This window comes from Methylobacterium sp. Leaf117, from assembly GCF_001422985.1.
In the GTDB taxonomy this organism is placed as follows: domain Bacteria; phylum Pseudomonadota; class Alphaproteobacteria; order Rhizobiales; family Beijerinckiaceae; genus Methylobacterium.
In genome coordinates, this window is record NZ_LMNL01000036.1 from 232,623 (window position 1) to 290,293 (window position 57,671).

Sequence of the window (57,671 nt, forward strand, 5' to 3'; positions counted from 1 at the left end):
CGACATGCTTGCCGCGGTAGACGCCGGGCCGGCCGCCCTTGCCGAACTGGAGGAAGCGCTGGACTCAGTGCTGCTCAGCTTCCGCATCGGTCGCAACACCATCCTGTCGCGCCTGTTCGCGCCCCGCGCCGAGCGTATCCTGTTCGCCGCGACCAAGGCGGATCATCTGCATCAGACCAGCCATGACCGGCTCGACGCGTTGTTGCGGCTCCTGGTGTCGCGTGCGATGCGGCGAACCGAGGCGGCCGGCGCCCGGGTCGGGACGGTGGCACTGGCTTCCGTCCGGGCCACGCGGGAGACGACAATCCACGATGGCGACGAGAAACTCCGCACGGTATCCGGGACACCAGAAGCTGGCGAAACGGTCGGCGACGACGTTTTCGACGGCCTGAGTGAAGCGGCGATCTTCCCGGGGGAACTGCCGCAGCGGCCGGAAGCGGTCCTGGAAGGCGCAGTGCCACCGGGTTCTCTGCGCTTCCCCCGGTTTCGACCGCCCTTGGTGAAGGCCGATGCTCTCGGCCGGCCCGGTGATCTTCCGCAGATCCGCCTGGATCGTGCCATGCAGTTCCTCATCGGCGACAAGCTCGCTTAACGCTCGCCAGGACGCCCCGCCATGAGTTCGACCCAACGTCCCCGCGCTTTCCGAATTCCGTCCTCGACGACGGTCGACGCGGACGAGGGCGCGGTGCCGCCGCCGCACGTACGGATCGTCGACGAGCCGTTCGAGATCGTGGAGGCGGCCGATGGTGTCGCGGTTCCGGTGGCACCGCGGAGCCGGGCTCCGTGGCTCAGCCTGCTCTTCGTCGCTCTGGGTGGCCTCGTCTCCTTAGGGGTCGGCCTCTCGGTCGAGCGCATGATCGCCGATCTGTTCAGTGCTGCGCCCTGGCTTGGCGCAGTGGCTCTGGTTCTGCTGGCGATCGCCGCGATCGCGTTCCTGGCCATCCTCGCCCGCGAACTCTCCGGCATCTGGCGGGAGCGGCAGATCGAGCGGGTTCGGGCCAAGGCCGTCGCTGCCATCGCGACGCGCGATCATTCCTCGGCTCAGGCCGTGGTGCGCGACCTATCTGCGCTCTATGCCGATCGCAGCGCTCTGAACGCCGGCAGGATGCGGCTCGATACGTTGGGCGACGCCATTCTCGACGTGGACGATCGGATCGGCCTTGCCGAGCACGAGCTGCTCGCCCCCCTCGACCGACAGGCGCGCAACGCCATCGCATCAGCCGCGAAGCAGGTCTCGGCGGTGACGGCTTTGAGCCCGCGCGCCATCGTCGACGTCGCCTTCGTGGTTTTCGCCGCTGTCCGTCTCCTGCGCCGTATCGCAACGATCTATGGTGGACGGCCTGGATTCCTGGGATTCCTCCGGCTCGCCCGCTCGGCCTTCGCGCATCTCACCGTCACGGGCGGCATGGCGGTGGGCGAAAGCATGGTCCAGCAAGTGCTTGGCCTCGGCATCGCGGCCCGTGTATCGGCGAAACTGGGCGAGGGTGTTCTCAACGGATTGATGACCGCTCGCTTCGGCCTCGCCGCTATGGCGGTGTGTCGGCCTCTGCCCTTCGTTCGGGAAGCGCCGCCGCGCCTGACCGACGTCGCTGGCGAATTGCTCAAACCTCTCGCTGAATCCGAGAAGCCCTGAACATCAAAGGGATTTCAGGAAACCGGCGAGCCGCATCAAGCCCTCCGGCCATGGGCCATGCCCGCTGGCGACATTGATGTGGCCCGACTCGCCGGCATCGACGACCACCGCGCCCCAGGCATAGGCGAAATCCTCGGCCCGCTCGTAGCTACAGTACGGGTCGTTTCGACTGGCAACCACCAGCGATGGGAAGGGAAGGGGCTCACGCGGAACGGGCGCGAAAGCCGTGACACTGGCGGGAAGGTTCGGCGTCGTCTCGACGTCCGGAAACGCGACCAGAAGGGCTCCGCGAACGACACCGGGTCGGAAATGCGGTGACGCCTGAACGGCTGCAACGACACCCAGACTGTGAGCGATCAGGATCACGGGACGAACTGCCGCATTCACGGCCTCCACGATCCGCGTACGCCATGCGTCGGGATCCGGGTGATTCCAGTCGTCCTGTACGATGATCCGCCCCGTCGAGAGCCGGTCCGCCCACCGCGCCTGCCAATGGTCGTCTTCGGACCCCGCATAGCCGGGCAGGATCAAAATTTCGCAATCGGCAATCTTCATGCAGTCAGTCGATAGTGGCTCTGCGAAGCGGCGTCGAGCCGAGATGCAGGCCCCCCCGACCGATTGCGTCACATCATGTCTCAAACGAAGACGAGGACAGCGCCAAGCGGCACTGTCCTCGTCTGAGGTTTAGAAGCGCACCCGACGATCAGTTCGGCGCTGAAGTCCGATCGTGAGGGGTCGCCGAAGGGGTCTGATCACCCGAGCTGGCACGCTGGACGGCGGCATTCAGATTTTCAGGATCGAGTGCGCTCGCGACGAATTCGCGGCCGCGGTGGGTTACGTCACGGGCGTAACGCAGCCCCTGGTCGCGGACCTCATCCGCCCAGGGGCCGACATTCTGGTCCTCGGTTCGGGTTCGCGGCAGCAAGGCTCCGATCAGAAGACCGGCTGCAAGGCCGACGACGCCTACGAGAAGAGGATTCTCCGCCACGAAGTCCTCGACTGCAGACTTGCCGTCCTGGAGGCGAGCACTGCTGCGATCGCTCAAATCGTTGACCCGGCGAAGTCCTTCCCGGTGCGTTTCCGAAGCCCATCCCCGTGCATCATCGTACACGTCCGAGGCGCGCTCCCGAAGATCCTTTGCGGTGTCCGACAGACGATCGCGGGTGTCGCTCGCCGCGGTGGCAGCCCGATCCCGAAGGTCGCTTGCCCGCGCTGCGGCTTCGTCCGCCATGGACCCTTCATTGAAGCCACCCGTATGGATACTGTGAGTCTGCGTTCCCGTGTGATGGCTCGGGCTCGGGATGTCGTGCAAAGATCCTTCCGTTTGATGGCCGCGCGGCATCCCTGCGGCGAGAGCGATATCATCCGGAAGCGAACGATGCTGGTCGCCGGGTTTCTGGGTCGAACTCATGGGAAACTCCTGATGGTCGGCGATGGTCTCTGAGGATCGGGTCACGGTGCCCACGAGGAGCAGATCAGCGTGATCGTTGGCTCAGGACCTCAGATCTGCGTTTCGCTCGACAGGGAATGGGCCGGGCGCTGTGTCGGAAGGTCGGGATCGTAGACGCGGTCGGCTCCGGTCTTCGTGACCGGAAGACCTTCGACGGCGAGACGTCCCCGCCGACGCACCGCCGGGGCGGTCTGGTTCGTCGACATCCGGTGGAGCAACCAACCGATTCCGGCTGCAATCAGTAGAACCGGGACCGGATTGCGCCGCACGGCTTCGAGTGCGCCATCATAGGCACCGCTCAGAGGAGTCTGCCGGGCATTGCCCAGCATCTCGTCGACAATGCTGGAGACCGACAGTCTGTCCTGGATCTGATCGATCGTTTGATCGAGGCGAGCCCGGCTCGCTTCGATATCCTTTTCGAGGTCGTTCAACGACTCGGTCATCCTGATACCCTTTCGGACAAGGTGCGGGCATCCTGGCGGACCTGACGGGAGGTACGAACGGGCGCGAGGGTCGACAGGGACATCGCGTTCTTACCGAACAGAGCGAGAGCGACGGCCACGATCAGCAGGACGCCGCCAACGATCAGTGCCGCGAGGGCTTCCGATTGCACGACGGTGGCCAGCCATTTCACGAGCGCGTCCACCAGGACGAACAAGGCGACGACGCCGAAAACGGCGGCGCCGACCAGGAGTCCGAGCCCGATGAAGAGCGCGCGGACATTGCTCGTCATCTCGTTTCGGAAGAGAGCGATCTCCTTCCGAGCCAGTTCATTCGTTTCGCGCAGGGCATCGCCAATGAGGCCCTGAATACTGGATTGCGGACCGGTGGTCATATCCCGAACCTCACAGTCGATGGTGCGTCGGGTAGGTTTCGTTCAGGGGCGCCGCGCTCGTCGATTTGATGAAGCGCGCGACCACGAAACCGGTCAGGAAGGTGGCGACCGCCACCGCGACGGGAGAGCGGCGAGCGAACGCCTCAGCGTCCTCGTAGAACTCCGAGAAGCTGCGCTCCTCGATCGACGTTCCGAGGTGTTCCAGTCCGTCTGCGGCGCTGTCGAAGAAGGCGCGGATGTTGGGCTGAGCCTCGAAGGTCTTGCTCGACTCCCGCACGGACTTGGCGAGGTCCGTGACCGAACGGGCGGCGTCGCCTTTGCGCTGATCGACGTAGTCAGTGGCATGGGAACGGGCGGCATCGACGAAGCTGCGTCCGCGCTCGGCGGCGACGTCTGCGATCCCCTCGACATCGCCGCGCAGCGCTTTCCAGTCGGCCGTCGGGTTCACCGGCTCCGCACCCGTTGAGGGCCCTGGGGATTGATTTGCGGTCACGGAGACACTCCTCGGCACGGGTTGGGCAGATTACCAATTTGCCACGGTTCAACAGCCTCGGGAGAGGCAGGGTTCCGCTCTTCGTAACACCCTCGACAGCAAGAGCCTCAGCCGCCGTTCAGGTCGAACTCGCTAAACCGTCTAAGCTTGACCGTCGTAAACCGGCGGTCATGCATCTTATGCGCCGAAAGGCATCGCTGATCAGGGCGAGGTGAGGTTCAAGCTGCCGTTGTTCGCCGTGAACCCGAGGCATTCAGGCCTTGACCCAGATGCATCGAACGCGCTTGGCTGCATCGACGGATCGCGCTTGGCTTCCGCGCGTTCACCCAATGTATCATTTCGGTCGAACGCGCTTGTGCGTAAGACCCGTGAGGACCGGAGCCGGCTTCGTGGCACGTCTCGTCATCGTATCGAACCGCGTTGCAATCCCCGAGGAAGGGGGCAAGGCTGTGGCGGCCGGTGGTCTCGCCGTCGCCGTCAAGGAAGCGTTCACCGCTTACGAGGGGTTGTGGTTCGGCTGGAGCGGAAACGTCGTCGAGAACCCTTCGAGTGAGCCGACCCTGATCGACCGGGGGCATATCAGTTACGCCGTGGTCGATCTGTCACCCCAAGACCATCGCGAGTATTACAGCGGTTTCGCCAACCGCGCCCTTTGGCCGATCATGCACTACAGGCTCGGCCTCGGTGCATTCTCGCGCTCGGATTACGCCGGCTATCAGCGGGTCAATCGCATCTTCGCGCGCGCCCTGGCCAATCTCGTGGAGCCCGATGACATCATCTGGGTGCACGATTATCATCTTCTCCCCCTGGCTTCGGAACTACGTGGCCTCGGGATCGCAAATCCCATCGGCTACTTCCACCACATTCCCTGGCCGGCGGCCGACGTGTTCAACACGCTGCCGGCGAGCGGCGATCTGTTGCGCGGGATCGCCGATTACGATCTCATTGGCTTGCAGACCGATCCCGACGTCCACAACCTGACGCGTAATCTCATCGACGAACTCCGGGCGATTCCCCTCGGCGGCGGCTCGCTGATGGTGGATGGACGCCGTACCCGAATCCGCAGCTTCCCGATCGGCATCGATGTCGCTGGGTTCAAGGAAGCTGCCGAGAACGCCGGGTCGAACCGCACGGTTCGCGAAACGATGGCTGGATTGCGGACGCGGAAGCTCCTGATCGGCGTCGATCGGCTCGACTATTCGAAGGGCGTGCCTGAGCGAATGGAGGCCGTCGATCGGTTCTTCGCTTCCAACCCCGATCAGCGCGGTAACGTGGTCTATCTGCAGATCACGCCGAAATCTCGGACCGAAGTCCCCGAGTACGAAGATCTCAGCAGAGAGGTGAACGAGACCGTCGGGCACATCAACGGAACCCTCGGTGAACCGAACTGGACGCCGATCCAGTACGTCACCAAGGCCTATCCACGCCCAGTCCTGGCGGGCCTCTATCGTGCGGCGCGGGTCGGGCTGGTGACGCCGATGCGCGATGGCATGAACCTTGTCGCCAAGGAATACGTCGTCGCTCAAACCGAGGAGGATCCTGGCGTCCTCGTGCTGTCGAAATTTGCCGGTGCCGCGCGACAGTTGCCCGAGGCTCTTCTGGTCAATCCCTACGACCGGTTCGAGGTGGCGGAAGCGATCCGGACGGCGCTCTACATGCCGCGTGGCGAGCGCCTGGAGCGGTGGAAGCCGATGTTGGAGCGCATGACGCGCGAGGATGTCGATTGGTGGGCCCGCAACTTCATGGCGGAGCTCGAGAATTTTCGGACGATCGAGCGTGAGCCACCTCGCACGGCGGCCGCTGCGGAATGATCATCCGGCGTCGTCCTTCGGCGCCTTGAACCCGGGACGGCACCAACTTCTTGATGGCTACGGATAACATGATCGGCGTCGAAGACGGCGTGCCGGCGCCCTTCGGCGCCCATTTCGATGGGCGCGGCGTCAATTTCGCGCTCTTCTCGCAGCACGCAACGGCCGTCGATCTCTGCTTGTTCGACCACGGCGAACGCCATGAGACGCGCCGCATCCGCTTGCCCTGTCGAACGGACGACGTCTGGCACGGCTACCTGCGCGGCGTCTTCCCCGGGCAACTTTATGGCTACCGCGTCCACGGACCCTGGGACCCTGCGAACGGTCATCGGTTCAATCCCGCCAAATTGCTGCTCGATCCCTATGCGCGGGATATCCAGGGACGAATCCGCTGGCACGATTCGCTCTACGGCCACCGGCGGGGGCTTCAGCGGCCCGACCAGATCGATCGACGTGACAGCGCGGCGTTCATGCCCCGGGGCATCGTGACACCGCCGGAAGTTCCCGACCTCGCCGTCAGCCCAGTCCGGCGACCCTTGTCGCAGACCGTCATCTACGAAGCGCACGTCAAGGCCCTCACTCAGACCCACCCGGACGTTCCGGAAGCGGCGCGGGGTACCTACGCGGCCCTGGCCCACCCGGCGATCATCGAGCATCTGCTGAAGCTCGGTGTCACGGCTATCGAGTTGCTGCCGATCCAGGCCTTCGCCGACGACCGCTTCCTGGTGGAAAAGGGGTTGGTCAACTTCTGGGGCTACTCGCCGCTGAACTACTTCGCTGCAGACCCGCGCTATCGCGGGCCAGCCGGCATCGGGGGCCTGCGCGCTGCCATCCGGGAACTCGCAGCCGCCGAGATCGAGGTGATCCTTGATGTCGTCTACAATCACACGGCGGAGGCCGACCACAGCGGCCCGTCCCTGTCGTTCCGCGGCGTCGACAACGCCAGCTACTACAAACTCGATCCGAGCAATCCTCGCGACACACTCGATTGCACCGGGTGCGGCAATACCCTGGACCTCGACCATCCGCGCGTCATGCAGTTGGTCCTCGATTCCCTGCGCCATTGGGTGACCGCTTACGGGGTTGCGGGCTTCCGTTTCGATCTCGCGAGCAGCTTGGCGCGCAACCCGCATGATTTCAGCGCAAAGGCCGCCTTCTTCCAGGCCGTCGCCCAGGACCCGATCCTGGCGCACGTCAAGATGATTGCAGAACCCTGGGACATCGGTGCCGGCGGCTATCAGCTCGGTGGTTATCCCCGAGGCTGGAGCGAGTGGAATGACCAATTCCGCGATAGCATCCGGGGTTTCTGGCGTGGGGATCGCGGAACGCTCGCAAAAGTCACACAGGGACTCTCCGGTTCACGCGAGATCTTCGCCGCCTCCGGTCGCTGGCCCCTCGCCAGCATCAACTTCGCGGCGTCCCACGACGGCTTCACCCTGGCGGATGTCGTTGCCTACGAGGAGAAGCACAACCTTGCGAATGGCGAGGACAACCGTGACGGACACGGGCATAACCTCTCTCGCAACTACGGAGTCGAGGGTGGAACCGACGACCTTGCCATTCTCAACCTGAGGAACCGCCAGAAGCGCAATCTCCTGGCGATGGTGTTCCTGGCTCAGGGTGTTCCAATGCTGCTGATGGGCGACGAGCGATCCCGCAGCCAAGGCGGCAACAACAATGCCTATGCGCAGGACAACACCACCAGCTGGATGGATTGGGAGACCGATCCCGACCCGAGCCTCGCCACGTTCATCGGCAACCTCACACGGCTTCGCCGGGAGCAACCGGCGCTTCGCCGTCGGGCCTATCTCACCGGTGCGTTCACCGAGAGCGAATCCCTGCGCGACGTTCACTGGCTCGCGCCCCAAGGGGCAGAAATGGGGGATCAGGATTGGGTCGACCCTGAGCGCCAAACATTCGGGATGCAGATCGGCAATGATCTACCGCAGGCCGATCGGCTCCTGATCCTGGTGAACGCGGCCGATACGCCGTGCGACTTCACCTTGGCGCCGGTCATCGGCGGGCCGTGGACTTTGATCTTCGATACCACCCGTCAGGCTGGGTCCGTGCCCGCCGGACAGCCCCTGTTCCCAGTCGGCGCCGGCGTCCACCTCGAGGCTCAGGCGGTCTACGTTCTGCGGGCCCGCCCGGCATCGGCTTACCGGACTTAGGTCGGAAAGCCGTCTTCTCGGCACAACTTTTCACCGGCGGAGCCAGTGAGGCAGCGATTCCGACCGCCTCTGCTCTGGGCTCCGGCCTACCTGCAGAGAGGTCTCAGACGCTCATGCGCCGGAAAGTCGTGAAGTCCTGCGCTTCTGCGGTGACGCACGCCACCGCTGCTGCGGCGCCGAAATTTCGATCTCTGAGCACCGAGAGAGGAAGCGCAGGCGCGGTCATCCGCAGACCCTGATGGTCTACCAACCGGTAAGGCGCACAAGAGATCGATGCCAGATGGTTGTCGCTTCCGGGCCACGCTTCGTCGCGCGGTCGAAGCCGAAGGGAACAAGAGGCGGCGGCCCGGCTTCTGCAAGGTGCGACGGACGCTCACTGACCCCTGGCGAACGCGAGACACGGAAGATGACAGTCTGATGCGGCGCGCCCACAGCATGGCCTTCGGCAGCGAATTGATGAAGGATGGCGTCCGGTTTGCCCTGTGGGCGCCGACGGCGAAGGACGTGGCCCTCGTCCTGGACGGAACAGATCACGCGATCCCGGATGCTGGCGAGGGATGGCGTGAAGTGACGGTGCCGGGGACCCGAAGCGGCGCGCGATACGGCTACCGCATCGATGGCGACCTCGTGGTGCCGGATCCTGCATCGCGTTTTCAACCGGACGACGTTTCGGGGCTGAGCGAGGTCATCGACCCGCGAGCCTATGAATGGACCGATTCCGACTGGACCGGACGTCCGTGGGAAGAGGTGGTCCTGTACGAGGTGCATGTGGGCACCGCGACCCCCGAGGGCACTTATGGGGCCCTTGAAGCCAAGCTCGACGATCTGCGCGACCTCGGCGTCACGGCGATCGAGCTTCTGCCGCTCGCCGACTTTCAGGGCACGCGAAACTGGGGCTACGACGGTGTGCTCCCCTATGCACCGGACGGTGTTTACGGTCGTCCGGAAAATCTTAAGCGTCTGATCGACAAGGCCCACAGTCTTGGCCTGATGGTGTTTCTAGATGCGGTGTACAACCACTTCGGCCCGACCGGAAACTATTTGAACGCCTACGCGAAGACGTTCTTCACCGAGCGCCATCAAACCCCGTGGGGCGCGGGGATCAACTTCGACGGTGAGACGAGCGGTCGTGTGGTACGCGACTTCTTCATTGAGAATTCAATCTATTGGCTGGAGGAGTTTCACTTCGACGGCCTGCGCTTCGATGCCGTTCACGCCATTCTCGATGATTCCGATAAGCATTTCATCGGGGAGCTCGCCGAGACCATTCGCGCTCGACTTCCAGGGCGTCACATTCACCTGGTGCTGGAGAACGAGGCCAACCAGGCCCGGTGGCTGGAGCGGAACGCCGATGGGCAGCCGATCCAGCACACTGCCCAATGGGCGGACGACCTTCATCATTGCTGGCACGTGCTGCTGACCGGTGAGGATGCCGGCTACTACGCCAGCTTTGCCGACAAGCCGGTGGCGCATTTGGCTCGCTGCCTGTCAGAGGGCTTCGCCTATCAGGGGGAGCCGTTCCCGACGCTCGACAATCACCCGCGCGGCGAGCCGTCTGCTCACCTGCCGCCCTCGGCCTTCGTCACCTTCCTACAGAACCACGATCAGGTCGGTAATCGGGCGCTGGGCGAACGTCTCAACACTCTCTGCGACCCTGAAAAGCTTGCGCTTGCCCGGGCTGGGCTGTTGCTCAGCCCCCAGATTCCTATGCTGTGGATGGGCGAGGAGTGGTCGGCGACGGCTCCGTTCCTGTTCTTCGTCGATTTCGCGCCGGACGAAGACCTGAACAAAGCCGTCCGCGAGGGGCGGCGTCGGGAGTTCAAGAGCTTTGCAGCCTTTGCCGACGATACGTCGGTGATTCCCGATCCGACGGAGGAAAAGACCTTCACGGATTCCCGTATCGATTGGGCCGAGCGCTCCCAGCCTCAGCATCGCGCTGTGCTCGCGGACACGCGAAACCTCCTCCAGATCCGCCATCAATCCGTCGTGCCTCTCACCAAAACCCGCTACCTTGGTGCCGAAGTGACGCTCCCTCGGCCTGACGTCGTCGACTGCACGTGGAGATACGAGGGTGGCTTCCTGCGGTTCGTCGCCAATGTGGGGACGGACGACTTCGCGGTGGAGCGCGACGGCAGCCAGGTTATCTGGTCGAGCGGGACCGGAAACGGATCGATCGAACTCCCGTCCTGGACGGGTGTCTTCCTGACGGGTGTGAAGTGATGAGCCGCGACCTTGAACGCCTCGCCGACCTCCTCGGCGTCGCTGCCGGCTACACCGATGCCTTCGGGCAGCCCGTCGACACCTCGATCGAAGTTCGGCGCGGCATGATTGCGGCCCTGGGTTTCCCGGTCGGGTCGGACGCGGAGATTGCCGCGAGCCTTGCCGACGTCGAGGCCGTGCGCCGTGGCTTGATCCCGCCATTGATACCCGCAGAGGCACGCCGCGCTGCCAATGTGCCGATCCAAGTGCAAGGTGCCGCCGGAACATTGTCCTGGCGCCTCGAAGATGAGCGGGGACATCACCGCGAGGGTCGCGTCGCCGTCACGGGTGCGAGCTTCGAGCTGCCTCCCCTGACGCCCGGCTATCACCGTCTGAGCGTTCATCTCGGCGACCATCGGTCCGAGTCCTGGGTGATCTCTGCGCCGCAGCGATGCTGGCGTCCCCGGGCTTACGCAGACGAGGGCGCGCGGGACTGGGGACTGGCGGCGCAACTCTACGGATTGCGATCCCCCCACAATCTTGGGATTGGGTCCTATGTCGATGCCGGGCGCGCAGCGCGCGACGCCGGCTTGCGGGGCGCTTCGTTCCTGGGGCTCAGCCCCGTGCATGCGTTGTTCGCGACGGATCGGACCAAGATATCGCCCTATTCACCGTCGTCGCGGCTGTTTCTTGAGACCCTCTTCATCGAGCCCGGCGCGCTTCCGGGCTTCGTCGGGTCGAAGGCCGCGGAACTGCTTGCGTCGATGGCGGATCGGGTCGAGGCCCTGCGCGAGGCCAAGCTCGTCGAACATGCGGGCATCTGGGGCGTCCTTTCCCCGGTCCTGCGCGCTCTTTGGCAGGAATCGGCGGCGCGCGACGGTACGGACGCCCGGTTCGCAGCCTTCCGTGCGGCGGGAGGCAAGGACCTCGAAGCGCATGGGACCTTCGAAGCTCTCGCCGAGCATTACCAGGCGGACGGTGCTCAATGGCTTGGAGACTGGCCTGAGGAGATGCGCCGGAACGGCACCGAAGCGGTGCGCGCTTTCGCGTCCGAGCGGGCGGACGCGGTCACCTATCATATCTGGCTGCAATATCTGGCGGATTCACAGCTCGAAGACGCCGCCAACGCGGCACTCGCCACCGGCATGCGCCTGGGTCTCTACCGGGACCTCGCTGTCGGCGCCGATCGCGGCGGCTCCGAGATTTGGTCGCATCCTGAGCGTTTCGCCAACGGCGTGTCGATCGGTGCGCCGCCGGATCTCCTTGCTCCGAAGGGCCAGGATTGGGGTTTGCCTGCCTTCCATCCGTTGGAGATGGAGCGTGACGGTCTCGCCGCCTTCCGTGCGCTGGTGGTGGCGAACATGCGCCATGCCGGCGCGATCCGCATCGATCACGCTTTCCAGCTCGCGCGCCTGTTCCTGATCCCGGTGGGACGTTCGGCCAAGGAGGGTGCGTATGTCAGCATGCCGTTCGAGCCGATGCTCGCGGTCCTGCGCCTGGAAAGCCACCGGGCCAAGTGCCTCGTCATCGCCGAGGATCTCGGTACGGCCCCGGAGGGGTTCTCCGACGCACTGATGCTGGCCGGCATCCTGAGCTATCGTATCCTCGCCTTCGAGCGGGAGGAGGGTGGTCGCTTCAAGCCGCCGGCGGCCTACCCGCGCGACGCCCTGACGGCGATCACCACCCATGACCTGCCGACCTTTGTCGGTTGGTGGCGGGGTGTCGATACCGATACACGGCAGTCCCTGGGCCTGTACGATTCCGAGCGCGCCGACGCTGAACGTCGCGAGCGCGTGGAGGAGCGCGCCCGTCTGACGGAAGCTCTTGCCGGCGAGCAGTTGCTCCCGAGCTACGATCCGCCCGAGGCGGCACCCTTCGAGGCGGCTGCGCGCTATCTCGGCCGCGCGCCATCGATGCTGACGGCCGTGCAGTACGAGGACGTCGTCTCAGAACTGTCCCAGGCCAATGTCCCAGGCTCCACCGAGGGCTACCCCAATTGGCGGCGCAAGCTTGATCGCACGTTGGAGAGCATCGCGGCTCCGGGCGGCCCGCTGGCGAAGCTCGCGGCTTCGCTCTCGGCCGAGGAACGCGGCCCTCGGTCCGGTGCCGCACGGCTTGCCTCCGCACCACCGCGCGCGACCTACCGCCTCCAGTTTCACAAGGACTTCACGTTCGCGGACGCGGAGAAGATCGTCCCCTACCTCGCCAAACTCGGTATCAGCCACGTCTACGCGTCGCCGATCCAGAAGGCGCGTCCCGGCTCGACGCATGGATACGACATCGTCGATCATTCGACGATCAACCCGGAACTCGGTGGAGAAGAGGGGTTCGCACGGTTCAGCGACGCCCTGCACGGTGCCGGCCTGAAGCTCCTTCTCGATATCGTGCCGAACCACATGGGCGTTGGCGGTGCGGACAATCCCGGGTGGCTGTCGGTGTTGGAATGGGGTGGCCTCTCACCCTCGGCCGAAGCGTTCGACATCGATTGGTCGCGCCTCGGTGCCAAGAACAAGCTCGTGGTGCCCTTCCTGGGCGACCGCTACGGCGAGGCCCTGGAGAAGGGAACGCTGGAGCTGAAGTTCGACGCCGACAAGGGCGCGTTCAGCATCTGGCATTACGAGCACGAATTCCCGATCTGCCCGCTGCAATACCCGACGATCCTGAATCGGTCGCTGGCGGCGCTGGGTGATATCGAGGATGCGGCGGCCCTGGAGGTTCTCGGGATCTCCGAACGTCTGCGCCTGATGGGCGAGGAGACCAACGACGAACGCCGTCGCGCCTTCCCGGCGGAAGCCGAAGAACTGAAGGAACGCCTTGTCGAAGCCGTCGAGGCCTCTCCGGCCATCTCGGCGGCCATCGGGCGAACCCTGAAGCTGCTGAACGGCGCCAAGGGCCACCCGGACAGCTTCGGTCCGCTGCACCGGCTGCTGGAGCAGCAATCCTTCCGGCTCGCGCATTGGCGTATCGCGGCCAGCGACATCAATTACCGCCGTTTCTTCGACGTGAACGGTCTCGCTGGCCTGCGCGTCGAGAAGTCCGAGGTGTTCCAGCGCTCGCACGAAACCATTTTCCGCCACATCGCGGCCGGACGCATCGACGGATTGCGCATCGATCACATCGACGGCCTCGCGGACCCTCTCGGATACGCCCGTGCCCTCCAGGCCGCCATCGGACCTGGCTTCTACGTGGTGGTCGAGAAGATTCTCGAGCCCGGAGAGCGCCTGCGCCCGTGGCCCGTGGCCGGCACCACCGGATACGACGTGCTCAACCATCTCGACGGCATCCTCGTCGACCAGGGCAAGCGCGCCGAAATTCGTAAGCTCTACGAGAGCCGGACGCAGTTCGACGAGCCGTACAAGTTCATGCTTCGGGCGGCGAAAGCGGAAATCCTGGAGATCAGCTTCGCCTCCGAGCTCGAGGTGATGACGTCCGATCTCAAGGGCGTGGCGGATGCCGACCGCCGCACCCGTGATTTCTCGGTCAACGCGATCCGCCGGGCGCTGATCGAGATCATCGCCCGCTTCCCGACCTATCGCAGCTACCTGCCCGGCGACCTCGACGAGAGCGATGTCGAGGACGAGGACGTCCGCCTGATCGAGACGGCCGTGAAGAAGGCTAAGCGCTGGAGCGCCCTGCCGGACCGCTCGGTCCACGACTTCGCCGCAGACGCCATGCTCGGACGCATCGACGTGACGGGGCCAGGTCGGCCCGATCCCGAGGTGATCCTGCGCTTCCGCCGTCGCTTCCAGCAGCTCACCGGTCCGGTCATGGCGAAGAGCCTGGAGGACACGCTGTTCTATCGGTTCGCCGAACTGCTCGCTCTCAACGAGGTCGGCGGCGACCCGGGCGAGTACGGTATCGATGCCGAGCACTTCCATGCGCTTCAGGCCGCGCGGGCTCGCGACTGGCCGAACGCGATGATCACCACCGCAACCCACGACACCAAGCGTGGCGAGGACGCCCGGTCGCGTCTGCTCGCCCTGTCGGAACTACCCGAGGACTGGGCTGCGGCCTGGGACATCTGGACGACGCTTGCCCAACCGCATCTCACCGTGATCGACGAGGAAGCGGTGCCCGATGCCAACGATCAGTGGATGTTCTTCCAAGCCATTCTCGGAGCATGGCCGCTCGAACTGCTGGAACACGACGATGCCGGCGCCATCGAGGACTTCCGAAGCCGCCTGGACGCCTACGCCGATAAGGCGCTTCGGGAATCGAAGCGTCGATCGAGCTGGGTCAACGTCGATGAAGGGTACGAAGGGGCCGTCCACGCTCTCTTCGCCAAGCTGATCGCGCCCGGCTCTGCCTTCCTGACACAGATGCGCCCCTTCGCCGGTCGTCTGGCCCACCTCGGCATGATCGCCGGTCTGGGGCGAACCGTTCTGAAGGTGACGCTGCCCGGCCTCCCGGATACCTACCAGGGCACGGAGTTCTGGGACTTCTCCTTCGTCGATCCCGATAATCGCCGCCCGGTGGACTATCCGGCCCTGTCCCGTGCGCTCGATCAGGAGACATCGGCGGTCGACCTGTTGGCGCATTGGCCGGACGGGCGCGTCAAGCAGGCGACGCTCGCCAAACTGCTGATGGACCGTGCCGCGCGTCCGAGCTTCTACGCGGATGCCGATTATCAGGCGATCCAAGGTTCGGGACCCCGCGCGGATCATGTCATTGCATTCATACGTTCCGATGCGACAACGGGGGAGGGTGACCTCGTGGTCGCCATCCCGCGCCTGATCGCGCGGTTTGTCGGCGATGCGGTTTGGTCGAGCGAGCCTTTTGCCGGCACGAGCCTTTCGGTGACGCCGGGATCGGACTGGGTCGATCTCGTGACCGGTGACGAGATCGTCTCGGACGACGGCCGGATCGAACTCGGACGGGCCTTTGCGCGTCTGCCCTACGCGGTCCTGAAGCGGACCCGCTGAGGATCGATTCAGTGCGTCCCGCAAGCGTGGGGCGCACTGCACGGATGGATACGGGGAAGCGATCGGTCTTCGCCGTCACGGTTGCGCATCCTTCGGACTCGCCTCGTGCGCGTCCCCAAGTCCCTTCACGGTGGGGCCTGGATGGTGATCGCAGGAACGAAATGGAGCACGCATGAACGCACCGAGCCCCGCCACGACCGCCGCCGCGCGGACCGCAGCCGGTCAGGTGCCGCTACCCGCCAGCCTTGCGCCGCGTGCAGAGGGGCCGCGGATCTATAACCTGTTCCCCCTCCTCGTCGGGCGCGTCTCGGCGTGGACCGCAGAGCTTCCGCGCATCGCCGCCCTGGGATTTGACTGGGTCTATCTGAATCCCTTCCACCAGACGGGTGGCTCGCGGAGTCTCTACGCGGTGGCCGACCCGGACCGCCTCGACGAGCGTTTCCGCGATCAGGACGGCACCTCGGACGATGAGCAGATCCGTCGCTTCTGCGCCGCAGCAAGCGCGCAGGGCCTAAGTGTGATGACCGATCTGGTCATCAATCACACCGCCATGGATGGTCCCCTGGCTGCCCAGCGGCCGGATCTGTTCGTCAAGGATGCGGAAGGCAACATCGAAAGTCCCTACGCCGTCGATCCGGATGATCCGTCGAAGCGCACGGTCTGGGGCGACCTTGCCGAACTCGATTACCACGCGGAGGCATCGCGCCGGGAACTCACCGGCCTGTGGTCGGCCTACGTCAACCGCCTGCAGGATCTGGGCGTGCGGGGCTTCCGCTGCGACGCCGCCTACAAGGTTCCGGCGACCGTCTGGTGCGACGTCATTGCGGCCGCGAAGGCGCTGGAATCCGATTGCCTGTTCGCTGCCGAAACGCTTGGTTGCACGTTCGAGGAGGCCCAATCGACGGCCGGAGCGGGCTTCGACTATCTCTTCAACAGCTTCGCCTGGTGGGATCTGAAAGCCTCGTGGGCCCTCGAGCAATACGAACGTCTTCGCGTCATCGCGCCGTCGATCGCTTTTCCCGAGAACCACGACATGGCGCGTCTCGCGGCCGAGCTTGGCGATGATCCGACCGCCATCGCGATGCGGCTGAAGGCGCGCTACGCCTTGTCGGCGTTCTTCTCGGCCGGCGTGCTCATGCCGATTGGGTACGAGTGGGGCTATCGTCGATCCCTCCACGTGGTTGAGACGACCCCGGACACCCGTGAAACCGATACCGGGATCGACATTTCCGGATATGTCGCGGCGATCAACGCTTTGCGCGCGGAACTTCCCGCCGCCAATGTCGAGGGCGCCCAGGCCCGCATCTCATCGCCGGACGCGCCCTATGCGGCGCTGCTCCGCTTCGATACCGGCCACGGCGCGTCGGCCCGCAGCGCCACGCTGATGCTCTACAATCCGACCGACATCTCCGTGGCGGTCGAGCCCGGTGTGTTGCTTGCCCGCGTGGGCGGCGGGCTCGGTGATTTCATCGACCGCACACCGGAGGTGGCACCGATCACGTTCCAGGCCGGCGTCGCCATGGCCCTTGTGCCCGGTGAGGTCAGGATCCTGGCCGCTGATCTCGCTGGGGCGATTCAGGCCCCGGAGCTTTCCACACCCTCGGGGGAAGGGCGGGTGGTGATCGAGGCCGTGATGCCCGAGATCGACGGCGGTCGCTCCCCCGTCAAGCGCGTCGTCGGCGAGAGTGTCCAGGTCACAGCCGACATCTTCAGTGACGGACACGAGATCATCGATGCCGAAATCCTGTCCCGGGTGGTCGGTCAAAGCGATTGGCGCGCCGATCGGATGGTGTTCGTGGACAATGACCGGTGGGGCGGGCACTTTCCGCTCCTCCGTAACGCCCGCTACGAGTTCACCATCCAGGCATGGCGTGACGGGTACTCGTCGTGGGTTCGCGATACGCTGAAGAAGCGCAATGCCGGCGTCGACGTCCGCCTCGAGACGATCGAAGGCGTGACCTTCGTGATGGGCGCGGCGGAAAATGCGCGGGGCTCCGACGGCGACCGGTTGAAGGCCCTCGTTGCGGATCTCGATGCGCAGGAAAGTGGCTCAGCCGCGCAGCTCGACCTGATGCTGGAGCCTGAGAACGCCAGTCTGATCCGCCGCCATGCACCGCGGATCAATCTCTCGCGCTACCCGGTGAACGTGCCGGTGATCGCGGATCGTCTCGCTGCGCGGTTCTCGGCTTGGTACGAAATCTTCCCCCGCTCGCAATCGATGGACGTCACCCGCCACGGCACCTTCGACGATGTCATCCGACGGTTGCCGGAGATCCGCGAACTCGGCTTCGATGTGCTCTACTTCACCCCGATCCATCCGATCGGAAAGACCAATCGGAAGGGCAAAAACAACACCCTGACGGCTCTGCCGGGCGATGTCGGTTCGGTCTACGCGGTCGGTTCGGAGGAGGGCGGGCATGAAGCTGTTCACCCGGACCTCGGCACGCTCGACGATTTCCGTCGTCTCGTGGCCGCCAGTCACGCCTACGGCATGGAGATCGCACTCGATTTCGCGATTCAGTGTTCGCCCGATCATCCCTGGATCAAGAACCACCCGGAATGGTTCGAGTGGCGCCCGGACGGGACGCTCAAGTTCGCCGAGAATCCGCCCAAGAAGTACGAGGACATCTCGAACGTTCACTTCTACGGCGGTGCACTGCCATCGCTCTGGATCGAGCTGCGCGACATCGTGCTGGGGTGGGCCAAGCTCGGAGCCCGTATCTTCCGGGTCGACAATCCGCATACTAAGCCGATCCCGTTCTGGGAGTGGATGATCGCGGAGGTCAATGCCCGCTATCCGGATGTCATCTTCCTGGCCGAGGCCTTCACACGGCCGAAGATGATGAAGAAACTCGCCAAGGCCGGCTACCAGCAGAGCTATACCTACTTCACTTGGCGTGACACCAAGCCGGAACTCATCGCTTATTCGACCGAGCTCGCAGGCGAAATGGGTGAGTATTATCGCCCGAACTTCTTCGCCAACACGCCGGACATCAATCCGATCTATCTCCAGACGAGCGGACGTTCGGGGTTCGTCATACGAGCCACCCTGGCCGCGACTCTCTCCAGTGTCTGGGGCATCTACAACGGCTTCGAAATGTGCGAGGCCGAGCCCTATCCGGGGAAGGAAGAGTACCTCAATTCCGAGAAGTACGAGCTGAAGGCCTGGGACTATCACCGGCCCGGCAACATCCGCGATCACATCATCAAGCTGAACCACATCCGGCGCGACAATCCGGCCCTGTGGGATTTCCGGAACGTTACTTTCACGGGCGCCTACAACGATCAGATCATCGGCTACGCCAAGATCACGCCCGACGGTGACAACTGCATCTTCGTTCTCGTCAACCTCGATCCGCGGAACCGGCAGGAATGCACCTATGAGGTGCCCCTGTGGCTGCTGGGCCAGCCCGACGACGGCGCCGTCGAAGTCGAGGATCTGCTGCTCGGATACAAGTTCGAGCTACGTGGAAAATCGCATCGGATCGCCCTCGATCCTGCCGAGCGTTCGACGGTGATCTGGCGCCTCCGGGCACCAATCCGGGTCGCGTGACCCGCGTGGCGCCAACAGCAAAAAACCCGGCGATCGGATTCGATCGTCGTGGTATCGCCTCAGTGTCGGCGCCTACACACGCCGTGGACGGTACGCATGGTCGCCTCTTGCAAGTGGCCGATGCGGAGACTCCGAAGACGCCCTTGAACTCGACGTATGAGGCAACGACGCGATGATCGATCGCAGCGATCCGCAATGGTACCGTGACGCCATCATCTACCAGATCCACGTCAAGTCGTTCTTCGACTCCAATAATGACGGGATCGGCGATTTCGAGGGCCTGACGCAGAAGCTTGACTATGTCCGTGACCTTGGCGTCACGGCCATATGGCTGATGCCGTTCTACCCGTCGCCGCTGCGTGACGATGGGTACGACATCGGCGACTATCGCGAGGTAAATCCCTCCTACGGGACGATGGAGGAGTTCCGGAAGTTCGTGGACGCTGCGCACGAGCGTGGCCTGCGCGTCATCACGGAGCTCGTCATCAACCACACCTCGGATCAGCATCCTTGGTTCCAGCGCGCGCGTGAGGCGCCGGCCGGCAGCCCCGAGCGCGACTTTTACGTCTGGTCCGATACCGATACGCCGTACTCCGACACGCGCATCATCTTCCTCGATACCGAGGTTTCGAACTGGACTTGGGACCCGGTCGCCAAGCAATATTTCTGGCATCGCTTCTACAGCCACCAGCCCGATCTGAACTTCGACAACCCGGCCGTTCTGGAGGCCGTGATCGAGGTCATGCGCTACTGGCTCGACATGGGTGTCGACGGCCTGCGTCTTGATGCGATTCCCTATCTCATCGAGCGCGACGGCACGAATTGCGAGAACCTGCCGGAGACCCACACGGTCATCAAGGCGATCCGCGCCGCCCTCGATGCGAGCTATCCGGATCGGATGCTGCTGGCGGAAGCCAATCAGTGGCCGGAGGAAACCGCCCAGTATTTCGGCGACGGCGACGAGTGCCACATGGCATTCCACTTCCCGCTGATGCCGCGCATGTACATGGCGATCGCCCGCGAGGACCGGCACCCGATCACCGATATCATGCGGCAAACCCCGGAAATCCCGGAGGGCTGCCAATGGGCGATCTTCCTGCGCAACCACGACGAGCTCACCCTCGAGATGGTGACCGCCGAGGAGCGCGATTACCTGTGGTCGTTCTATGCCGCGGAGCGTCGCGCCCGGATCAATCTCGGCATCCGGCGTCGTCTTGCACCCTTGCTGGAGAACGATCGGCGCAAGATCGAGCTGATGAAGTCCCTCGTCCTGTCGATGCCGGGCACGCCCGTGCTCTATTACGGCGACGAGATTGGCATGGGCGACAACATCTATCTCGGTGACCGCGACGGTGTGCGCACGCCGATGCAATGGTCGCCGGACCGCAATGGCGGCTTCTCCCGCGCCAACCCGCAAAAACTGTTCCTGCCTTCGGTGCAGGACCCGATCTACGGCTTCGACGCCATCAACGTCGAGGCGCAGACCCAGTCGCAGACCAGCCTGCTGAACTGGACGCGCCGCATGATCGCGATCCGCAACAATTCGGTCGCCCTCGGGCGCGGCGGGATGCAGTTCCTGTATCCGTCGAACCGGAAGGTGCTGGCTTGGATTCGCGAGTTCGAGGGTGAGCGCGTGCTCTGCGTCGCCAACCTGTCGCGCGCGCCGCAGGCGGTGCAGCTCGACCTGTCGGAACTGCGCAATGCCGTGCCGATCGAGTTGACCGGAGGTTCCGAGTTCCCGGCGATCGGCGAGCTGCCCTATCTGCTGACGCTGCCGTCTTATGGCTTCTACTGGTTCTCGTTGAGTGCCGCGAACACCGGCACCATCGGTCCGCAGCCGGAACTGCCGGAGTTGTTCACGCTGGTGCTGACGGGCGGTATCGAGACCCTGATGGCGGGACGCGAGCGGACCGCCTTCGAGCGCACGGTCGCGCCGCGCTTCATCGCCACCCGGCGCTGGTTCGCCGCCAAGGGCTCACGCATCAAGTCGGTTCAGGTCACGGACAGCGCGGCCCTGAAGGACAACGCCGGCGAGGCTCGGTTCCTTCTGCCGCGTGTTGCCGTCCATCTCTCGACGGGCGAGCGGCAGGATTATTTCGTGCCGGTCGCGGTCGACGAGGGCCGCGAGGAGGAGGCGATGCTGCAGCATGCCGTCGCGCGGGTTCGCCGCGGGCCGCGCACAGGCTTGCTGCTCGGCGCGGCCGCCTCGCCGTCCTTCGCCATCTCGATGATCGAAGGTATGCGCGAGGGACGCGAGATCGCCACCGAAACCGGGCGTCTGGTGTTCTCGACCACCTCGGCCTTCGATCCCGACATCACCTTCGAGGCCAGCGAGGTTCGCTCGCTGAATGCCGAGCAGAGCAACACGTCGATCGCCATCGGCTCGAAGATGATGCTCAAGCTCCTGCGACGCCTGCAGACGGGTATCCATCCCGAGATCGAGGTCGGACGCTTCCTCACCGAGACCGCGCATTTCACCAATACGCCCGCTTTGCTCGGCGTGCTCGAGCACGTCGATGCCAAGGGCACTCGGACGGCGCTCGCGGTGCTGCAAAAGTTCGTCCCGAATCAGGGCGATGCCTGGACGCTGATGCTGGAGGGCCTCCGGCGCGACTTCGACACGGTGGTGCTCGCGCCTGAGAGCGAGGCTCCGTCACCCGCCGAAGCCTTCGAGACGCATCTGCGCTGGGCGATCCTGCTCGGACGTCGGACGGCTGAGATGCACAACGCCTTCGCGGTCGAAACCGACGATCCGGCCTTCGCGGCCGAACCGTTCGACCATTCCGACCTGTACGCCCTCGGCGACGACACCCGCCGTCAGGCCGAGCGGGCGTTCCGCGGTCTGGATGCGCTCGCGGGACGCGCCTCGAACGCGGCCAGCACCGAATTGGCCGGACGTCGGCACGAGGTCGAGGCTGCGATCGAGACCCTGACCGCGCGGCCACCGCTCGGAGCAATGAAGACCCGCATCCACGGCGACTACCACCTCGGTCAGGTGCTGGCGGCCGAAGACGACCTCATCATCGTCGATTTCGAGGGCGAGCCCTCGCGGCCGTCCGAGGAACGCCGCATCAAGTCGACGCCCCTGCGCGATGTCGCCGGTATGCTGCGCTCCTTCGCCTATGGGGCCGAGACAGTCACCCGTGGCATCGCCGCCCGCTTCTCGGATTCCGAGGAGAGGGCGCGACGCGCCTCGATCGCGTGGCGCGACATGATCGATGCGGCCTACCTGGACGGGTATCGCGAGGCCGTTTCGGTGAGCCGGGCTGCGGTCACCGATCCGGAGACCGAGAGCCGGCTGCTGAAGCTCTCGATCCTCACGAAGGCGCTCTACGAAGTCGATTACGAAGCCAACAATCGTCCGGACTGGATCGAAATCCCCGCCCGTGGGGTTCTCAACATTCTGGATGAAATCAAGAGAGGCGTTTGAATGATGGGCATCGACGAGACGTTCGCGAGCAGGACCGGCCAGATGTCCGGCACCTCCGGATCGACGGACGTTACGCCCGTTGCCACCCGGTCGCCGCACGCAGCGGCGTCCGATACTGGGTCTCTGCACCCGGACGCCATCGCCGCCATCATGGCGGCGAACCACGGCGATCCCTTCTCGATCCTCGGCCCACATCAGGCCGGAACCGGACAATGGGAAGTGCGCGCGGTTCTGCCGGAAGCCAAATCCGCGACCCTTCTCGTCGGGGTTCAGCGGATTCCCTTCGAGCGCAAGCACCCGGATGGCTTCTTCGTCGCGCGCGTGCCGAGCGAGGGCCGTCCGCTCTACGAACTGATCGTGGAGACCTGGGATGGTGTCGAGCGATCGCGCCATGATCCCTACGGGTTCGGATCATCGTTGCGCCAGGAGGATATCGACAATCTCCGGGAGGTTGGCAGCAATGTCACCTACCGCATCCTCGGCGCGCAGCATCGCTCGGTCGATGGGATCGATGGCTTCCGTTTCGCCGTCTGGGCGCCGAATGCACGGCGCGTCAGCGTCGTCGGCGATTTCAACAACTGGGACGGCCGGCGCCATCCCATGCGCCTGTGGCAGAATGGCGGAATCTGGGAACTGTTCATTCCCGGTCTGACCGCAGGCGTTCACTACAAGTACGAGATTCGCGGCGCCGACGGGTCGGTCCTGCCACTCAAGGCGGATCCCGTCGCCTTCGCGGCGCAGAAGCCGCCGGAGACCGCGTCCGTCCTTCAGGGGACGAATGACCCGGATTGGCAGGACGCGCATTGGATGGCGACCCGGGGCGAGAAAGACCCGCGCCATATCCCGATCTCGATCTATGAGGTGCACCTCGGCTCCTGGGCGCGGGTCGCCGAGGAGGGCAATCGCTACCTCACTTATCGGGAATTGGGCGAGCGCCTGATCCCCTACGTGAAGGAGATGGGCTTCACCCATATCGAGATGCTCCCGATCACGGAGTTCCCGTTCGACGGATCGTGGGGATACCAGCCGGTCTCGCTGTTCGCGCCGACCAGCCGTTTCGGCACGCCGGACGATTTCGCGGCCTTCGTGGACGTCGCTCACGCGGCCGGCATCGGCGTGATGCTCGATTGGGTACCGGGGCACTTCCCGCTCGACGCCCACGGGCTTGGCCAGTTCGACGGAACGCACCTTTACGAGCACGCCGATCCGCGCCAGGGATTCCATCAGGACTGGGGAACCTACATCTATAATTTCGGTCGGACGGAGGTTTCGAGCTTCCTGGCCGCCAATGCGCGGTTCTGGCTCGAGCACTATCACCTCGACGGACTGCGCGTGGATGCGGTCGCGTCGATGCTGTACCTCGACTATTCGCGCCGGCAGGGCGAGTGGATCCCGAACCGCTACGGCGGCAACGAAAACCTCGATGCCATCGAGTTCCTGCGCAAGACCAATGAGGCGACCTACGCCCATGCCCCCGGGACCCTCACGGTGGCAGAAGAGTCGACCTCATGGCCGGGGGTGTCACACCCGACCTATACCGGCGGTCTCGGCTTCGGCTTCAAGTGGAACATGGGGTGGATGCACGACACCCTGAACTTCGTGTCCAAGGAAACCATTCACCGGCGCTACCACCATCACGACCTGACTTTCGGTCTGCTCTACGCGTTCTCAGAAAACTTCATCCTGCCGCTGTCCCATGACGAAGTCGTCCACGGGAAGGGCTCGCTCCTCGGCAAGATGCCGGGGGATCGCTGGCAGAAGTTCGCGAACCTGCGTGCCTATTACGGCTTCATGTGGGGTCACCCCGGGAAGAAGCTCCTCTTCATGGGCTGCGAGTTCGGCCAGGAGAAGGAGTGGAACCACAACCAGAGCCTCGACTGGCATCTCCTGAACGATGGGATGCACCAGGGCGTCAAGGATCTGATCCGCGATCTCAACCACCTCTACGCCGCGACACCTGCCCTGCACGAGCGCGACACCGAGGCGGGCGGATTCCAATGGTTGGTGGCCGATGACCAGGACAACAGCGTGATCGCCTGGGCCCGCAAGGGTCGGGAGTCCGATGCACTCGCGATCGTGGTGTCGAATTTCACGCCGGTGCCCCGTGAGGGCTATCGCATCGGCGTTCCCGCCTCGGGGTTCTATCGGGAAGCAATCAACTCCGATGCGGAGCGCTATGGCGGCTCGAACGTCGGCAATATGGGCGGTGTTCATGCGGAAGCGGTCGAGAGCCACGGTCAGCCTTTCTCCGTGACGCTGACGATTCCGCCCCTGGCGACCACGATTTTCGTGCGCGAGTCGGCTTAGACCGAAATCGGGCGCCGGCCTCGGGTCCTGGCGCCCGGCCGGCGTGTGACGTGTCGCTTCACGCGCCGGCGGACGAAACTCGAAGGGGAAGACCGCCTGCCGCCGGTCGGTTGCAACCAAATGAACAATCGCGTCCGGGCTGCTGAGGCGCCACCCGACGCGACCAACTGGGTGTGCCGCTCTGCGAGGGGCCACTTACCCTCGCCAACCGAGGGCGTGTGGCCGTGAGGAGGACGAGCGCGGAGACGATGATGATCGGGTCGAAGTCCTCGCCCAGGATCGCCGTCGAGGGTCCGTTGCCGAGAACTGGCGTCGTGGGGAGGCCAAGAGAAACCTCTGCCGCGGGCAACCGGCGTTTCCCGATTGTCATCGCACATAAGCTTAGCGCCGCTTAGGTTATTCTTCCCTGCGTTCGCGGATAGGTTGCCGATGCAGGTTGGACATCACGATGCGGTCTGTAGACTGAGCACGTCTGTCCGACGGGTTCAGTGAATGACCTGCCTCACGCGTGGGTTCATCCGACGATGTGACGAGGACGGATCGTTGCAATTCAGGAGGAACGAGGCGCGCCATGACCGATGACACCCCCGAAATCGCCCTGGTGCGGCTGTTCTTTCAACGCGTCAATGACGATCGCTTCGATGATGCAATCAACCTCCTGGCCGAGGATGTATTTTACCACAATATCCCGTTGCCGGAGATCCGTGGCCGGGAGAACGCGCGCAGCTTCCATAAGGCCTTCGGTGTCGGAAGCCGCATTCGCGTCGACTGGCAGATCCTGCGCATGGGGCAGGATGGCGATACTATTCTGACCGAGAGACTGGATTTGTTCATGGATCGGAACGGCGGCCGCATCACGCTCCCCACCATGGGCAGCATGCGCGTCAATGATGGAGCAATCAGGGAATGGCGTGACTATTTCGATCTGGCCAGCTTCGAGCAACAGGCCGCGGCCCTAGACGCATAATCCCTGACGTACCGCTCAGACGCCGGCGTGCGGCGCCTCGCGTTCCGACACAGAGAGCGCCGCAATCAGGCCGTTGAGCCTGGCGAGCGTCCGCCGGCACAGCAAGCTCTCGCAAGGTGATCGGTCCGCGCGCTGCCCCACTCGGACGTTCGATGCGGGTATCACGCGTCAATTTCCGTGACGCTACGTCTCAGAAGTCGATCCATTCAGATTGATAGACTGTTTAACGCGTCAAAATGTCGGTTGCGTGAAGGATTTTCCCTCGATTGGCCCCGATCCGCGTGCGGTTTGCGGTCCACTCATTGGACGCTCCCCGCGCAAGCGAGAACCGGCGAAGGATATTCGCCGGTTCTCGCATCGATCCGATTCTGAAAGGGTCAGGCTGCGCGAAGTCGCAGGCCGACCGCGTTGCCGAATGCGCGCGCGTAGAGCGACGAGTAGTTCTGAGCGGCTTGATCCCAGGTGAAGTCACGCGACATGGCGTGGCGCCGCATCGCGTTCAGGCGCTTCTTCTGTGCGAAGGTGTCGAAGGCGCGTCGGATCGCACTGGAAAACCCACGCGGCGACGCCTCTCCGAAGATGAATCCCGTCACGCCGTCCTCGACCGTATCGGCGAGGCCGCCTGTTCGATGAACGATCGGAAGCGAGCCGAAGCGCTGCGCGTACATCTGAGCCAGTCCGCAGGGCTCGAAGCGAGACGGCATGAGTAGAAAGTCGCTGCCGGCAAACATGCGGCGCGCATCCTTCTCCGCGAAACCGACATGAACGCCGACGGATGACGGATGGCGGCGTGCCAGATCCCGTAAGGCGCCCTCGAACCGACCTTCGCCTTGACCGATGACGACCAGCTGGCCCCCTTCGGCGATGATCGACTCCGCAGCCCCCAGGCTGAGGTCGATCCCTTTCTGATGAACGAGCCGGGATACGATCGCGAAGAGCGGTCCTCGTGAGACGGCGAGCCCGAACTGACGGCGGACCGTCTCCGCATTGGCTCGCTTGCCCTTCCAGTCATCGACCTCGAAACGGGCTGCGAGATGCGGATCGGTGCGCGGATCCCAGCTCTCGTCGATGCCGTTCAGGATGCCGGCGAGGCGCCCCTGCGCCGCGCGGGTCCGCAGCAGGCCGTCGAGACCACATCCCGCTTCCGGTGTGATGATCTCCCGGGCGTAGGTCTGACTGACCGTCGTGACGTGGGAGGCGTAGTACAGGCCGGCTTTGAGGAAGGAGATCTGGCCGTAGAATTCCACCCCGTCCATCTGGAATGCGTCTTCCGGTACACCGAGGCGTGCCAAGCTTTCCCGCGGAAACACGCCCTGGTACGCCAGATTGTGGACCGTCAGGATGCTGGGCACCTGCACGCCGCCCCAAGCGAGATAGGCTGGCGCTAAAGCGGCCTGCCAATCGTTCAGATGAAGCAGGTCGGCTGCCCAGACCGGATCAATCCCACGGGCGATCTCCGCGGCGGCGAGGCTCAAGCGCGCAAAGCGAATATCGTTGTCGTCGAAGTCACCCTGCGCAGTACCGTAAGGGGTCCCGTCGCGCTGATAGAGATCGGCGTTCAAGATCACGTATACTTGAAGTCCGTCCCCGGTTTCGACGAGGCCGAGTTCGCAGGGGGGAACCCCGGCGTGACCTGGCAGGTGGGCGACGACAGGAATGTGTTCGAACTGATCCACAACCTGACGATAGCCGGGGATCAGTACGCGGACGTCGTAATGCTTGCGGAGAGCTCTCGGAAGTGAGCCGGCAACTTCGCCAAGACCACCCGTCTTGACGAAATCGGCCATCTCTGGCGTGGCAAAAAGAATACGAGGCTGAAGATGATGGCGGGATCGGAGATAAGCGTGGGCGTCGAAGTGATCGGAGCGATCCGATAGGTTCATAAAATCGTTCCCGCGTCGAGCGTTGGGCGGGAACGGACAAGAAGAGCCCAGCATCGACGTTACCCTCGCGAACGCCCGAGAACAGCCTTTGTTCCGTTGCGTCGCACAATTCAGGCCAAGTTCAGAAGTTATTTTGAACCTGCCGATGGATTCGGAGGAATACGGGGTCTTTCCCCATCGTGTCCCCTTCGGATGGAAGCGATGCAGGCACCGGTCTTAAGAAGCGGTTCACGGTCATAGCGTGCCGCTCCGAGGTGGATCTCACGATCGTTCCCACCGCTTTTCGGCGATGCAAACGGGTTTGCGCACGCCGGCGTGATGCACTGCATCGACGATCGCCAGCGTCCTGGTTCTTGCAGCCACGGTCGGGAATCCTGCCGGAAAAACGGCCCCTGTCGGACGATCGATCCGCGTCGCTTCCTTTGGTCTGCCGTGCTGCCCGGCGCAGGCCCGCGTCCGGCACCGCTGACCTCGTTCAGACAATATTCCAACGTTGTGTCGTCTCATTCCCATGCGGACTAAGTCTTGCCGACGCAGCCGGGGTCTCGCAGTCTCGCGCGTGCGGTCTGGCCGGAAGGCTGGAGATCGGCATGGGACTGGATCGGACGTCATAGGGGGGCTGGATGAGGGCATGCTCGGACAAGCCACCGTCTGCATCCTGAGAGCTCAATGTCGGCGCTGTGTCTTAACAGGTCCGAGGAACCCCAGATGGCCGGGTGCGCGCGGTTCTTCTCGCGTGGTCGACGAAATCGGGATGGATCATAGGACACGACGAATGAACGAGGCCGCGCACAGAACGGGACGGGGAGGCGGCATGATGGCCACGGGCGTCGCGCCGAAGCCTCTGTCCCCTGTGAACGGCTAAGATGGGGGGCTAGACACGTGTTGAATGACAAATTGATCCGACGGGATACTGGTGAGATCGGCGTACCGGTCGACGCCAGAGAAATGACCGGCCGAACGGAGAGGACGGGCGTACCGGACCGCCGTTCGCCGACGGCGCGGCTTTCGGGCGATCCCGTCGCCGACCTGCGCGAGGCGATTCTCGCCAAGCTGACCTATGTCATTGGCAAGTCACCCCGGACCGCCCGCGACCGGGATTGGTTTGCGGCGACGGCCCTGGCGTTGCGTGATCGCGTCGTCGACGCGTGCATCGACGGTGAATCCAGCACGCCGAACAAGCGCGTCTATTATCTGTCGCTCGAGTTTCTCATCGGACGTCTTCTCTCCGACGCCATGAACAATCTCGGTCTCGTCGAGACGACGCGCGCGGCTTTGCGCGACCTCGGCATCGACCTCGGAGACGTGGAGGCGGCGGAGCCGGATGCCGCACTTGGCAACGGCGGTCTTGGACGCCTGGCGGCCTGCTTCATGGAAAGCATGGCGAGCCTGTCGATTCCGGCTATCGGCTACGGCATCCGCTACGATCACGGCCTCTTCCGGCAGACGTTGGAGGACGGCTGGCAGAAGGAGGCGCCCGAAACCTGGCTGGCCGAGGGAAATCCCTGGGAGTTCGCGAGGCCCGAGGCGACCTACACGATCGGATTCGGCGGCCATGTCACCATGTCGTCGATCTCCGAAGGGATGATCCGCCGCCAGTGGCATCCGGCCGAGACGGTGAGGGCCGTGGCACACGACGTGCCGGTGGTCGGATGGCGCGGCCGTCACGTCAACACCCTGCGCCTGTGGAAGGCCGAGGCCGAAACCGCCCTCGAGCTCGAGCGCTTCAACGGTGGCGACCATGTCGGTGCCGTGGCGGGTCGTGCGCGGGCCGAGGCCATCTCCCGCGTCCTGTATCCGAGCGATTCGTCCGCCGAGGGACAGGAACTGCGTCTTCGCCAGGAATACTTCTTCACCTCGGCCTCGTTGCAGGATCTCGTCCGCCGCCATGTCGTCGAGCGGGGCGACGTGCGGTCTCTCCCGGATCACGCGGCGATCCAGCTGAACGACACGCATCCGGCCATCGCCGTACCGGAGCTGATGCGCCTCCTCCTGGAGGACCATGGTTTCAACTGGGAGGACGCCTGGTACGTCACCACCCATACGCTCGGCTACACCAACCATACCCTCCTGCCCGAGGCGCTGGAGACGTGGCCGGTGGAGCTGCTGGAGCGTGTCCTGCCGCGTCACATGCAGATCATCTATCTGATCAACTGGATGCATCTCGAAGAGCAGGGCAAGCAGGGCCGCGGCAGCGCCGAGCAACTGGCCGCCGTCTCCCTCATCGACGAGTCTCATGGAAAGCGTGTGCGCATGGGGCATCTCGCCTTCCTCGGCGCTCGCCGCGTGAACGGCGTTTCGGCCCTTCACACCGATCTCATGCGCACCACGGTCTTCAAGGAACTGCACGCCCTCGACACCGACAAGATCGTCAACAAGACCAACGGCATCACCTTCCGACGCTGGCTTCACAACGCCAACCCGGAGCTGACCGCGCTCGCCGTCGAAGCGCTGGGACCCGAGGTTCTCGACACGCCCGCACTCCTGTCGACGCTGGCCGATGTCGCTTCGGACGCGAATTTTCAATCGCGCTACAGCGCCATGCGCAGGGCCCGGAAGATCGCGCTCGCCCAGGTGGTCGCCGATCGCACCGGTATCGCGATCGATCCTTCGGCTCTGTTCGACGTTCAGATCAAGCGCATCCACGAATACAAGCGCCAACTCCTCAACGTGATCGAGACGGTGGCGCTCTACCAGGCCATCAAGGCCGATCCGAAGAAGGATTGGACGCCGCGCGTGAAGATCTTCGGCGGCAAGGCGGCGCCGAGCTATGTCCAGGCCAAGCTCATCATCAAGCTCGCCTGCGATGTCGCCAAGGTCGTCAACGCGGACCCGGACGTGGCCGGTCGCCTGAAGGTGGTCTTCCTGCCGAATTATTCCGTCAGCCTGGCCGAGACGATCATCCCGGCGGCGGACCTCTCGGAGCAGATCTCGACGGCGGGGATGGAAGCCTCCGGCACCGGAAACATGAAGCTGGCGCTCAACGGCGCGCTCACCATCGGCACGCTGGATGGGGCGAACATCGAGATCCGCGACCATGTCGGGCCCGAGAACATCTTCATCTTCGGGCTGGACGCGGCCGGCGTGCAAGCGCGCCTCGCCGAGCCCGGCTATGCCGCTGCGGCCATCGACGCGTCACCGCGGCTCAAGGCAGCGCTCGACCTCATCGCGGGCGGGGCCTTCTCTCCCGAAGAACCCGCACGCTTCCACCCGATCGTCGAGGATCTGCGCCACAACGACCGTTACCTGGTGACCGCGGATTTCGACGATTACTGGCGGGCGCAGCGGGCCGTCGACGGAGCCTGGAGCAATCCATCGCTCTGGTGGCGGACGGCGATCCTCAACACGGCCCGGATGGCGTGGTTCTCATCCGACCGTTCGATGCGGGAATATGCCGACGAAATCTGGGGCATCCGCGTCCCTTGAGCCGCGTCCCCTGAGCCGTGTGCGTCCAGCCCTGCCGCGCGGCGCTGGACGCGCAACCGCCGGATCGGCTCGTCAAACGCCACAGGGCGCATCCTTTCACGGGATGCGCCCTGTGGCGTTGAGGCTTCCGGATCGCGGCGCCGGTCAGATGCCGGCGTCGATCAGGATCGGATGACACCGGGCGCCCATCTTGGCGGCCAGAACCTCGACCGCCCCGACCGTCGAGGCATCGCCGGCGACATGGACGACGTCCGTGCTGCGCAGCGAGGGCAGGTGCGCCGTCAGCGGACCGGGCCGCACTTCCGGGGGGCGTTGGCGGGTCCGGTCGGACACCGAAACGATCTGCGTGACGCCGGTGGCACGAAGCCAATCGAGCGCGGGGCGCATGTAGAGGTCGAGGGGATTGCGGGCACCGACGAGGAGAACGATGTCGCGGGCCGGCTCGATGTAACGGGCCGCATGCGCGATCGACCAGATCGGGCCGAAGCCGGTCTCGGCGGCCACAAGCACCAGACGTCCGCCGCCGGACCGGTAGAAGCCGCGCCCGACGGGGCCTTTGATTTTCACCGGCTGATCAAGCGCGAGGGCTTCGATCAGTTCATGCCCGAGGCCGAACCCATCCCGTTCCTGGCGGATGTGAAAAACGAGCTCGTTCAACTCGGCCGAGCCGTCGACGCGAAGGGTCGGGCTCAAGGTCACCGGGGCGAAGCCCGCGAAGGTGATCTCGACCCCGTGCCCCGGCTCCAGAGCCAGTCGGCGGGTGATCGTGACGACGACCTGGAAGGTCTGAGGACCGACGGCGGAGATCTCCGTCACGGTTCCGACACGCTTCTGCACGGCGGCCGGTCGCGTCGGCAAGGCGAACCGTTGCGGCGGATCGATCGCGGCGGCGCGGGGCAGAGAGAGCTTGAGCGCCTCACCCCGATGCGCACGGCTCTGGGCGCGACGCGGGGCGGGGCCTGCACCCTGACCGCCGAGCCCCAGGGCAGGGGCGATCATTCCATCGGCAAGGGCTGCTTCCAGCGGCGTATCACCCGTGGATACGCGGACGGACTTGCCGTTGACGACGAGCGAACAACGGGCGCTCATGGTCGTCCTTCGTTGAGAGAAACAGAGAGGGAGAGGCTTGGCGGGGTCCGCGAACCGACGCGTCAGCGCAGTTCGGTCAGGAGATGATCGACGAGGGCCGCCCAGCGATCGCGCACGGCTTGCGCCTCCGGTGTGAGAGGCTCCGCGGCATCGATCCGGCTGATACAGGCGCGAAGCCGCTCGGCCTCGCGGCGCTCCGCGCCAAGAACCGCTTTCATCACCATGACTTCCGCCTTGAGCTGGGACGTTTCGGCGGAGGCCGAAACACTCCTGCCCGCGGCCACGGCCGGGATGGACGTCGCAAGGGCCGGAGCGACGTCCTCGACGACCCGGATCGGACGCGCCATCAAGCGCCGAACGATGCCCGTGTCGATCTCATCGTCCACGATCCGCAACGCAGCCTGCGCCATCACGCCATCTCCTTCGGCTGGCTCATCGAGCTTCGCCGCCACTCTCTCGAACGTAAAGGTGCCCGATCATGGTTAAAGGAGATTTAATTCGATCGGACGCATTTCGCGGAATTGAAATGCGGTTGTGATCAGGCTGCTTCTGGTGCGGCACCCAACAATTGTCGCGCCTGCAGCATCGACATCGGTTCACCGAAGGCGAAGCCTTGGGCGTATTCGCATCCGAGTTCGAACAGGACCTGTGTGTCCACTTCCGACTCGGCACCTTCTGCGACGATCGACAGGCCCAGCTCCTGTGCCATCTTGACGATCGAGCGCAGGATCGCCGTTTGCCCGGACGCGATCTGCCGCACGAACGACTGATCGATCTTGATGGTGTCGAAGGGAAAGCGCTGCAGGTAGGACAGGGCCGAGTAACCGGTGCCGAAATCATCGAGCGACAGACCGGCGCCGAGATCGTGGATCCGGTGCAGCATCTGGGCCGCGTATTCCGGGTTCTCCATCACCAGGCTTTCGGTCATCTCAAGCTTGAGCGAACCCGGGATGACACCGGACCGGGCCAGGATCGTCTTGACGTCGTGCAGCAGGTCGTGCCGCAGCAACTGACGCGAGGACACGTTCACCGAGGCGAAGATCGGTGGCTCGACGTCGAGCGAGCGTTGCCAGGCGGCAAGTTCGAGCGCGGTCCGCTCCAGGGCGAAGATGCCGAGATTGACGATGAAGCCGCTCTCTTCGGCGATCGGCAGAAAGGTCGCTGGCGTGATGCGACCGAGTTTGGGATGGTCCCACCGCAGAAGCGTCTCGAAGCCCGCGACGGTCCGATCTTCCAAGCGCACGATCGGCTGGAACAGCACCTTCATTTCGTTGCGTTCCAGCGACCGGCGCAGATCCGCTTCCAGCATCAAACGGTCGCTGCGCTCATTTCGCATCGTGGCGCGGAAGACCTCCGTGCGATCTCCGCCGCCGCGCTTGGCCTGGATCATGGCCATCTCGGCGTTCTTGAACACCTCCTCCCGCTTCAGGTTCGCCCCCCCCTCGTAGAGCGCGAGTCCCACCGACACCGTGAGGAAGATCTCCCGGTCGGCGTAGGTGATCGGTGTGGCGATCGCTTTGCGCAGCATTTCGGCGAACGCCAGAATGCGATCGGGTTCGCGCTCGGACAGCAGGATCAGGGCGAACTCATCGCCCGCGACCCGCGCCAGGGTGTCTTGCGGCCGCAGCAGGCGCCCGAGCCGGCGGGAGAGCGTCAGCAGGATGGAATCGCCCGCCGAGAGACCGATCGCGTCGTTGATCGCCTTGAAGCGATCGATGTCGAGCACGATCGTGGTGGGGCGCAGGCGCGCATCCTGGCCCGCGAAGGCGAGGGCGGCATCGAGCCGGTCGTAGAACAATTCGCGGTTTGGCAGGCCCGTCAGACTGTCATGGACGGCATCATGGAGCAGGCGCTCCTCCGCGGTTTTCACCTCGGTGACGTCGCTGATGGTTCCGACGACACGGATGACCTCGCCGTCCGAGCCGATCACCGGGCGGGCTTTCAGGCGGTACCAGAAATACGGCCCGCCGGCGGAGCGGAGGCGAAAATCGTGAACGATCCGGCCGCGGCGCTCCTCAATGATCGTATCGAGGGCTGCGGAGTAGCGCTCGACATCGAACGGATGGACGAGGCCGAGCCAATTCGCGGCCGGACCTTCGAGCGTTCCGCGCTTGAGGCCGAGCTGCCCCTCCATTTCCTGCCCGGCGAAAACCCGGTCGCTCGACACATCCCAGTCGAAGACCACGTCCCCTGCGCCCGTGAGTGCGAGGGCGCGACGCTCCGTATCCGAGACGAGCGCATGCGTCAGACCACCGCCTGCGAAGGCGTGCTGCATCACCGTGAAGCCGATCAGCATGACGATGAGGACGAGGCCGCCGATCAGCGCGGGCTGGACGAGGTCACTGCCGATCTGCCCCGTGATGGCAAAGCCCGCCGCCACCACCCAGACCATGAGCAGGCACCAGGTCGGGATCAGCAGGATGGCTCGGTCATAGCCGTTATGCGCCGCGAGATAGACGATCAGCAGCAGCCCGACGCCCGCCACGGCCGCGATCGAGATGCGCGCGACGCCGGCCGCCACGGGCGGATCGAACACCGCAAGGCCGACCAGACAGGCGAGAAACAGGAGCCAGATGATTGCCACGTGGCTGTAGCGGACATGCCAGCGGCTCAGGTTGAGGTAGGCGAACAGAAACACCAGCAGGGTCGCGCCCAGGACGGCTTCCGTCGAGGCGCGATAGACGCGCTCTGCGACCTCGGTGATGGGGAAGACGCGTTGCAGAAATCCGAAATCGATGGACGCATAGGCCAGCACGGCCCAGGCCAGGGACGCTGCAGCCGGGAAGATGATCGCGCCTTTGACGACAAAGATGATCGTGAGAAACAGAGCCAGGAGACCGGCAATCCCGATAATGATGCCCTTGTAGAGCGTCAGTCCATTGGTCTTCTTGCGATAGGCTTCCTGGTCCCAAAGGTAGACCTGCGGGATGTTGGGTCCCTGGAGTTCGGCCACGTAGGTGACCGTCGCGCCGGGATCGAGCGTGATGACGAACTGGTCGGCTTCCGGGTTTTCGTCGCGTTCCGGCCGGATGCCCTGACTGGCGGTGATCGCGGCGATGCGGGAGCCCCCGAGATCCGGCCAGATCACGCCCGAGCCGACGAGCCGGAAATGGGGCGCCACGAGGACCCGATCGACCTGCTCGTCGGTATCGTTGGTGAGCGCGAAGACCATCCAGTCCGGACGGGCGCCCGTGTCGCGAGCCTTCACGACGATGCGCCGAACGATGCCGTCCTTTCCGGGAGCGGTCGAGATCTGAATCAGATCGCCATCGGAGCGGTACCGCTCGATCATCGGTGTCAGATCGATCGCGGGTGCGTCGAGGGTCACCCGCACCGCCTCCACGGCGCACGCGGGCCCGCCCAGGATCAGAGCACCGAGGAGCGTCGCGACGAGAGCCGGAACGAAGGCGGCGAGGACAGAAGCGATTCTACGCAACGGGCGAGTGTTCCGGCCGGGCGAGGCATGATCGATGGAAGCAGGCGAAGGATTACGGCTCAGCTGTGCGTCCAGTCGTATCGGTGAGAACCTCGGCGAGCAAGGCGAGGAGCCGACCTGCGCGGAGGCGTTCACCGTTTCCTAACCGTGACGCCATGCGGTTTCGATCGCCCGTCTTTGCGGCCAAAACAAGCCGCACGGGGCGGGCTCACCCCGCCTTCAAGGCCGCGCTGATCTGCTCGAGCCTCGGCAGCTTCTTGATCGGTCCGATCGCCGCCAGGGTCGGCGCCCCTTCGAGCAGGCGCTTGCCGGCCCTGCGCACGTCCTCGACGGTGACGGCATCGACCTTCGCGATCACTTCGCTGGCGGGGATGACGCGCCCCCAAGCCAGGATCTGGCGCGCATTGCGCTCGATGCGCCCGCCCGGCGTCTCGAGCGCGGAGAGGAGCGCGACCTTGAGCTGCGCCTTGGCGCGCGCGACCTCGACGGTGTCGGCCTCGGCAGCGGTCTTGATCGTAGTCTCGACGGTGACGTTCATCAGGTCGGCAAGATCGCCACTGGAAGTCCCGGCGCCGATGCCGAACAGGCCGCAATCGTAGAACGACCAGTGGAAGGACTGGATTTCATAGGCCAGGCCCCGCGTTTCACGCACCTCGTGCCAGAGGCGCGAGGTCAGACCGCCGCCGAGCACCTGGGCGAACATGTGGAGCGCGTAGTAATCGTCGTCGCGAAAGGAGATGCCCGGCAGTCCGAGGACGACGTTGGCCTGCTCCAGCTTCTTCTGCAGCCGCTTCTCGCCGCCGCCGTAGATTCCCGGCACGGTTTCGGGCGGTTGGCTCGCTTTCAAACCCCCGAAGTAGCGCTGGGCGGATTCGACGACCCGCTCGTGTCCGATCGCGCCGGCGGCGGCCAGCACGATCCGGTCCGGGGTGTACTCGCGCGCGAGATACGCCTCGATCGCGTTGCGGTCGAAGCTGTTGATGGTCTCGGGCGTGCCGATGATGGGACGACCCATCGGCTGATTCGGAAAGGCAGCCTCGGTGAAGGCCTCGTAGACGACGTCGTCCGGCGTGTCCTCGATCGCCGCGTATTCCTGCAGGATGACGCTCTTCTCGCGCTCCAGCTCGCCGGCATCGAACACCGAATCCGTCAGGATGTCGCCGATCACATCGAGGGCGACGCCGGCATCCTCGCCCAGCACACGCGCGGTGTAGCTCGTACCTTCGGCGCTGGTGGCGGCGTTGATGTCGCCGCCCACATTCTCGATGTCTTCGGCGATGCGTCGGGCCGACCGTGTCTTGGTGCCCTTGAAGGCCATATGCTCGATGAGGTGGCTGAGGCCGCCTTCGTCGGCGCGCTCGTGGCGCGAGCCGGCGCCGACCCAGACCCCGAGGGTGGCGGTCGCCACGCCCGGCATCGCTTCGGTCACGACGGTGACCCCGTTCTCCAGCTTGGTGATCTTCAGGTCGGGAGAGGCGCCGTGCGTGGCGAAGTGCTGGTTCATGAGCGCTCAGGCTCCCCTGGTGATGCGGGCACGCTCGCGGATGAATGTCTCGACCGCAGCCTGATCGTTGGCCACGCGGGAGAAGCTTTCCGGGCGGTCCATGAGATCGGCCAGATGCGGCGGCAGTTCCGGGCGCCGGCCACCGATCGCTTCAGCGACCGCGTCCGGAAACTTGGCCGCATGCGCCGTGGCGAGCGCCACCACCGGTGTCCGGGGATCGCTGCGGAGCAATCCGCGGGCCGCATGGACGCCGATGGCACTGTGCGGGTCGAGGACGTGGCCGGTCTCCGCATGGGTGCGGGCGATCTCGGCCTTCACGTCGGGCTCCGATACCGCCGTCGCGTCGAATTCCGCGCGTACCGTCTGGAGCACACCCGGATCGAGCTGGAACCCGCCCGACTGCTTGAGACCGGCCATCAGCCGGCCCAGGCTGGACGAATCGCGCCCGAGGGCTTCGAACAGCAGGCGCTCGAAATTCGAAGAGATCTGGATGTCCATCGACGGCGAGGTGGTCGGATGAACGCCTCGGACCTCGTAAGAGCCGTGCTCCAGGGTACGGGCCAGGATATCGTTGGCGTTGGTTCCGATCATCAGGCGTTCGATGGGCAGGCCCATGCGCTTGGCGACCCATCCGGCCAGGATGTCGCCGAAATTCCCGGTCGGGACCGCGAAGGAGACCGGCCGGCGCGGCGCGCCGAGGGCGACGGCTGCGGTGAAGTAATAGACCGCCTGTGCGGCGACGCGGGCCCAATTGATCGAATTGACGCCGGACAGCCGGACCTCGTCGGCGAAATCGGCGTGCTGGAACAGCGCTTTGACGATGTTCTGGCAATCGTCGAAGTTGCCGTCGATGGCGATGGCGTGGACATTGTGCGCCCCAACCGAGGTCATCTGCCGACGCTGCACCTCGGACACCCGGCCCTCGGGGAACAGGATGAAGACGTCGACCTGATCGAGGCCGCGGAAAGCCTCCACGGCAGCGCTGCCGGTATCGCCCGAGGTCGCCCCGACGATGGTCGCCCGCGCGCCGCGTGCCCGGAGCACGTGGTCCATCAGGCGCCCGAGCAGCTGCATCGCCACGTCCTTGAACGCGAGCGTCGGGCCATGGAAGAGTTCGAGCAGGAACAGGTTGTCGTCGAGCTGCACCAGCGGGCACACGGCCGGATGCCGGAAGGTGGCGTAGGAATCCTCAATCATCCGATCGAGATCCGCGTCGGCGATCTCCCCATCGATGAGCGGACGCAGCACGGTCTTTGCGGCGTCGGCATAGCGGACGCCCGCGAGACCCGCGATGGTCGGTCGGGCGATCTGCGGCCAGGTTTCCGGCACGTACAATCCGCCGTCGCGGGCGAGGCCGGCGAGCAGGGCATCGGAAAAGTTGAGGGGCGCCGCGGCGCCGCGGGTCGAAACGTGAAGCAAGGGGGCCTCCGGGAAGGCGCCCCGTCTACACGATGTCGACGGGCGTGTCGAAAGGGGCCACGGCGGTCAGGCCCGGCTGCCGGGCACTTTCAGGAGGCGGCATCCGGTGATGCGCCACGCGCCGTCCGGCTGCATCTCGAGACTGTACAGAGCAGCCCAATCGACGCCGTCCTGATCCTGCAGGCTGACCCCGACGGAGAGACCAGCGTCACCCGCGTCCTCGATGCGGTCCACGCTGTAGCGCCGGGCGCGGTAGATCGCAGCGTAACCGTCCCGGACCATCGCCACGAAGGTGTCGGACGACGGGAACAGGCCTTGGATGGCGGGCGCGGCCTGGGCGTAGGCCGTTGCCGCATCGTCGCGCCGGAAGGCGTCGATCTGGCGCTCTACCGTCGCTTTCGCGGCCTCGCGCGCCGCGTCGTCGGCGGCCTGCGCGAAGCGCGGCATCAGCAGGAGGACGGCTAGCAACAGGACGCAGCGCATGACCCACCCTCCGGATCGTGATCGACCCACCGGATGCTAGACCGGATCGTCGGGGCCGACGAAGCGGGTTCTGGCCCGCGCCGATCACGATCGTGCGGGCTGCGGATCTTCGTGGAGGCGCCGCCAGGCGAAGACGCCGAAGACGCCGACGAGGCATGCGGCGATGCCGAACCACGTGAAGGCGTATTGAAGATGGTTGTTCGGCAGGTCGACGCGCAGCTGCCCGCCCTTCGGCCACCCGCCCGGATTGGGCGTCGCATCGGCCTCGACCAGGTAGGGACGGGGATCGGCGATCCCGCGCGAGGCGCTGATGCCGGCGATGTCGCGATTGAACCATTCGTTGCGGACAGGGTCCGGCGCGGGAACGAACATCGTCCGCGGCTCCGAGCCGCGCAGGATGCCGGTGACGGTCGTCTCCCCCTCGATCTGTCCGGCGGCGCGGCTGGCGGGCGCCTTCAGGGCGGTCGGTACGAACCCGCGGTTGATCAGGACGGTGCCGCCCTCCGTCAAACCGAACGGCGTCAGAACGTAGTAGCCCTGCAGGGCCCGGCCCGGAACTTCGCCGGCCGCAAGGCCGTGGACCAGCGTCTCGGCCTCATGCCGGAAGGTGCCGGTGATCCGGACACGCCGGAACTCGTCCCGCGCCGGGTCCCAGATCTGAGGTCCCGGGAGGGGCGCCGGTGGCTCGACCTTCGAGCGCTCCAGGATTCGGGCGATCAGCGCCTCTTTCTCGCTCTTCCGTTCGAGCTGCCAGACGCCGAGGCCGAGGAGGATCGCGAGGCAGATCAGGGAGACGAGACCGGGCGCCAGGATGCTGCGCCAGGCACCGGGGCGGAGGGTCGAAGCCATGGCTAGCGGAAACGTCCCTGTTCGGCTTTGTTGGTATATTGCAGCGCTGCCAGGACACCTTTCAGAGGGCGCACCAGCGCGAGACTCAACCCGATCGACAGGGACCCGGCCACCAAGGCGTGAACCCAGATCGGCGGCTCGTAGGTGATCTCGAGCCAGAGGGCGAGGCCAACCACGATGATGCCGACGATCGACATGACGAAGAAGGCAGGTCCGTCCCCGGAGTTGAAGCTGCCGTAATCCAGTCCGCAGACCTCGCAGGACGGCCGGAAGGTCAGGAACCCGTCGAACATGTGCCCCTCGCCACAGCGCGGGCAGCGGCCCCGCAAGCCGACGGAAACAGGGGATGGCGTCGCCCGCGATGCGTCCAAAACTGCAACTCCTCGACCGACTGGATGCCGGTCATCACGATATGGGCAGCGGGGAGACAGCCGAAACGCCGGAGCCATGAAAAAGGGCGGCTCGCGCCGCCCCTTCAACCCAGGCATGCAGCCGGTGACCGGCTCAGGGACCGTCTTAGTGAGCCGCGTGTCCGACGCCGGCGCCCCAGACGTAGATGGACGCGAACAGGAACAGCCAAACGACATCGACGAAGTGCCAGTACCAGGCCGCAAACTCGAAGCCGAGGTGCTGACGGGTGGTGAACTGGCCGAGATAGACGCGATAGAGGCAGATCGCGAGGAAGATCGTCCCGATGATGACGTGGAAGCCGTGGAAGCCCGTCGCCATGAAGAAGGTCGACGAGTAGATGCTGCCCGAGAAGCCGAAATGCGCGTGGGCGTACTCATAGGCCTGGCAGGCGGAGAACAGGACGCCGAGGGCGATCGTCAGCCAAAGGCCGTACTTCAGGCCCTTCCGGTCATCGTGCAACAGGGCATGGTGAGCCCAGGTGATGGTGGTGCCCGAGGTGAGCAGAATGAGCGTGTTCAGCAGCGGCAGGTGCCACGGATCGAAGGCTTCGATCCCCTTCGGCGGCCATGTGCCCCCGGTGAAGTCGACGCGCGAGGCCTGGATCGGATCGGCGGTGTAGAGGGCGGCCTCGAAATAGGCCCAGAACCAGGCGACGAAGAACATCACCTCGGAGGCGATGAACATGATCATGCCGTAGCGATGGTGCAGCTGAACCACGCGGGTGTGATCGCCGGAATTGGCCTCGTGCACGACGTCTTTCCACCAGGCGAACATGGTGTAGAGCACGCCGAGTGTGCCTGCGCCGAAAATGTAGGGACCGGGGGTGAGCGTGCCGATCTGGAGGCTCTTCATCCAGAACACGGCGCCGAAGGCCATCAGGAAGCCCGAAAACGCGCCGATCAGCGGCCACGGACTCGGGGCCAGAATGTGGAAGTCGTGATTTTTGGCGTGCGCCTCGGCCATTGAACTGTTCTCCTACCCCCGACCGGAGGGCCGCTGCCGGCCCTCGATCCACTGAATGGCGATCTCGACCGGGTAGCCCCGGATTGTTGTGCCCCACCCTTAGCCAGGGTCGCGCGCTGTTGTCACGCTTGCGCGGTCAAAAATTCGACTTCGTCCCCGTGCCACCCGTTGTCGCAAGCGCGGCCGTAGGCTGGCCGTTCTTCGACGCGAAGTAGGTGTAGGACAGCGTCATCTCGGAAAGATGCGCCGTGTTCGAATCCTTGCGGACCTCGGGGTCGATGTAGAAGACCACCGGAAAGTCCATCGTCTCGCCGGGCTGAAGCGTCTGCTCGTTGAAGCAGAAGCACTGCACCTTGACGAAGAAACCGCCCATGAGGCCCGGCTGGACGTTGAAGGTCGCGATTCCCGTCGACGGGGTGGATCCGGTATTCTTCACCCGGAAGAACACGGTCTTGGTTTCACCGAGGCGCGCCTCGACCTTCGGCGACTCGGCCTGGAAGCGCCACGGCAGGGTCGACGACACGTTGGTGTCGAAGCGAACCACCATGCTGTCGTTGATCGCGGCCGCGGTCGGCGCGAGGCCGGTACGGGGCGTGCCGTCGTAGCCGGTCGCCTTGCAGAACATGTCGTAGAGAGGCACCGACGCGAAGGCGAGACCGATCATGCCGAACGCGAAGCCGGCGCAGGCCACAGCCGTGATGCCGGCTCGGCGGCCGGGTCCGCGCGGCGGATGTCGGGGGTCGACCATCAGAGGCGTCTCCGTGTGTGACGCGATCAGATCGGACGGTTCAGGACCTGGGGCCCGAGCTTCGCGATCGTCAGCACGTAAAAGATGGTCACCAGCGCGAACAGGACGGCCGCGATCGCGATGGAGCGCTTGCGGCGGCGCTGTGCCTCCTCCGGCGTCAGGGGGCGGGGCGTACCGGGAAGGCCGGGTCGTTCGCTCACAGGCTCACCGCGCGGAACAATCCAAGGCTCTGCTCGGCGAGGAGGGCTGCGAACATGAGGAACAGGTGGAGGATCGAGAAGCCGAACATGCCCATGGCGGCCTTACGCTCGGGCTCGCCGTCACGGTTGCGGAACACGTGAAGGCTGAAGGCGAGCATGCCCAGGCCCCCGAGGAAGGCGGTGACCGCGTAGAGCCATCCGCCGAAGCCGAGGGCGACCGGGGCGAGGCCGAGGGGGAACAGGACGGCCGAGTAGGCGATGATCTGGCGCCGGGTCGAGTCCGGGCCGGCCACGTTCGGCATCATCGGGATGCCGGCCTTGGCGTAGTCGGCGGACTTGATCAGCGCGAGCGCCCAGAAATGCGGCGGAGTCCAGATGAAGATGATCAGGAACAGCACCAGCGATTCGATGCCGATCGTGCCGGTGACGGCGGCCTGGCCGACCATCGGGGGGAGGGCGCCGGCGGCGCCGCCGATGACGATGTTCTGCGGCGTGGCCCGCTTCAGCCACATCGAATAGACGACCGCATAGAACACGATGGTGAAGGCGAGGAGCCCAGCCGCGAGCCAGTTCGACGCAAGTCCCAGCACCAGCACCGAACCCACCGACAGGACGATGCCGAACGTCAACGCCTCGTCGGGACGAATCCGGCCGTCCGGGATCGGGCGCTTGGCCGTGCGGGTCATGACCGCATCGATGTCGGCGTCCCACCACATATTGAGGCAGCCGGAAGCGCCAGCGCCGACCGCGATCATCAGGAGCGAGATCGATCCGACGACGGGCTGGATGTGGACGTTCGAGACCACCATGCCGACCAGCGCCGTGAAGATGACGAGCACCATCACGCGGGGCTTGAGCAGGGCGAAGAAGTCCGAAACTTCGCCGCCCACCGGCGACAGAACTTGCGGCTCGGCGCCAGCGGATAGGCTGTTCGACAGGCTCGTCATGGGTACCTGAAAGGGTTTCGTGCTCGGGGGGGCTTCGGATCGCGCCGTCTGGCGCCGCCCTTTGCGGGAGGTCACGGTCTCGTTCGATGGAGCGAGATCGGGGTCTCCGGGAAAGAGCGAGGACCGCTCGCGCGGCCCTCGCAATCCTTGAAGCGACTTCGTGTCTTAGTGGTGGCCCGGCTCGTCGATGATCCGGGGAAGGGTCTCGAACTGGTGGAAGGGCGGGGGAGAAGACAGCGTCCACTCCAGGGTCGTCGCACCCTCGCCCCACGGATTGTCGGCGGCGCGCTTGCTCGAACGGAGCGCCAGAACGACGCCGATGAAGAACACCACCATGCCGAGCGCGAAGATGTGCCCGCCCCAGGTGGAGACCTTGTGCCAGCCGGCGAACGCCTCCGGGTAGTCGGCGTAGCGGCGCGGCATCCCGGCGAGGCCGAGGAAGTGCATCGGGAAGAACAGGACGTTCGCGCCGATGAAGGCGAGCCAGAAGTGCAGCTTGCCGGCCCACTCGGGGATGATGTGCCCGGTCATCTTCGGGAACCAGTAGTAGACACCGGCGAAGATGATGAACACGGCACCGAGCGAGAGCACGTAGTGGAAGTGCGCCACGACGTAATAGGTGTCGTGCAGGTACTTATCGACTGCGGAGTTCGCCAGCACCACGCCGGTGACACCACCGACCGTGAAGAGGAAGATGAAGCCGACCGCCCAGTGCATCGCGGCCGTGAAGCGGATCGAGCCGCCCCACATCGTGGCGATCCACGAGAAGATCTTCACACCCGTCGGCACCGCGATCACCATGGTGGCGAAGACGAAGTACGACTGCGTCTGGAGGCTCAGACCGACCGTGTACATGTGGTGCGCCCACACGACGAAGCCGACGACGCCGATGGCGACCATGGCGTACGCCATGGCCAGGTAACCGAACACAGGCTTACGCGAGAAGGTCGAGATGATGTGGGAGACGATGCCGAAGGCCGGCAGGATCATGATGTACACTTCGGGGTGACCGAAGAACCAGAACAGGTGCTGGTAGAGGATCGGGTCGCCACCGCCGGCCGGATCGAAGAACGTCGTGCCGAAGTTGCGGTCGGTGAGCAGCATCGTGATCGCGCCGGCAAGGACCGGGAGCGAGAGGAGCAGCAGGAAGGCGGTGACCAGCATCGACCAAGCGAAGAGCGGCATCTTGTGCAGCGTCATGCCCGGCGCGCGCATGTTCAGGATGGTGGTGATGAAGTTGATCGCGCCGAGGATCGAGCCGGCACCCGAGAGGTGCAGCGCGAAGATCGCGAAGTCGACCGACGGTCCCGGGTGGCCCGAGGTCGACAGGGGCGGGTAGACGGTCCAGCCGGTGCCGGCGCCGTTCGCGCCGGGCGCACCCTCGACGAAGAGCGAGCAGACGAGGCTCAGAAAGCCCGCCACCGTCAGCCAGAACGACACGTTGTTCATGCGCGGGAACGCCATGTCGGGCGCGCCGATCATGAGGGGCACGAACCAGTTGCCGAAGCCGCCGATCAGCGCGGGCATCACCATGAAGAACACCATGATGAGGCCGTGGCCGGTCACGAACACGTTGTAGGTGCCTGGATTGGCGAAGTACTGCAGGCCCGGCTCTTCCATCTCCATCCGGATACCGAACGAGAGGAACGCGCCCATGATGCCCGCGCAGAAGGCGAACAGCAGGTAGAGGGTGCCGATGTCCTTGTGGTTCGTCGACAGGAACCAGCGAGAGAAGAAGGACGGCATGTGGTGGTCGTGGGCATCGTGGTGCCCCGTATGTGCAGCGGCATTCGCCATGGATTGCAGACCTTAGTCCAGGTTTCTCGTGATCATCTCGAAGGAAGCGCCGGGCGCCGCTCAGGGCCCGGCCGCGCGGTCCGCGCCCTTACCGGGCGTCGGCGAACTTGGAAGGGTCGTCGATACGGGCGAACTTCGTCTTACCCTCGGCAAGCCACTTGGCGTAGGCCTCCTCGCTGACGACCTGGACGGTGATCGGCATGTAGGCATGACGCGCGCCACACAGCTCCGAGCACTGACCGTGATAGGTACCCTCGCGCTCGGCCTTGAACCAGAACTGGTTCAGGCGGCCCGGGATGGCGTCGATCTTGAAGCCGAAGGACGGCATCGCCCAGGAATGCATCACGTCGGCGGCGGTGACCTGGATCTTCACGATCTTGTTCACCGGGACGACCATGTCGTTGTCGGTGCCGAGAAGCTTCGGCTGCTTGTCCTCGTCGAGGTTGGCGTCGAAGGTGAAGCCGCCACCGTTCTCCACGGCGGGGTACTCGTAGGACCAGTACCAGGCATGGCCGATGACCTTCACCAGGACGTCGGCCTTCGGATCGGAAAGCTGGGTGCGGAGCAGGCGGAACGACGGGATCGCCACGGCCACGAGGATGAGCACCGGAACGATGGTCCAGGCCACTTCGATCATGGTGTTGTGGGTGGTTTTCGAGGGCGTCGGGTTGGCCTTCTCGCTGAACCGGAAGACGCAGTAGAGAAGCAGCCCGAGCACGAAGAGCGAGATGCCGAACGACAGCCAGTGCATGCCGTGCTCGAACGAATGGATGTCCCGTGCGTTCTCGGTGACGGCGACCTGACGGTCCATCTGCCACGGAACCGGCTGGCCGATGCCGGCAGCGAGCGAAGACGACGTAGAAACGAGGAACGCGCCGAGCGCGGCAAGCCCCCATGATGTCCGGTGTTGCGCCTGCGACGTCCGCATGTGCCTCTCTTGGCTCCCCGTGATAATGATCGCCGATGCCGCGCGTCTTGCTGGGTTTGGTCTAAATCGCAAGTGCATTTCGCGGATCGCGGGCCGTTCGCGGGTTTGAGCCCACGTCTGGCCGATTGGCGTGTCAGACCACAAGGCCGGGAGGTGTGCAACCGCAACAGCGTCGCATCACACGGCTTCTTGGACGCGACCTGCCGGTTTTCCCATCGCTCTGCGGTCGCATTGCCGATGATTCAGAGTGATGCCGTGGATGGCCGCGGAGATGCTACAGGCTCCCGGCTCGCGTGGTGAGGTGAGGTTTTCGCGTGATCGACCGGTTGGAGTTCATCCTCGCCCTGGCGCGCGAACGTCACTTCGGACGAGCGGCCCAGGTCTGCAACGTGTCGCAGCAGACCCTGTCGGCCGGCGTCAAGCAGCTCGAGGAACGACTGGGCGTGCTCCTCGTGCAGCGCGGCTCCCGCTTCCAGGGGTTCACGCCGGAGGGCGAGCGGGTTCTCGAATGGGCACGCCGCATCGTCGGCGATGCCCGCGCCATGCGGGAGGAGGTCACGAGCCTGCGCCGTGGCCTGTCGGGAAATCTCCGGCTCGCCGCGATCCCGACCGCGACCCCCATCGTGGCCGCGTTGACGACGCCGTTCCGGGCCCGCCATCCGAACGTACGCTTCTCCGTGCAATCGACGACGTCCGGCGAGATCGGGCGCCTCATCGCCGACCTCGAGATCGATGCGGGCATCACCTACCTGGAGAACGAGCCGCTCGGCCGGTTGACTGCGGTCCCGCTCTACCGGGAGCGCTATCGTCTACTGACGGCCGTCGACGGCACCTTCGGGTCGCGGGACACCGTCACCTGGGACGAAGTCGCGAGCCTGCCGCTCTGCCTGCTGACGCCGGACATGCAGAACCGCCGCATCATCGACCGGCAATTGCTGAAGGCCGGGACGGAATCTGCGCCTTTGCTCGAATCCAATTCGATGATCGTCCTCCTGACCCACGTTCGTACGGCCAAATGGGCGAGCATCATGCCGGCGGTTCTCGCGGATACCTTCCGGCTGAGCGACCGCGTCCGGGCGGTGCCGATCGTCGACCCGGATGTGAGCCACCTCGTCGGCCTTGTCGTCCCTGAGCGCGAGCCGATGACGCCGCTCTGCGCCGGCCTCATCGTGGAAGCCAGGAACGCGGCGACCGGCATCGAGCAGATGATCGACGACCTCTAGAAAAATTTGAGACGACTCGCAAAACTTTTCAGTCGCTATGAATTTTTGCGTTGCAGCATCGGCTTTTGACAAAAAATCGTTGTCGGCCGACCGAACAGGGCGATTGATCCTCGGGTGGCGATATACCACCTTGGAACCAGAACAAGATAAGTCTGGGTAGGAACAATGGTGCCGAACGAGCCCTGGAGCGAGCCCCGCGCCGCCGGGATCATCGCCGAACATGTCCACCTCGAGGGTGCGACGCTCCCCATCCTGCACGCTCTGCAGGAAACTTTCGGCTACGTCGACGAAGGGGCGGTTCCGCTGATCGCGGACGCCTTGAATCTGTCGCGCGCCGAAGTCCACGGCTGCATCACCTTCTATCATGATTTCCGCAGAGCGCCGGCCGGGCGGCACCAGGTGAAGCTGTGTCGGGCCGAAGCCTGCCAGGCGATGGGATCGGACGCGCTGCACGCGGAGATTCTCGGACGGCTCGGGATCGACTGGCACGGGACCACCCCGGACGGACAGATCACCGTCGAGCCGGTCTACTGCCTCGGCCTCTGCGCCAACGGTCCGGGCGCTTTGGTCGACGATGAGCCGGTCGCCCGGCTGACGGCCGATTCCCTCGAAGCTGCTCTCACGGAGGTGAAGTCGTGAGCATCACGATCTACGTTCCGCGGGATGCGGTCGCGCTCGGTCTGGGCGCCAATCGGGTCGCGCGCGCGATCTTCGCCGGCGCCGAACGCCGCGGCCTCGACGTCACCATCGTGCGGACCGGCTCGCGCGGGCTGCTCTGGCTCGAGCCGATGGTCGAAGTCGCGACCGACGAGGGCCGGATCGCCTACGGGCCGGTCACGGTCTCCGATGTCGACGCTCTGCTGGATGCCGGAATGGCGACCGGCGGCGACCATGCGCTTCGCCTGGGCGACCCGGAGAAGATCCCTTATCTGGCCCGCCAGCATCGTCTCACCTTCCAGCGCTGCGGCGTGGTCGATCCGGTTTCGGTCGACGACTATCGGGCGCATGGCGGTTACAAGGGCCTGGAAGCCGCGCTGAAGCTCGATGCGGCCGGCATCGTCGCCGAGGTGCGGGAATCCGGTTTGCGCGGACGCGGCGGCGCGGGCTTCCCCGCCGGCATCAAGTGGAACACGGTGATGCTGGCGCAATCGCACCAGAAATACGTGGTCTGCAACGCCGACGAGGGCGATTCCGGCACATTCGCGGACCGCATGATGATGGAGGGCGATCCCTTCAATCTCATCGAGGGCATGACCATCGCGGGGATCGCGACCGGGGCCACCCGCGGCTATATCTATCTGCGCTCCGAGTATCCCCAGGCCTTCGCGACCCTCAAGGAGGCGATCGCCAACGGGATCAAGGCCGGATTCCTGGGCGACAACGTCATGAACTCGGGAAAGGCCTTCCACCTGGAAGTCCGTCTCGGGGCGGGGGCCTATATCTGCGGGGAGGAGACGTCGCTGCTGGAGAGCCTGGAAGGCCGTCGCGGCATCGTCCGCGCCAAGCCGCCCATTCCGGCTCTGAAGGGCTTTCTTGGCCAGCCGACCCTCGTAAACAACGTGATGACCTTCACGGCGGTGCCCTACATCCTGGAGCACGGCGCCAAGGCCTATGCGGAGTACGGCATGGGCCGCTCCCTCGGCACGCTTGCGATCCAGCTCGCCGGCAACATCAAGCATGGCGGCCTGATCGAGTACGCGTTCGGCATCACGCTGCGTGAGATCATCGAGGATTTCGGCGGCGGTACGCAGAGCGGCCGTCCGGTCCGCGCCGTGCAGGTCGGTGGCCCGCTCGGGGCCTACTTCCCCGACCACCTGCTCGACACGCCGCTCGATTACGAGGCGATGGCGGCGAACAAGGGCCTCGTCGGACACGGCGGCATCGTGGTGTTCGACGACACCGTGGACATGGCCAAGCAGGCCCGCTTCGCCTTCGAGTTCTGCGCGGTCGAATCGTGCGGCAAGTGCACGCCCTGCCGCATCGGCGCGACCCGCGGCGTCGAGACCATGGACAAGGTCATCGCCGGAATCCGGCCGACCGAGAACCTCGCCGTGGTCGCCGACCTCTGCGACGTGATGACCGACGGTTCGCTGTGCGCCATGGGCGGCCTGACGCCGATGCCCGTCATGAGCGCGATCACCCACTTCCCCGAGGATTTCCAGCAGCGCGGACCGATGTCCGTCGCCGCCGAATAAGGAGGCGCGATCCATGGCCCTCATCAAAGAGATCGACTACGGCACCCCGATCCGGGTGAACGAGCAGACCGTGACGCTCACCATCGACGGGATGAGCGTGACGGTACCGGCGGGCACGTCCGTGATGGCGGCCGCCATGCATGCCGGCACCCAGATCCCCAAGCTCTGTGCTACCGATTCGCTTGAGGCCTTCGGCTCCTGCCGTCTCTGCCTCGTGGAGATCGAGGGACGGCGTGGCACGCCGGCCTCGTGCACGACGCCGGCCGAGAACGGCATGGTGGTCTCGACCCAGACGGACAAGCTGGCCAAGCTCCGCAAGGGCGTGATGGAGCTCTACATCTCCGATCACCCCCTGGACTGCCTGACCTGCGCCGCCAACGGCGACTGCGAGTTGCAGGACATGGCCGGCGCGGTCGGCCTGCGGGACGTGCGCTACGGCTATGACGGGGCCAACCACGTCAAGCCGACCTCCGAGCAGTACCTGCCGAAGGACGCGTCCAACCCGTATTTCACCTACGACCCGTCGAAGTGCATCGTCTGCAATCGCTGCGTCCGTGCCTGCGAAGAGACGCAGGGCACTTTCGCGCTGACGATCTCGGGGCGCGGCTTCGACAGCCGCGTCGCCGCCGGCCCGACCGATTTCTTCAACTCGGAATGCGTCTCCTGCGGCGCCTGCGTCCAGGCCTGCCCGACCGCGACCCTCCAGGAGAAGTCGATCATCGAGCACGGTCAGCCGGACCACTCGGAGATCACCACCTGCGCCTATTGCGGCGTCGGCTGCTCGTTCAAGGCCGAGATGCAGGGCACCCGCATCGTCCGCATGGTGCCCTACAAGGGCGGCAAGGCGAACGAGGGCCATTCCTGTGTGAAGGGCCGGTTCGCCTACGGCTACGCCACCCACAAGGACCGCATCACCAAGCCGATGATCCGCGACAAGATCACGGACCCCTGGCAGGAAGTCTCCTGGGAGGTCGCGATCGATCGCGCGGCGTCCGAGTTCAAGCGCATCCAGGCCAAGTACGGCAAGGATTCGGTTGGCGGCATCACCTCGTCCCGCTGCACCAACGAGGAAGCCTACCTCGTTCAGAAGCTGGTCCGCGCGGCCTTCGGCAACAACAACGTCGACACCTGCGCCCGCGTCTGCCACTCGCCGACCGGCTACGGCCTGATGTCGACGCTCGGGACTTCGGCCGGCACCCAGGACTTCGCCTCCGTGGCGCATTCCGATGTCATCCTGGTCATCGGCGCGAACCCGACGGACGGCCACCCGGTCTTCGCGTCCCGCATGAAGAAGCGCCTTCGCGAGGGTGCGAAGCTCATCGTCGCCGATCCGCGTAAGATCGACCTGGTGAAGTCGCCTCACATCAAGGCCGATTATCATCTGCCGCTGAAGCCGGGTTCGAACGTCGCCTTCATCAACTCGATGGCGCATGTCATCGTCACCGAAGGCCTCGTCGACGAAGCCTATGTCCGTGAACGGTGCGATCTCGGCGACTTCGAAGCCTGGGCGCGCTTCGTGGCCGACGAGCGTCATTCCCCCGAGGCGCAGGCCACCTATACCGGCATCGATCCGGCCGAGTTGCGCTCCGCCGCCCGGCTCTATGCCAAGGGCGGTGCCGCCGGCATCTATTACGGCCTCGGCGTCACCGAGCACAGCCAGGGTTCGACCATGGTCATGGGCATGGCCAACATCGCCATGGCCACCGGCAACATCGGCATGCTGGGCGCCGGCGTGAACCCGCTCCGCGGCCAGAACAATGTCCAGGGCTCCTGCGACATGGGTTCGTTCCCGCACGAGCTGCCGGGATACCGCCACGTCTCGGACGATGCCACCCGCGAGACCTTCGAGGCGCTCTGGGGCGTGTCCCTCGACCAGCATCCGGGCCTGCGCATCACCAACATGCTCGATGAGGCCGTCGATGGCGCCTTCAAGGGCATGTACATCCAGGGCGAGGATATCGCCCAGTCCGACCCCGACACGCACCATGTGACGGCGGGCCTGATGGCGATGGAGTGCATCGTCATCCAGGACATCTTCCTGAACGAGACCGCGAAATACGCGCACGTCTTCCTCCCGGGCGCTTCGTTCCTGGAGAAGGATGGCACCTTCACCAATGCCGAGCGCCGCATCTCCCGCGTGCGCAAGGTGATGCCGCCGCTGTCCGGCGTCGGCGACTGGGAGGGCACGATGCTGCTCTCCAACGCTCTCGGCTACCCGATGAACTATAGCCACCCGAGCGAGATCATGGACGAGATCGCGTCTCTGACGCCGAGCTTCTCCGGCGTCAGCTTCGCCAAAATCGATGAACTCGGCTCGATCCAGTGGCCGTGCAACGAGGCCGCGCCGCGCGGGACCCCGATGATGCATGTGGACCGCTTCGTGCGCGGTCTCGGCAAGTTCATGATCACCGAGTACGTGCCCACCGAGGAGCGGACCGGACCGCGCTTCCCGCTGATTCTGACGACGGGCCGCATCCTGTCGCAGTACAATGTCGGCGCGCAGACCCGCCGGACGGAGAACTCGCGCTGGCACGAGGAGGATGTGCTGGAGATTCACCCCTTCGACGCCGAGGTTCGGGGCATCGTCGATGGCGACCTCGTCGCCCTCGAAAGCCGGTCGGGCGATATCGCCTTGAAGGCCATCGTCTCCGAGCGCATGCAGCCTGGCGTCGTCTACACGACCTTCCACCATGCCAAGACCGGCGCCAACGTGATCACCACCGATTACTCGGATTGGGCCACCAACTGTCCCGAGTACAAGGTCACGGCGGTCCAGATCCGGCGGACGAATCGCCCGTCCGATTGGCAGGCGCGATTCTTCGAGGAGGACTTCTCGTTGACCCGGATTGCGACCCAGCTGAATGCGGCCGAGTGATCCGCACGGCCTGACGGCGAACGAAGAGGACGTGCCGGTCGAGACTGCCCGGCGCGTCCCCACCCTGGTCGTCGCCTACGACGATCCGGAACCCCGAACCGGAACCCGTCCCCTCGCGGTCGAGATGCCGGTCAATCTCGTCTACGGCACGGTGCCCTATGCCGTGATGATGACGACGCCGGCCGACCTCGTGGATTTCGCCTACGGGTTCAGCCTGACCGAAGGCATCGTCGCCTCGGCCGACGAGATCCGCTCGGTACGGGTCGAAGCGGACACGGCGGAAGGCGGCATGCGCCTTCTCGTCGACCTGGTGCCCGGGCGCTTGCGCGAACATCTCTCGCGCAAGCGCGCCATGTCGGGACGCACCGGCTGCGGCGTCTGCGGGATCGACGATCTGGCCTCGCTGCCGAAGGCCGATGCGCCTCTGCACGGGGCCGGACAGGTCACGATCGCGGCGATCCAGCGGGCGCTGCTGGCCATGGGCGACGCGCAGGTGCTGAACGCCGAAACCCGGGCGGTTCACGCGGCCGCCTGGGCCGACCTCGACGGCACCCTCGTGGCCCTCCGCGAGGATGTCGGGCGCCACAACGGCCTCGACAAGCTGATCGGCGCCCTGATGCAGCGGGGGACTGATCCGGCGGACGGCTTCGTCGTGATCACAAGCCGCTGCTCCTTCGAGATGGTGGAGAAGGCGGCGAGCCTCGGTGCCACGGTGCTGGTGGCGATCTCGGCGCCGACCTCTCTCGCCATCGACCGCGCCCGCCTGCACGGCATGACGCTCTGCGCCATCGCCCGCTCCGACACGCTGACGGTGTTCACCGGCCACGAACGCCTCGTCCTATCCGCGCTGCCCTGAAGGCGCGCGAATCTCGTTCCTTCGCGCATTCTTTCCTTCGCGAATCCCAGCCCTCACCGAATTCCGTGCCCCCGAGAGAGTTGCCGACCCCATGAGCGCCCTGACATCCGACCAGAAGCTGGTTCGCATGGCGAACCAGATCGCCACCTTCTTTCGGTCCTACCCGGACGAGGAGGCGGTCGCCGGCATTCACAAGCACATCGTGGCGTTCTGGACGCCGAAGATGCGCGCCGCTCTCGAGGCCTTCGGCCCGAAGCCGGAGAGCGGACTCGACCCGCTCGCGCTGCGCGCCCTTCAGGATACGCCACAGGCCGAGAGCCCGGTCCGTGCGGGCACCCGCGACCCTCATCTGCAGGGAGCGGGCGCCAGCGACGCCGGCTGAGCCGCCCTTCGCGTCCGTGCTCCCGAAGGCCGGCGGATTCGAGTCCCGTTGGCCCGGAGCCTATTCGGGCTCCTTGGCGGTGGTGCCGGGAACGATCGTCGCGCCACCGATGACCCGGACCGGGCGCTTGGCGTCCGACGGAACATCCTTCCAGTTCTGCGCCACCGGCTTCTCGGGCGGCGGTGGCTGAACGGAGGCCGGCGTCAGGCTGCCGGGTGCTTCGACCTTGGGCGGTGTGGCTGCAGCTGATGCGGGAGCCCCGTCCGGCTTCGGCTCGTTTTTCGCCGCCGCCGGCGGCACCTCCGAAAGCTTGGGCGAAAGCTTGGGTGCGTCCGGCATCGCGACGGGAGCGGCGGCCTTGGGCGGAGGGCTCAGGCGCACCACCCGTCGCGGACCCTCGGACTTCGGCTTCGCTTCGGACCCACCGGCATCGGGATTCAAGCCCATGATGTTGGAGTCCACCGATTCGGGTCGCGCCCGTCGGATAAACTGCTGTCGTTCGGCCGGATCGGGGCGCAGCCGACGCGCCGACTCCTGCGGGAAGGGGATATCCCCGGGTGGAATGATCCGCTCGGCCTCCCGGATCGGGCGGCGGGGGGACTCGTCCTCCTCGGTCCAGCCATAGCCCGGCGTCCGGCGCACGATTCGGGCAGGCGCTTCGGGGGCGATGTCGAGACGCTGCCGACCGAGAATCCGGCCGTCCCGCGCATCGACGAACAGACGCAAACGGTCGCCATAGGGATTCGAGGCTTCGACGATATACGCCTGCCCGTCGAATCGCGGCCGCGTCACCGCCGTGAAGCCGCGGTCGTTGAGGCGCCAGACGACGGCCCGTGGCGGCAGGAGAATGTCGGGCTCGTAGGCGTATTGCGCCCGCGCCGTGTCGGCGCCCGTTATCGTGATGAGAATCGCCAGGCCCGCGAATCGAGCACGCAGAGATGGGGATGCACGCATGGAAGTCCTGCGAGACGAAACCATCGATCTGAGATCCCGAGTGAGGTCGGTTCGGAGGCCTGCTGTTGGCGCAGGTCCTCCGCTCCACGATCCGCCAGGGTCCAGGGAACCCCGCATGCCGCTTGTGCTCGGCCCACTTGGTAGACAGCCGGATTGGGGCAAGATTGCGGGCTCATCGCCGATCAGGGATCGCAACGATGCAATGGTCGTGTCATCATCGTGGTATACAGCGGCATGGCGGCACCGACGCGCGCAGGGAACCATGCGCTGGAAAACCGCAGCGCGGGCACGGACGCGCTCTTGCTGGAGCCTTTAAAATCTGTCACTTTCTGCGGGTAGGACAGTAGAGCTGTCCCATTCCCGGCGGGATACCTGTCCGGAAGGCTGTGAGGATCTCGCTCAGGTGACGTTGCCGGCGACCAAACGAGATTCGAAGCCGGTCGCCATCGCGGCGATCCGGGCCCGCACGGCTTGAGATCAAGCCGGCGTCGAGCCCGCGAGTTGCGGGCGCTTCCTGACCGAAGAACCCGCCAAGAGCCGACGCTGTCGAGAGATGAAACCCGGATCCTTTCAGGATTTGGGCATGAAACATGCTCGCATGCGAGCAGGTCGGAGGCGAGAGATGGTGGACGTGGTCGCATCTTCTGAGTTCGGGGCACTCCAGGCGTCGGTTCCTGCGACCCGCGACGGTTCCAACCCGCTGATCGTGCGTGATACTGCGCTGCCGAAAGCTCAGGGCCTCTACGATCCGGCTCGCGAAAGCGATGCGTGCGGCGTTGGTTTTGTTGCCGACATGCACGACCGCCGCACGCATGCCATCGTCCAGCAGGGTCTGCAGATCCTGAAGAACCTCGACCATCGTGGCGCCGTTGGCGCCGATCCCAAGATGGGCGACGGCTGCGGCATCCTTGTCCAGATCCCCCACGCCTTCTTCAAGGCAGAGTGCGAGGCCCTTGGCATCGCACTCCCGGAGCCAGGTCACTACGGCGTCGGTCAGTTCTTCATGCCCAAGGACGCGGAGGCGCGTTCGCTGGTCGAAGATATCGTGGAGAAGGCCCTGGCAGACGAGGGCTTACCTTTCCTCGGATGGCGCGATGTACCGGTCGATCCAAGCGATCTCGGCGTTATGGTCAGAGAGACCGAGCCTTGCCACCGGCAAATTTTTATCGGCCGACCCGCATCGGTGTCTGAGGAAGACGCCTTTGAGCGCCGCTTGTTCACCGCTCGCAAGGTCATCTCGAACAAGGTCTACGGACTTAAAGACGAGCGCGCGAATACCTACTATCCGGTTTCGCTCTCGACCCGGACCATCGTCTACAAAGGCATGGTACTGGTCGACCAGCTTGGCGAGTATTACCGCGACCTTCAGGATGAGCGCTTCGTCTCGGGGCTCGCCCTCGTGCACCAGCGCTTTGCGACCAACACCTTCCCGACTTGGCGCCTTTCGCATCCCTACCGGATGGTCGCGCATAACGGCGAGATCAACACCCTGCGGGGCAACGTCAACTGGATGGCGGCTCGTCAGGCCAGCGTCGATTCGGAGCTGTTCGGCAACGACATCTCGAAGCTTTGGCCGATCTCCTACGAGGGTCAGTCTGATACCGCGTGTTTTGACAACGCTCTCGAGTTCCTCGTGCAGGGCGGGTACTCGCTCGCGCACGCGATGATGATGCTCATTCCCGAGGCCTGGGCCGGCAACCCGCTGATGAGCGAGGAGCGGCGTGCCTTCTACGAGTACCACGCCGCTTTGATGGAGCCATGGGACGGCCCGGCCGCCGTATGCTTCACCGACGGCCGGCAAATCGGCGCTACGCTCGACCGCAATGGTCTGCGCCCAGCCCGCTACCTCGTTACTGACGATGGTCTCGTGGTGCTTGCCTCCGAGATGGGCGTGCTGCCGATCCCGGACGATAAGATCGTCGAGGCCTGGCGCCTGCAGCCAGGCCGGATGCTGCTCATCGACCTCGAGAAGGGCCGGATCGTCTCGGACGAGGAAATCAAGAGCGAGCTCGCAGCGGCACACCCCTATGCCGAGTGGGTGAAGAACACACAAATCGTCCTGGAGGATTTGAAGCCGGTCATCCCGCGTGCGTCGCGCTCGGACGTGTCGCTCCTCGATCGCCAGCAAGCCTTCGGATATAGCCAAGAAGACTTGAAGCTGCTCATGGCGCCCATGGCGGTGACCGGGCAAGAAGCAGTAGGCTCCATGGGCACCGATACGCCGCTTTCGGCGCTGTCGGACAAGCCGAAATCGCTATATTCGTACTTCAAGCAGAACTTCGCGCAGGTCACCAACCCGCCCATCGACCCGATCCGCGAGGAGGCCGTAATGAGCCTCGTTTCGTTCATCGGCCCGCGTCCGAACCTGCTCGACATGGAGGGGGCCTCCCGCAAAAAGCGCCTCGAGGTCCGCCAGCCGATTCTCACCAATGGCGACCTCGAGAAGATCCGCTCGATCTCCCATTTTGAGGATCGGTTCGACACCAAGACCCTCGACATGACTTTCCCGGCAGAGACTGGCGCGGCAGCCATGGAGGGTGCCGTCGACCGCCTATGCGATCGGGCTGAGGTTGCCGTGCGTGGTGGCTATAACATCATCATTCTGTCGGACCGCGGCATAGGACCCGACCGCATTGCGATTCCGGCTCTCCTGGCAACGGCCGCCGTGCATAACTACCTGATCCGCAAGGGACTTCGCACCTCCGTTGGACTCGTAATCGAATCGGGCGAGCCACGGGAGGTGCATCATTTCGCGTGCCTTGCCGGCTACGGCGCAGAGGCGATCAACCCCTATCTCGCCTTCGAGACGCTGATCGCAATGAAGGATGAGTTCCCGCCGGACCTCACGCCCGACGAGATTGTCTATCGATACATCAAATCGATCGATAAGGGGTTGCTGAAAGTGATGTCCAAGATGGGCATCTCGACCTATCAGTCCTACTGCGGTGCGCAGATCTTTGACGCCATCGGTCTGAACTCATCGTTTGTCGCGCGGGATTTCTTCGGAACGGCAACGACCATCGAGGGCATCGGCATGGCCGAGGTCGCGCAAGAGACTGCGCGGCGGCACACCGATGCTTTTGGTGACTCGCCGATCTATCGCACAGCCCTCGATGTCGGTGGCGAGTATGCCTACCGCTTGCGCGGCGAGAGCCACACCTGGACTCCGGATTCGGTCGCGACCCTTCAGCATGCCGTACGCCTCGGCCTGCCCGATCGCTATCGCGAATATGCCCGGCTGGTGAACGAGCAAGAAAATCACCTCAAGACGATCCGTGGCCTGTTCCGCATCAAGCAGGCGGCTGAACTCGGTCGGCCGCCGGTGGACATCGATC

General features: G+C 64.9%; 39 protein-coding genes (2 of these 39 cut by a window edge). 18 read left to right on the plus strand and 21 right to left on the minus strand.

Annotation, left to right across the window (positions count from 1 at the left end; all coding sequences use genetic code 11):
* Nucleotides 1-592, plus strand: partial view of a YcjX family protein gene (locus ASF57_RS20120; protein WP_056486612.1) — the end only. Its footprint begins 848 nt before the window's first position; only the last 592 of its 1,440 coding nucleotides appear in the window; its start codon lies off the left edge, out of view; its stop codon occupies nt 590-592.
* Nucleotides 593-613: 21 nt separating this feature from the next.
* Nucleotides 614-1,633 carry a TIGR01620 family protein gene (locus tag ASF57_RS20125; RefSeq protein ID WP_056188433.1) on the plus strand — a complete coding sequence of 340 codons (1,020 nt, stop codon included), beginning with the start codon at nt 614-616 and terminating at the stop codon, nt 1,631-1,633.
* Nucleotides 1,634-1,636: 3 nt separating this feature from the next.
* On the opposite strand, the gene ASF57_RS20130 is transcribed toward ASF57_RS20125, so the two are convergent.
* From ASF57_RS20130 to ASF57_RS20150, 5 genes are all read right to left on the minus strand, one after another.
* A complete protein-coding gene (locus ASF57_RS20130) occupies nt 1,637-2,188 on the minus strand; it encodes an alpha/beta hydrolase (protein ID WP_056486615.1) in 552 nt (183 codons plus the stop codon).
* 148 nt (nt 2,189-2,336) lie between these two features.
* The gene (locus ASF57_RS25040) at nt 2,337-3,044 is read right to left on the minus strand and encodes a hypothetical protein (protein WP_082504224.1); all 708 of its coding nucleotides are present in this window, start codon (nt 3,042-3,044) and stop codon (nt 2,337-2,339) included.
* An 89-nt stretch (nt 3,045-3,133) separates the two neighbouring features.
* Nucleotides 3,134-3,526 carry a DUF3618 domain-containing protein gene (locus tag ASF57_RS20140; protein ID WP_056188424.1) on the minus strand — a complete coding sequence of 131 codons (393 nt, stop codon included), beginning with the start codon at nt 3,524-3,526 and terminating at the stop codon, nt 3,134-3,136.
* Nucleotides 3,523-3,918: a phage holin family protein gene (locus ASF57_RS20145; RefSeq protein WP_056486622.1), complete on the minus strand. Its 396-nt coding sequence runs from the start codon at nt 3,916-3,918 to the stop codon at nt 3,523-3,525. Before ASF57_RS20145 ends, ASF57_RS20140 begins: the two co-directional genes overlap by 4 nt.
* Nucleotides 3,919-3,928: 10 nt before the next feature.
* Nucleotides 3,929-4,411 carry a hypothetical protein gene (locus tag ASF57_RS20150; protein WP_056486625.1) on the minus strand — a complete coding sequence of 161 codons (483 nt, stop codon included), beginning with the start codon at nt 4,409-4,411 and terminating at the stop codon, nt 3,929-3,931.
* A gap of 389 nt (nt 4,412-4,800) precedes the next feature.
* Between ASF57_RS20150 and ASF57_RS20155 the strand changes: the two genes are divergently transcribed.
* The 8 genes from ASF57_RS20155 (at nt 4,801) to ASF57_RS20190 (ending at nt 25,768) form a co-directional block, all read left to right on the plus strand.
* Nucleotides 4,801-6,222: a trehalose-6-phosphate synthase gene (locus tag ASF57_RS20155; RefSeq protein ID WP_056188935.1), complete on the plus strand. Its 1,422-nt coding sequence runs from the start codon at nt 4,801-4,803 to the stop codon at nt 6,220-6,222.
* Nucleotides 6,223-6,290: 68 nt separating this feature from the next.
* Nucleotides 6,291-8,390: a glycogen debranching protein GlgX gene (glgX, locus tag ASF57_RS20160; RefSeq protein ID WP_056486628.1), complete on the plus strand. Its 2,100-nt coding sequence runs from the start codon at nt 6,291-6,293 to the stop codon at nt 8,388-8,390.
* Between the two features lie 417 nt (nt 8,391-8,807).
* Nucleotides 8,808-10,610: a malto-oligosyltrehalose trehalohydrolase gene (gene treZ / locus ASF57_RS20165; RefSeq protein ID WP_056486631.1), complete on the plus strand. Its 1,803-nt coding sequence runs from the start codon at nt 8,808-8,810 to the stop codon at nt 10,608-10,610.
* Nucleotides 10,610-15,511: a malto-oligosyltrehalose synthase gene (locus ASF57_RS20170; protein ID WP_056486633.1), complete on the plus strand. Its 4,902-nt coding sequence runs from the start codon at nt 10,610-10,612 to the stop codon at nt 15,509-15,511. The genes treZ and ASF57_RS20170 overlap by 1 nt, the downstream gene beginning before the upstream one ends.
* A 172-nt stretch (nt 15,512-15,683) precedes the next feature.
* Complete coding sequence (locus ASF57_RS20175) at nt 15,684-19,064, plus strand: maltotransferase domain-containing protein (RefSeq protein WP_056486635.1); 3,381 nt, start codon at nt 15,684-15,686, stop codon at nt 19,062-19,064.
* A 172-nt stretch (nt 19,065-19,236) separates the two neighbouring features.
* Nucleotides 19,237-22,494, plus strand: a complete 3,258-nt coding sequence (gene treS, locus ASF57_RS20180) for a maltose alpha-D-glucosyltransferase (protein WP_056188401.1) — start codon at nt 19,237-19,239, stop codon at nt 22,492-22,494.
* On the plus strand, nt 22,495-24,801 hold the full coding sequence (gene glgB, locus ASF57_RS20185) for a 1,4-alpha-glucan branching protein GlgB (protein WP_056486637.1): 2,307 nt from the start codon (nt 22,495-22,497) through the stop codon (nt 24,799-24,801).
* A 571-nt stretch (nt 24,802-25,372) separates the two neighbouring features.
* Complete coding sequence (locus tag ASF57_RS20190; RefSeq protein WP_056486639.1) at nt 25,373-25,768, plus strand: limonene-1,2-epoxide hydrolase family protein; 396 nt, start codon at nt 25,373-25,375, stop codon at nt 25,766-25,768.
* Nucleotides 25,769-26,145: 377 nt separating this feature from the next.
* Here the strand turns inward: ASF57_RS20190 and glgA are convergent, their stop codons facing one another.
* Nucleotides 26,146-27,651 (minus strand): glycogen synthase GlgA, encoded by a 1,506-nt coding sequence (glgA, locus tag ASF57_RS20195; protein WP_056486641.1) that lies wholly within the window; start codon nt 27,649-27,651, stop codon nt 26,146-26,148.
* A gap of 948 nt (nt 27,652-28,599) precedes the next feature.
* On the opposite strand from glgA, the gene ASF57_RS20200 reads away from it, so the two are divergent.
* Nucleotides 28,600-31,077: a glycogen/starch/alpha-glucan phosphorylase gene (locus ASF57_RS20200; protein ID WP_056486644.1), complete on the plus strand. Its 2,478-nt coding sequence runs from the start codon at nt 28,600-28,602 to the stop codon at nt 31,075-31,077.
* 144 nt (nt 31,078-31,221) lie between these two features.
* Here ASF57_RS20200 and ASF57_RS20205 read toward each other — a convergent pair whose 3' ends face one another.
* The 14 genes from ASF57_RS20205 to coxB all read right to left on the minus strand — a co-directional run bounded on the left by ASF57_RS20205 (nt 31,222) and on the right by coxB (nt 45,851).
* Nucleotides 31,222-32,166 carry a hypothetical protein gene (locus ASF57_RS20205; RefSeq protein WP_056486646.1) on the minus strand — a complete coding sequence of 315 codons (945 nt, stop codon included), beginning with the start codon at nt 32,164-32,166 and terminating at the stop codon, nt 31,222-31,224.
* 62 nt (nt 32,167-32,228) lie between these two features.
* Entirely contained in the window at nt 32,229-32,576 is a 348-nt protein-coding gene (locus ASF57_RS20210) for a hypothetical protein (protein ID WP_056188386.1), read from the minus strand.
* A gap of 128 nt (nt 32,577-32,704) precedes the next feature.
* Entirely contained in the window at nt 32,705-35,536 is a 2,832-nt protein-coding gene (locus ASF57_RS20215; protein ID WP_244477043.1) for a sensor domain-containing phosphodiesterase, read from the minus strand.
* Between the two features lie 274 nt (nt 35,537-35,810).
* Nucleotides 35,811-37,106 carry a pitrilysin family protein gene (locus ASF57_RS20220; RefSeq protein ID WP_056188381.1) on the minus strand — a complete coding sequence of 432 codons (1,296 nt, stop codon included), beginning with the start codon at nt 37,104-37,106 and terminating at the stop codon, nt 35,811-35,813.
* 6 nt (nt 37,107-37,112) lie between these two features.
* Complete coding sequence (thrC, locus tag ASF57_RS20225; RefSeq protein ID WP_056486651.1) at nt 37,113-38,525, minus strand: threonine synthase; 1,413 nt, start codon at nt 38,523-38,525, stop codon at nt 37,113-37,115.
* 66 nt (nt 38,526-38,591) lie between these two features.
* Complete coding sequence (locus ASF57_RS20230; protein ID WP_056188375.1) at nt 38,592-39,008, minus strand: DUF4864 domain-containing protein; 417 nt, start codon at nt 39,006-39,008, stop codon at nt 38,592-38,594.
* Between the two features lie 84 nt (nt 39,009-39,092).
* The gene (locus tag ASF57_RS20235) at nt 39,093-39,857 is read right to left on the minus strand and encodes an SURF1 family protein (RefSeq protein WP_056188372.1); all 765 of its coding nucleotides are present in this window, start codon (nt 39,855-39,857) and stop codon (nt 39,093-39,095) included.
* A 2-nt stretch (nt 39,858-39,859) separates the two neighbouring features.
* A complete protein-coding gene (locus ASF57_RS20240) occupies nt 39,860-40,228 on the minus strand; it encodes a DUF983 domain-containing protein (protein ID WP_056188367.1) in 369 nt (122 codons plus the stop codon).
* A gap of 145 nt (nt 40,229-40,373) precedes the next feature.
* On the minus strand, nt 40,374-41,231 hold the full coding sequence (locus ASF57_RS20245; RefSeq protein WP_056188364.1) for a cytochrome c oxidase subunit 3: 858 nt from the start codon (nt 41,229-41,231) through the stop codon (nt 40,374-40,376).
* Between the two features lie 136 nt (nt 41,232-41,367).
* The gene (locus tag ASF57_RS20250) at nt 41,368-41,979 is read right to left on the minus strand and encodes a cytochrome c oxidase assembly protein (RefSeq protein WP_056188361.1); all 612 of its coding nucleotides are present in this window, start codon (nt 41,977-41,979) and stop codon (nt 41,368-41,370) included.
* Between the two features lie 26 nt (nt 41,980-42,005).
* A complete protein-coding gene (locus ASF57_RS26530) occupies nt 42,006-42,179 on the minus strand; it encodes a hypothetical protein (protein WP_056188357.1) in 174 nt (57 codons plus the stop codon).
* Complete coding sequence (locus tag ASF57_RS20260) at nt 42,176-43,126, minus strand: heme o synthase (protein WP_056188354.1); 951 nt, start codon at nt 43,124-43,126, stop codon at nt 42,176-42,178. The genes ASF57_RS26530 and ASF57_RS20260 overlap by 4 nt, the downstream gene beginning before the upstream one ends.
* Nucleotides 43,127-43,291: 165 nt before the next feature.
* Complete coding sequence (gene ctaD, locus ASF57_RS20265) at nt 43,292-44,923, minus strand: cytochrome c oxidase subunit I (RefSeq protein WP_056188350.1); 1,632 nt, start codon at nt 44,921-44,923, stop codon at nt 43,292-43,294.
* A gap of 88 nt (nt 44,924-45,011) precedes the next feature.
* Nucleotides 45,012-45,851 carry a cytochrome c oxidase subunit II gene (gene coxB, locus ASF57_RS20270; RefSeq protein ID WP_056188348.1) on the minus strand — a complete coding sequence of 280 codons (840 nt, stop codon included), beginning with the start codon at nt 45,849-45,851 and terminating at the stop codon, nt 45,012-45,014.
* A gap of 314 nt (nt 45,852-46,165) precedes the next feature.
* On the opposite strand from coxB, the gene ASF57_RS20275 reads away from it, so the two are divergent.
* The 6 genes from ASF57_RS20275 to ASF57_RS20300 all read left to right on the plus strand — a co-directional run bounded on the left by ASF57_RS20275 (nt 46,166) and on the right by ASF57_RS20300 (nt 53,382).
* Complete coding sequence (locus ASF57_RS20275) at nt 46,166-47,074, plus strand: LysR family transcriptional regulator (protein ID WP_056188346.1); 909 nt, start codon at nt 46,166-46,168, stop codon at nt 47,072-47,074.
* 165 nt (nt 47,075-47,239) lie between these two features.
* Complete coding sequence (locus tag ASF57_RS20280; protein ID WP_056188344.1) at nt 47,240-47,713, plus strand: formate dehydrogenase subunit gamma; 474 nt, start codon at nt 47,240-47,242, stop codon at nt 47,711-47,713.
* Nucleotides 47,710-49,269, plus strand: coding sequence for a formate dehydrogenase beta subunit (locus ASF57_RS20285; RefSeq protein ID WP_056486655.1), 1,560 nt, complete (start codon nt 47,710-47,712; stop codon nt 49,267-49,269). Before ASF57_RS20280 ends, ASF57_RS20285 begins: the two co-directional genes overlap by 4 nt.
* Before the next feature lie 13 nt (nt 49,270-49,282).
* Nucleotides 49,283-52,144 carry a formate dehydrogenase subunit alpha gene (gene fdhF / locus ASF57_RS20290; protein ID WP_056486658.1) on the plus strand — a complete coding sequence of 954 codons (2,862 nt, stop codon included), beginning with the start codon at nt 49,283-49,285 and terminating at the stop codon, nt 52,142-52,144.
* Complete coding sequence (gene fdhD, locus ASF57_RS20295; RefSeq protein WP_056486661.1) at nt 52,131-53,000, plus strand: formate dehydrogenase accessory sulfurtransferase FdhD; 870 nt, start codon at nt 52,131-52,133, stop codon at nt 52,998-53,000. The genes fdhF and fdhD overlap by 14 nt, the downstream gene beginning before the upstream one ends.
* A gap of 91 nt (nt 53,001-53,091) precedes the next feature.
* Nucleotides 53,092-53,382 carry a formate dehydrogenase subunit delta gene (locus ASF57_RS20300; protein ID WP_056188332.1) on the plus strand — a complete coding sequence of 97 codons (291 nt, stop codon included), beginning with the start codon at nt 53,092-53,094 and terminating at the stop codon, nt 53,380-53,382.
* A 60-nt stretch (nt 53,383-53,442) separates the two neighbouring features.
* Here the strand turns inward: ASF57_RS20300 and ASF57_RS20305 are convergent, their stop codons facing one another.
* Entirely contained in the window at nt 53,443-54,336 is an 894-nt protein-coding gene (locus tag ASF57_RS20305) for a hypothetical protein (RefSeq protein WP_244477036.1), read from the minus strand.
* 622 nt (nt 54,337-54,958) lie between these two features.
* Between ASF57_RS20305 and gltB the strand changes: the two genes are divergently transcribed.
* On the plus strand, nt 54,959-57,671 hold the 5' portion of the coding sequence (gene gltB, locus ASF57_RS20310) for a glutamate synthase large subunit (protein ID WP_056486669.1). The gene runs 2,003 nt beyond the window's last position; 2,713 of the gene's 4,716 nt are visible here — the first part of the coding sequence; the start codon lies at nt 54,959-54,961; its stop codon lies beyond the right edge, outside the window.

Bases quoted from the DNA above. Each gene is read 5' to 3' on its own strand.
- ASF57_RS20170 (WP_056486633.1), top strand. From the start codon at position 10,610: ATGAGCCGCGACCTTGAACGCCTCGCCGACCTCCTCGGCGTCGCTGCC.
- ASF57_RS20280 (WP_056188344.1), top strand. From the start codon at position 47,240: ATGGTGCCGAACGAGCCCTGGAGCGAGCCCCGCGCCGCCGGGATCATC.
- ASF57_RS20235 (WP_056188372.1), bottom strand. From the start codon at position 39,857: ATGGCTTCGACCCTCCGCCCCGGTGCCTGGCGCAGCATCCTGGCGCCC.
- ASF57_RS20140 (WP_056188424.1), bottom strand. From the start codon at position 3,526: ATGACCGAGTCGTTGAACGACCTCGAAAAGGATATCGAAGCGAGCCGG.
- ASF57_RS20230 (WP_056188375.1), bottom strand. From the start codon at position 39,008: ATGCGCTGCGTCCTGTTGCTAGCCGTCCTCCTGCTGATGCCGCGCTTC.
- treZ (WP_056486631.1), top strand. From the start codon at position 8,808: ATGCGGCGCGCCCACAGCATGGCCTTCGGCAGCGAATTGATGAAGGAT.
- ctaD (WP_056188350.1), bottom strand. From the start codon at position 44,923: ATGGCGAATGCCGCTGCACATACGGGGCACCACGATGCCCACGACCAC.
- ASF57_RS20205 (WP_056486646.1), bottom strand. From the start codon at position 32,166: ATGAGCGCCCGTTGTTCGCTCGTCGTCAACGGCAAGTCCGTCCGCGTA.
- ASF57_RS20300 (WP_056188332.1), top strand. From the start codon at position 53,092: ATGAGCGCCCTGACATCCGACCAGAAGCTGGTTCGCATGGCGAACCAG.
- ASF57_RS20245 (WP_056188364.1), bottom strand. From the start codon at position 41,231: ATGGCCGAGGCGCACGCCAAAAATCACGACTTCCACATTCTGGCCCCG.
- fdhF (WP_056486658.1), top strand. From the start codon at position 49,283: ATGGCCCTCATCAAAGAGATCGACTACGGCACCCCGATCCGGGTGAAC.
- ASF57_RS20125 (WP_056188433.1), top strand. From the start codon at position 614: ATGAGTTCGACCCAACGTCCCCGCGCTTTCCGAATTCCGTCCTCGACG.
- glgX (WP_056486628.1), top strand. From the start codon at position 6,291: ATGATCGGCGTCGAAGACGGCGTGCCGGCGCCCTTCGGCGCCCATTTC.
- ASF57_RS25040 (WP_082504224.1), bottom strand. From the start codon at position 3,044: ATGAGTTCGACCCAGAAACCCGGCGACCAGCATCGTTCGCTTCCGGAT.
- coxB (WP_056188348.1), bottom strand. From the start codon at position 45,851: ATGCGGACGTCGCAGGCGCAACACCGGACATCATGGGGGCTTGCCGCG.
- ASF57_RS20260 (WP_056188354.1), bottom strand. From the start codon at position 43,126: ATGACGAGCCTGTCGAACAGCCTATCCGCTGGCGCCGAGCCGCAAGTT.
- ASF57_RS20250 (WP_056188361.1), bottom strand. From the start codon at position 41,979: ATGGTCGACCCCCGACATCCGCCGCGCGGACCCGGCCGCCGAGCCGGC.
- ASF57_RS20200 (WP_056486644.1), top strand. From the start codon at position 28,600: ATGACCGGCCGAACGGAGAGGACGGGCGTACCGGACCGCCGTTCGCCG.
- ASF57_RS20130 (WP_056486615.1), bottom strand. From the start codon at position 2,188: ATGAAGATTGCCGATTGCGAAATTTTGATCCTGCCCGGCTATGCGGGG.
- ASF57_RS20145 (WP_056486622.1), bottom strand. From the start codon at position 3,918: ATGACCACCGGTCCGCAATCCAGTATTCAGGGCCTCATTGGCGATGCC.
- ASF57_RS20175 (WP_056486635.1), top strand. From the start codon at position 15,684: ATGAACGCACCGAGCCCCGCCACGACCGCCGCCGCGCGGACCGCAGCC.
- ASF57_RS20210 (WP_056188386.1), bottom strand. From the start codon at position 32,576: ATGGCGCAGGCTGCGTTGCGGATCGTGGACGATGAGATCGACACGGGC.
- fdhD (WP_056486661.1), top strand. From the start codon at position 52,131: ATGCGGCCGAGTGATCCGCACGGCCTGACGGCGAACGAAGAGGACGTG.
- ASF57_RS20190 (WP_056486639.1), top strand. From the start codon at position 25,373: ATGACCGATGACACCCCCGAAATCGCCCTGGTGCGGCTGTTCTTTCAA.
- treS (WP_056188401.1), top strand. From the start codon at position 19,237: ATGATCGATCGCAGCGATCCGCAATGGTACCGTGACGCCATCATCTAC.
- glgA (WP_056486641.1), bottom strand. From the start codon at position 27,651: ATGAACCTATCGGATCGCTCCGATCACTTCGACGCCCACGCTTATCTC.
- ASF57_RS20305 (WP_244477036.1), bottom strand. From the start codon at position 54,336: ATGCGTGCATCCCCATCTCTGCGTGCTCGATTCGCGGGCCTGGCGATT.
- ASF57_RS20220 (WP_056188381.1), bottom strand. From the start codon at position 37,106: ATGAACCAGCACTTCGCCACGCACGGCGCCTCTCCCGACCTGAAGATC.
- glgB (WP_056486637.1), top strand. From the start codon at position 22,495: ATGATGGGCATCGACGAGACGTTCGCGAGCAGGACCGGCCAGATGTCC.